General features: G+C 59.2%; 51 protein-coding genes (1 of these 51 running past the window's edge). 39 read left to right on the forward strand and 12 right to left on the reverse strand.

The features are described 5' to 3' along the window. Positions 1-202: 202 nt before the first annotated feature. The 9 genes from SD425_RS13555 to SD425_RS13595 all read left to right on the forward strand — a co-directional run bounded on the left by SD425_RS13555 (position 203) and on the right by SD425_RS13595 (position 9,152). On the forward strand, positions 203-1,156 hold the full coding sequence (locus SD425_RS13555; RefSeq protein WP_324679470.1) for an AraC family transcriptional regulator: 954 nt from the start codon (positions 203-205) through the stop codon (positions 1,154-1,156). A 301-nt stretch (positions 1,157-1,457) separates the two neighbouring features. Further along, on the forward strand, positions 1,458-1,814 hold the full coding sequence (locus SD425_RS13560; protein ID WP_324679472.1) for a hypothetical protein: 357 nt from the start codon (positions 1,458-1,460) through the stop codon (positions 1,812-1,814). Positions 1,815-1,843: 29 nt separating this feature from the next. Beyond that, positions 1,844-2,347 carry a (2Fe-2S)-binding protein gene (locus SD425_RS13565; protein ID WP_324679474.1) on the forward strand — a complete coding sequence of 168 codons (504 nt, stop codon included), beginning with the start codon at positions 1,844-1,846 and terminating at the stop codon, positions 2,345-2,347. Beyond that, positions 2,344-3,360: a xanthine dehydrogenase family protein subunit M gene (locus SD425_RS13570; RefSeq protein WP_324679476.1), complete on the forward strand. Its 1,017-nt coding sequence runs from the start codon at positions 2,344-2,346 to the stop codon at positions 3,358-3,360. The genes SD425_RS13565 and SD425_RS13570 overlap by 4 nt, the downstream gene beginning before the upstream one ends. Before the next feature lie 11 nt (positions 3,361-3,371). Next, positions 3,372-5,693, forward strand: coding sequence for a xanthine dehydrogenase family protein molybdopterin-binding subunit (locus SD425_RS13575; protein WP_324679478.1), 2,322 nt, complete (start codon positions 3,372-3,374; stop codon positions 5,691-5,693). 5 nt (positions 5,694-5,698) lie between these two features. After that, positions 5,699-6,391 (forward strand): hypothetical protein, encoded by a 693-nt coding sequence (locus SD425_RS13580; RefSeq protein ID WP_324670476.1) that lies wholly within the window; start codon positions 5,699-5,701, stop codon positions 6,389-6,391. Between the two features lie 52 nt (positions 6,392-6,443). Continuing rightward, complete coding sequence (locus SD425_RS13585; protein WP_324670477.1) at positions 6,444-7,037, forward strand: antibiotic biosynthesis monooxygenase; 594 nt, start codon at positions 6,444-6,446, stop codon at positions 7,035-7,037. Between the two features lie 263 nt (positions 7,038-7,300). Next, positions 7,301-8,209 (forward strand): helix-turn-helix transcriptional regulator, encoded by a 909-nt coding sequence (locus SD425_RS13590; RefSeq protein ID WP_324670478.1) that lies wholly within the window; start codon positions 7,301-7,303, stop codon positions 8,207-8,209. A 115-nt stretch (positions 8,210-8,324) separates the two neighbouring features. Then, entirely contained in the window at positions 8,325-9,152 is an 828-nt protein-coding gene (locus SD425_RS13595) for an SDR family oxidoreductase (protein WP_324670479.1), read from the forward strand. Positions 9,153-9,239: 87 nt separating this feature from the next. On the opposite strand, the gene SD425_RS13600 is transcribed toward SD425_RS13595, so the two are convergent. Then, positions 9,240-10,247 carry a hypothetical protein gene (locus tag SD425_RS13600; protein ID WP_324670480.1) on the reverse strand — a complete coding sequence of 336 codons (1,008 nt, stop codon included), beginning with the start codon at positions 10,245-10,247 and terminating at the stop codon, positions 9,240-9,242. Between the two features lie 324 nt (positions 10,248-10,571). Between SD425_RS13600 and SD425_RS13605 the strand changes: the two genes are divergently transcribed. The 3 genes from SD425_RS13605 (at position 10,572) to lgt (ending at position 12,420) form a co-directional block, all read left to right on the forward strand. Next, entirely contained in the window at positions 10,572-11,078 is a 507-nt protein-coding gene (locus SD425_RS13605; protein WP_324670481.1) for a sigma-70 family RNA polymerase sigma factor, read from the forward strand. Beyond that, positions 11,075-11,278 (forward strand): hypothetical protein, encoded by a 204-nt coding sequence (locus tag SD425_RS13610; RefSeq protein WP_324670482.1) that lies wholly within the window; start codon positions 11,075-11,077, stop codon positions 11,276-11,278. Before SD425_RS13605 ends, SD425_RS13610 begins: the two co-directional genes overlap by 4 nt. Before the next feature lie 152 nt (positions 11,279-11,430). Continuing rightward, on the forward strand, positions 11,431-12,420 hold the full coding sequence (gene lgt / locus SD425_RS13615) for a prolipoprotein diacylglyceryl transferase (protein WP_324670483.1): 990 nt from the start codon (positions 11,431-11,433) through the stop codon (positions 12,418-12,420). Between the two features lie 83 nt (positions 12,421-12,503). Here lgt and SD425_RS30020 read toward each other — a convergent pair whose 3' ends face one another. Both SD425_RS30020 and SD425_RS13620 read right to left on the reverse strand, forming a co-directional pair. Continuing rightward, positions 12,504-12,650, reverse strand: a complete 147-nt coding sequence (locus SD425_RS30020) for a hypothetical protein (RefSeq protein WP_416381001.1) — start codon at positions 12,648-12,650, stop codon at positions 12,504-12,506. Positions 12,651-12,885: 235 nt separating this feature from the next. Next, entirely contained in the window at positions 12,886-13,833 is a 948-nt protein-coding gene (locus SD425_RS13620; RefSeq protein WP_324670484.1) for an SMP-30/gluconolactonase/LRE family protein, read from the reverse strand. Positions 13,834-14,262: 429 nt separating this feature from the next. On the opposite strand from SD425_RS13620, the gene SD425_RS13625 reads away from it, so the two are divergent. Then, positions 14,263-14,988, forward strand: coding sequence for an NADPH-dependent F420 reductase (locus tag SD425_RS13625; RefSeq protein WP_324670485.1), 726 nt, complete (start codon positions 14,263-14,265; stop codon positions 14,986-14,988). A gap of 140 nt (positions 14,989-15,128) precedes the next feature. On the opposite strand, the gene rbsK is transcribed toward SD425_RS13625, so the two are convergent. Beyond that, a complete protein-coding gene (rbsK, locus tag SD425_RS13630) occupies positions 15,129-16,058 on the reverse strand; it encodes a ribokinase (RefSeq protein ID WP_324670486.1) in 930 nt (309 codons plus the stop codon). A 319-nt stretch (positions 16,059-16,377) separates the two neighbouring features. Here rbsK and SD425_RS13635 point away from each other — a divergent pair, with 319 nt between their 5' ends. The 4 genes from SD425_RS13635 (at position 16,378) to SD425_RS13650 (ending at position 21,185) form a co-directional block, all read left to right on the forward strand. Then, positions 16,378-17,409, forward strand: a complete 1,032-nt coding sequence (locus tag SD425_RS13635; RefSeq protein ID WP_324670487.1) for an LLM class flavin-dependent oxidoreductase — start codon at positions 16,378-16,380, stop codon at positions 17,407-17,409. Between the two features lie 162 nt (positions 17,410-17,571). Then, entirely contained in the window at positions 17,572-17,970 is a 399-nt protein-coding gene (locus tag SD425_RS13640; RefSeq protein WP_324670488.1) for an SRPBCC family protein, read from the forward strand. Positions 17,971-18,133: 163 nt separating this feature from the next. Beyond that, positions 18,134-18,718: a Crp/Fnr family transcriptional regulator gene (locus SD425_RS13645; protein ID WP_324670489.1), complete on the forward strand. Its 585-nt coding sequence runs from the start codon at positions 18,134-18,136 to the stop codon at positions 18,716-18,718. 157 nt (positions 18,719-18,875) lie between these two features. Further along, positions 18,876-21,185, forward strand: a complete 2,310-nt coding sequence (locus tag SD425_RS13650) for a histidine kinase dimerization/phosphoacceptor domain -containing protein (protein ID WP_324670490.1) — start codon at positions 18,876-18,878, stop codon at positions 21,183-21,185. A gap of 7 nt (positions 21,186-21,192) precedes the next feature. On the opposite strand, the gene SD425_RS13655 is transcribed toward SD425_RS13650, so the two are convergent. Further along, a complete protein-coding gene (locus SD425_RS13655) occupies positions 21,193-23,700 on the reverse strand; it encodes a sigma 54-interacting transcriptional regulator (protein ID WP_324670491.1) in 2,508 nt (835 codons plus the stop codon). Between the two features lie 333 nt (positions 23,701-24,033). Here SD425_RS13655 and SD425_RS13660 point away from each other — a divergent pair, with 333 nt between their 5' ends. The 12 genes from SD425_RS13660 (at position 24,034) to SD425_RS13715 (ending at position 35,038) form a co-directional block, all read left to right on the forward strand. Next, entirely contained in the window at positions 24,034-24,633 is a 600-nt protein-coding gene (locus tag SD425_RS13660) for a Crp/Fnr family transcriptional regulator (RefSeq protein ID WP_324670492.1), read from the forward strand. Between the two features lie 56 nt (positions 24,634-24,689). Then, positions 24,690-25,298, forward strand: coding sequence for a Crp/Fnr family transcriptional regulator (locus tag SD425_RS13665; protein WP_324670493.1), 609 nt, complete (start codon positions 24,690-24,692; stop codon positions 25,296-25,298). 86 nt (positions 25,299-25,384) lie between these two features. Next, positions 25,385-26,302: a pirin family protein gene (locus SD425_RS13670; protein WP_324670494.1), complete on the forward strand. Its 918-nt coding sequence runs from the start codon at positions 25,385-25,387 to the stop codon at positions 26,300-26,302. After that, on the forward strand, positions 26,299-26,616 hold the full coding sequence (locus SD425_RS13675) for a GNAT family N-acetyltransferase (RefSeq protein ID WP_324670495.1): 318 nt from the start codon (positions 26,299-26,301) through the stop codon (positions 26,614-26,616). Before SD425_RS13670 ends, SD425_RS13675 begins: the two co-directional genes overlap by 4 nt. Before the next feature lie 51 nt (positions 26,617-26,667). Continuing rightward, positions 26,668-27,267 carry an NADPH-dependent F420 reductase gene (locus SD425_RS13680; RefSeq protein ID WP_324670496.1) on the forward strand — a complete coding sequence of 200 codons (600 nt, stop codon included), beginning with the start codon at positions 26,668-26,670 and terminating at the stop codon, positions 27,265-27,267. Positions 27,268-27,337: 70 nt separating this feature from the next. Then, a complete protein-coding gene (locus tag SD425_RS13685; RefSeq protein WP_324670497.1) occupies positions 27,338-28,309 on the forward strand; it encodes an alpha/beta hydrolase in 972 nt (323 codons plus the stop codon). A 256-nt stretch (positions 28,310-28,565) separates the two neighbouring features. Beyond that, positions 28,566-29,312, forward strand: coding sequence for an SDR family NAD(P)-dependent oxidoreductase (locus tag SD425_RS13690; RefSeq protein ID WP_324670498.1), 747 nt, complete (start codon positions 28,566-28,568; stop codon positions 29,310-29,312). 44 nt (positions 29,313-29,356) lie between these two features. Further along, positions 29,357-30,241: a quinone oxidoreductase gene (locus tag SD425_RS13695; RefSeq protein WP_324670499.1), complete on the forward strand. Its 885-nt coding sequence runs from the start codon at positions 29,357-29,359 to the stop codon at positions 30,239-30,241. Positions 30,242-30,487: 246 nt separating this feature from the next. After that, positions 30,488-31,057 (forward strand): Crp/Fnr family transcriptional regulator, encoded by a 570-nt coding sequence (locus tag SD425_RS13700; RefSeq protein WP_324670500.1) that lies wholly within the window; start codon positions 30,488-30,490, stop codon positions 31,055-31,057. Between the two features lie 642 nt (positions 31,058-31,699). Further along, positions 31,700-31,972, forward strand: a complete 273-nt coding sequence (locus SD425_RS13705) for a UBP-type zinc finger domain-containing protein (protein ID WP_086595769.1) — start codon at positions 31,700-31,702, stop codon at positions 31,970-31,972. A gap of 84 nt (positions 31,973-32,056) precedes the next feature. Then, positions 32,057-33,364, forward strand: coding sequence for a sensor histidine kinase (locus SD425_RS13710; protein WP_324670501.1), 1,308 nt, complete (start codon positions 32,057-32,059; stop codon positions 33,362-33,364). Between the two features lie 18 nt (positions 33,365-33,382). Then, on the forward strand, positions 33,383-35,038 hold the full coding sequence (locus tag SD425_RS13715) for an FAD-dependent oxidoreductase (RefSeq protein ID WP_324670502.1): 1,656 nt from the start codon (positions 33,383-33,385) through the stop codon (positions 35,036-35,038). Between the two features lie 446 nt (positions 35,039-35,484). Here SD425_RS13715 and SD425_RS13720 read toward each other — a convergent pair whose 3' ends face one another. Further along, positions 35,485-36,048 (reverse strand): Crp/Fnr family transcriptional regulator, encoded by a 564-nt coding sequence (locus tag SD425_RS13720; protein WP_324670503.1) that lies wholly within the window; start codon positions 36,046-36,048, stop codon positions 35,485-35,487. Between the two features lie 104 nt (positions 36,049-36,152). On the opposite strand from SD425_RS13720, the gene SD425_RS13725 reads away from it, so the two are divergent. Beyond that, on the forward strand, positions 36,153-36,713 hold the full coding sequence (locus SD425_RS13725; protein ID WP_324670504.1) for a GNAT family N-acetyltransferase: 561 nt from the start codon (positions 36,153-36,155) through the stop codon (positions 36,711-36,713). Between the two features lie 300 nt (positions 36,714-37,013). Here the strand turns inward: SD425_RS13725 and SD425_RS13730 are convergent, their stop codons facing one another. Together SD425_RS13730 and SD425_RS13735 are read right to left on the reverse strand one after the other, a co-directional pair. After that, on the reverse strand, positions 37,014-37,748 hold the full coding sequence (locus SD425_RS13730; RefSeq protein WP_324670505.1) for an SDR family NAD(P)-dependent oxidoreductase: 735 nt from the start codon (positions 37,746-37,748) through the stop codon (positions 37,014-37,016). Positions 37,749-37,924: 176 nt separating this feature from the next. After that, on the reverse strand, positions 37,925-38,527 hold the full coding sequence (locus SD425_RS13735; protein ID WP_324670506.1) for a Crp/Fnr family transcriptional regulator: 603 nt from the start codon (positions 38,525-38,527) through the stop codon (positions 37,925-37,927). Between the two features lie 428 nt (positions 38,528-38,955). Here SD425_RS13735 and SD425_RS13740 point away from each other — a divergent pair, with 428 nt between their 5' ends. The 5 genes from SD425_RS13740 to SD425_RS13760 all read left to right on the forward strand — a co-directional run bounded on the left by SD425_RS13740 (position 38,956) and on the right by SD425_RS13760 (position 48,801). After that, entirely contained in the window at positions 38,956-41,523 is a 2,568-nt protein-coding gene (locus tag SD425_RS13740; RefSeq protein WP_324670507.1) for a sensor histidine kinase, read from the forward strand. A gap of 632 nt (positions 41,524-42,155) precedes the next feature. After that, complete coding sequence (locus SD425_RS13745) at positions 42,156-43,931, forward strand: class I mannose-6-phosphate isomerase (RefSeq protein ID WP_324670508.1); 1,776 nt, start codon at positions 42,156-42,158, stop codon at positions 43,929-43,931. A gap of 57 nt (positions 43,932-43,988) precedes the next feature. Further along, positions 43,989-44,789: a DeoR/GlpR family DNA-binding transcription regulator gene (locus SD425_RS13750; protein WP_324670509.1), complete on the forward strand. Its 801-nt coding sequence runs from the start codon at positions 43,989-43,991 to the stop codon at positions 44,787-44,789. Positions 44,790-44,920: 131 nt separating this feature from the next. Next, the gene (locus SD425_RS13755; protein WP_324670510.1) at positions 44,921-46,318 is read left to right on the forward strand and encodes a sugar porter family MFS transporter; all 1,398 of its coding nucleotides are present in this window, start codon (positions 44,921-44,923) and stop codon (positions 46,316-46,318) included. Positions 46,319-46,428: 110 nt separating this feature from the next. After that, positions 46,429-48,801, forward strand: a complete 2,373-nt coding sequence (locus SD425_RS13760) for a GH92 family glycosyl hydrolase (RefSeq protein ID WP_324670511.1) — start codon at positions 46,429-46,431, stop codon at positions 48,799-48,801. Positions 48,802-48,884: 83 nt separating this feature from the next. Here the strand turns inward: SD425_RS13760 and SD425_RS13765 are convergent, their stop codons facing one another. Then, entirely contained in the window at positions 48,885-50,003 is a 1,119-nt protein-coding gene (locus SD425_RS13765; RefSeq protein ID WP_324670512.1) for an NADP-dependent oxidoreductase, read from the reverse strand. A gap of 219 nt (positions 50,004-50,222) precedes the next feature. Between SD425_RS13765 and SD425_RS13770 the strand changes: the two genes are divergently transcribed. Next, complete coding sequence (locus SD425_RS13770) at positions 50,223-50,567, forward strand: helix-turn-helix domain-containing protein (protein ID WP_324670513.1); 345 nt, start codon at positions 50,223-50,225, stop codon at positions 50,565-50,567. Positions 50,568-50,596: 29 nt separating this feature from the next. Here SD425_RS13770 and SD425_RS13775 read toward each other — a convergent pair whose 3' ends face one another. Continuing rightward, positions 50,597-51,172 carry a TetR/AcrR family transcriptional regulator gene (locus SD425_RS13775; RefSeq protein WP_324670514.1) on the reverse strand — a complete coding sequence of 192 codons (576 nt, stop codon included), beginning with the start codon at positions 51,170-51,172 and terminating at the stop codon, positions 50,597-50,599. A gap of 134 nt (positions 51,173-51,306) precedes the next feature. Between SD425_RS13775 and SD425_RS13780 the strand changes: the two genes are divergently transcribed. Next, positions 51,307-51,777 carry a nuclear transport factor 2 family protein gene (locus SD425_RS13780; protein WP_324670515.1) on the forward strand — a complete coding sequence of 157 codons (471 nt, stop codon included), beginning with the start codon at positions 51,307-51,309 and terminating at the stop codon, positions 51,775-51,777. An 89-nt stretch (positions 51,778-51,866) separates the two neighbouring features. Here the strand turns inward: SD425_RS13780 and SD425_RS13785 are convergent, their stop codons facing one another. Then, complete coding sequence (locus tag SD425_RS13785) at positions 51,867-54,950, reverse strand: glycoside hydrolase family 2 protein (RefSeq protein ID WP_324670516.1); 3,084 nt, start codon at positions 54,948-54,950, stop codon at positions 51,867-51,869. Between the two features lie 271 nt (positions 54,951-55,221). Then, complete coding sequence (locus tag SD425_RS13790) at positions 55,222-55,797, reverse strand: RNA polymerase sigma factor (RefSeq protein ID WP_324670517.1); 576 nt, start codon at positions 55,795-55,797, stop codon at positions 55,222-55,224. A gap of 94 nt (positions 55,798-55,891) precedes the next feature. On the opposite strand from SD425_RS13790, the gene SD425_RS13795 reads away from it, so the two are divergent. After that, positions 55,892-56,932, forward strand: a complete 1,041-nt coding sequence (locus SD425_RS13795; RefSeq protein WP_324670518.1) for a FecR family protein — start codon at positions 55,892-55,894, stop codon at positions 56,930-56,932. Positions 56,933-56,979: 47 nt separating this feature from the next. Continuing rightward, positions 56,980-57,671, forward strand: the start of a protein-coding gene (locus tag SD425_RS13800) for a TonB-dependent receptor (RefSeq protein ID WP_324670519.1). It continues 2,992 nt past the right edge of the window; 692 of the gene's 3,684 nt are visible here — the first part of the coding sequence; its start codon is at positions 56,980-56,982; its stop codon lies beyond the right edge, outside the window.

A 57,671-nucleotide genomic window follows, 5' to 3' on the forward strand; every position in this document is an offset into this window, starting at 1 on the left:
GACTCTCTGTGAAAGTCGGGGCTGCTTACCGAAACAAACTGGTACTTTGATGGCTGCTAGATACACAAGTAGTCTGCTACATGGCGTAGCTTACACCGACTGAGAGCGACTAACTTGCTCATTGTCGACAACCCTACCTCGACAAAGTCGAACTACCTAGCCAGTATTCACTTTATTGAAAACTCTCGCACCTTAGCGTTCTATGACTTTCTCTGGTAATGTCAACACGCTTCGGTACGATGACCGAGCGCCCAAAACGCCTCAATCGTTTCATCCTGCCTTTACTGAAGCTAGCCCTAGGCAAACCAGCTTGCTAGGCGAGCAGCGCTGGCCCCAGCTGGCCGTGCAGCTGTTTGCCGAGCCGGCGTGTATCGAACTAACGAACCTGCTGCCACCTAGTCAATTGCGCCTGATGTTGCTGCTGTCGGGCACTACCAATATGCAGGTGCGCAGCAACGGCCACACGCTAAGCTACATTTCGCGGCCCGGCACGGTAAAGCTTACGACGCCGCACCACCAGCCCTACGAGATGCAGTGGGCGGCCCTCACCCCCGCCCCTATCCGCACGGCTCACCTGTACTTGCCACCAACACTACTAGCTCGCACGGCCGAAACGGCTGGCCTCAATCCGGCCCGGGTGGAAGTAGCCGAGGGCTGCAATATTCCCGACCCGCTGCTCTATCAGCTGAGTTATACGCTGGCGCAAGAAGTGGCCGCTACCCCCGGACCGGAAAGCTTGTTTGCCGAAAGTGCCACGCAACTACTGGCGGCGCAGCTGCTGCGCCGCCACTGTGCCTTCTCGCACGTGTTGCCCGACCGCCGCGGCAAACTGACGCCTGCCCAACTGCAACGGGTGCGCGACTACGTACAGGCCCACCTAGGTGTCGTTATCCGCCTGGAGAACTTGGCGGAACTAGTGTTTCTGAGTTCATACCATTTCTGCCGCGTTTTTAAGCGCACTACCGGGCTCACGCCCAACCAATTTCTAATCAATGAACGCATGGTGCGCGCCACTGAGCTGCTGCGCAACTCTGACCTGAGCGTGAAGCAGGTGGCCGCCACCGTCGGGTATAGTAGCCATGCGCATTTCACGCAGCTTTATGCCCGCCACACGGGCCAGCTACCAGTGAGCATCACCCGCCAGCGCCCAGCGTAAGGCCTGGCTGCCGAGCAGCTTTCAAAAAACGCAAGAACGCAACAGCAAGGCGCAATATTCCACAAATATCCCTGTAGGATAAGTAGTTAAGCAATCAGTAGTTTTGCTTGCTCTCCCTGCTTAGCTGATAAGTTAAGCGGCCGACCTGCCTTCGCGGCTGGTCAAAGCGGAGCTGTTTCCAAAAGACAAGTTGCAAAGGAAGTTGCTAGTTAATGAGGCCAAGGCACTGGTGGCATTCTCGGAGTCAGCCTGCCCAACGGTTGTCAGCTTCTCCTAGTGCGTTTCTACTTTCTTATCCTAAATGGCCCTTTTTCTGAAACTAGTGGCTGCCGGACTACTGGTGGCCAGTGCCGCATTGAGCGCTCGGCAGGGCTGGGCCATGCTGCAGGGGCGCCCAGCCGTGGTGGCGCTGCTCGAGCCGCTGGGCATGAGTCGGTCAGGGCAAGTGGCGCTGGGCGCGGTCGTGTTGCTTGGAGCGGTGGGTACGCTGCTGCCGGCCACATTTTGGGCGGGCGGCTACACATCGGCGGCTTGCATCCTACTCATTCTCACGTTGCAGCTCACGCATCACAACCTGCCGGGCGCGGCGGCCGAGGTGCCGTTTTTGCTGCTGGCGCTACTGGTGCTATACCTAGGCCATCCGCTGGCGCGGTACTAGTTGGTTTCTCACACTTTTTCTAGCTGTCTATGCCTGAAGTCTTTCCTTTTAGTCAGGCGCCAGTACCCGTGGCGTTGACTATCAATGGCCACTTGCACGAGCTGGCTGTGGAGCCGCGCACCACCCTACTCGACTTGTTGCGCGAGCACCTGGGGCTGATGGGCACCAAGAAAGGCTGCGACCATGGGCAGTGCGGCGCCTGCACCGTGCTGCTCAACGGTGAGCGGCGGGTAAGCTGCCTGACGTTAGCCGTGAGCCACGACGAAGCCACCGTCACCACAGTGGAGGGCCTAGCCGAGGGCGATGTGCTGAGTCCGTTGCAGCAGGCCTTCTTGGATTACGACGCCTACCAGTGCGGCTACTGCACGCCCGGCCAGCTGTGCTCGGCCCAGGGCCTGCTCCACGAAGGTCATGCCCGCACCCGCGACGAGGTGCGCGAGCTGATGAGCGGCAACCTCTGCCGCTGCGGTGCTTACCCCCACATCACCGATGCCATCCTCTCCGTTCTCCTCACCCAGCAGCCCGCCCCATGAGAAACTTTGGCTACTTCCGCACCACCTCGGCTGCCGAGGCTGTGCAAGCCGGCACGACCCCGCAGGTGCACATCCTCGCCGGCGGCACCAACTTGGTGGACTTGCTCAAATACCGCATCGAGCAGCCCGCGGCGCTGGTGGACATCAACCGCCTGCCCTGGCACGACATCGAGGAACTGCCCGACGGCGGGCTACGGCTAGGGGCCCTCACCACCAATGCCGCCACGGCGTACGATGTGCGAGTGCGGGCCCGTTACCCGCTGCTCAGCAGCGCTATCCTGGCCGGAGCCAGCGCGCAGTTGCGCAATGCGGCCACCAACGGCGGCAACCTCAACCAGCGTACCCGTTGCCCCTATTTCTACGATGTGGCGGCCGCCTGCAACAAGCGGACGCCCGGCAGCGGCTGCGCGGCCATCGGGGGCCACAACCGGGACCTAGCCATCTTGGGTGCCAGCGAAAGTTGTATCGCCACCTTCCCTTCCGATATGGCTGTGGCGCTGCGAGTACTCGAGGCACAAGTGCGCCTACTGGGGCCGGACGGGGAGCGGGTTGTACCCATTGCCGACTACCACCGCTTGCCCGGCGCCGAGCCGTGGCGCGACAACAACCTACTGCCCGGCGAGTTGGTAACGGCCATCGACCTGCCGCCCAGCGACTTCGGGCAGCACTACACCTACCTCAAAATTCGCGACCGGCTCTCGTACGCCTTTGCGCTGGTGTCGGTGGCCGTGGCCATGCGCCTCGACGAAGCTGGCCGTATCCAGGAGGCCCGAATAGCTCTAGGGGGCGTGGCGCCCAAGCCCTGGCGCGTGGCCAGCGCCGAGGCTGTGCTGGAGGGTCAACTTCCCAGTGCCGAGGCATTTGGGGTGGCGGCCGATGAGTTGCTAGCCGGGGCCCTAGGGCAGGGCGAAAACGATTTCAAGCTGACGTTGGCGCGGCGCACCATTGTGCGCGCCTGCCAGCAGGCCGCCGCCGGCACCCCGCAGTCGCAGTCCGACAAACACATCCGCTAAGCCTTTTCCTTATGGTATCTAACTCCCCCAAGCCCACCGGCGCCGAGCTACCCCCACTGCCGGCGCCTGGCAGCCCGCGCCGGCTGGAAGGCCGCGACAAACTCACCGGGCGCGCCCGCTACGCCGGCGACTTCACTCCTGACCTGACAGGCGGGGTACTCGACGCGGCCGTGGTCGTAACTAGCACCCAAGCCACGGGCCGCATCCTGCACATTGACGCCAGCGCAGCCCGCCAGCTGCCGGGCGTGCGCCTCATCCTCACCCACGAAAATGCGCCCCGCCTCCACACTGTGCTGGCTACCAACGGGGCCGAAATCGGGAATTTGCTACCCTTGCAGGACGACCAGCTGCACTACTACGGGCAGGCCGTGGCCGTAGTAGTGGCCGACACGCTCGCCACCGCCCGCGACGCGGCGGCGCTGGTGCACATCACATACTCGCCGCCCGACCTAGGGGCCGCCTTTACGCTGGCGCAGGGCCGCGGTCGGGCCGCAGACGTGAAAAAAGTAGGAGCAGGCGACCCCGGCCAGGTGCAGGTCGGCCACCCCGAAAAGGCGTTTGCCGCTGCCTCGCACCAGGTAGATATGACCTTCAACACGGCGGCCCACCACCACAATGCCATGGAGCCGGGCGCCATCGTAGCGGCTTGGGAGGCCGACGGAGGACTCACGGTGCACCTGCCCACCCAGTTCAGCTACGGCGACGCTGTGATTCTGGGCGAGGCGTTTGGGTTCGGGCTGAAAGAGCGGCTGCCCAACATTGTGGCGCAGGTGCTGGGCGGCATTGAGTTTCACCACAAAGTGCGGGTAATTTCTACGATGACGGGCGGGGCCTTCGGCAGCAAAAACGCTAATGTGCACCTGCTGCTAGCTCCCATGGCCGCCAAACTAACTGGCCGGCCTGTGAAGCTGGTGCTCGACCGCGCCCAAACCTTCACCCTGATGCCCTTTCGGGGCGAGATGCACCAGCGCATCCGGCTGGGGGCCGATGCTGAGGGCCGCTTGCAAGCCGTGCTACACGACGCGCTGCTGGCCAAGGGCACGGCCGGGCAGTTTGTGGCGCCCATCGGTGAAGGAACCACGAAAGTGTACGCCACGCCCAACCTAGGTTTGCACGTGCAGGCCGCCGCCCTCGACACCAACGCCCCCGGCTGGATGCGCGGCCCCGGCGCGCCCAACGGCCAGTTTGCCCTCGAAAGCGCGCTCGATACCCTGGCCCACCAGCTCGGCCTCGACCCGCTCGAAATCCGCCTGCGCAACTACGCCGAGACGGAGCCGGATACCGGCAAAGAATGGTCGAGCAAGGCGCTGCGGGAGTGCTACACCCAAGGGGCAGCGCGCGTGGGCTGGCATCAGCGCAACCCGCAAGTAGGCAGCATGCGCGCAGCAAACGGCCGGCTGCTCGGCTACGGCATGGCCACGGCCATCTATCCCACCCTTCAGCTGCCGGCCCGCGCCCGCGTGGTGCTAGGTACCGATGGCCGCGCCGTAGTGCAAACGGCCAACCACGAAATCGGCCAGGGCATGATCACGGCTTTCACCCAATTGGCTGCCGAAACCCTCGGGCTGCCCCTAGAACACGTGCGCCTAGAGTGGGGCGACACCCGCCTACCCTACGGCGGCATGACCGTGGGCTCAATGACTACGCTCAGCGGCGGGGCGGCCATCCAAGAAGCGGCCCAGCAGGTGCAAAAAACGTTGCTTCAGCGCGTAGTAGCCGATAAAGCCTCGCCGCTGCTCGGCCTTGCCGCCGACCAATTGCGGGTAGAAAACGGGCGCATCGTAGCACCCAACGGGGCTAGCGAAACCGTGGCCGCGGCCATGGCTCGCCACCCCGAGGCACCCATTCAGGAAGAAGCTACTACCGGGCGCACCATGGGCCATAGCAGCTATGGCCGCGAGGCGTTCGGGGCCGAGTTCGCCGTGGTGAGCGTGGACCCCGATACTATGCACGTGCAGGTAGAGCGACTGGTAGGCGCCTTTGCCGGAGGGCGCATCCTCAATCCTTTGCTGGTGCGCAGCCAACTGATGGGCAGCATGGTATGGGGCCTAGGCCAGGCTCTGCTAGAGCAAACAGAGATGGACGAGCGCACCGGTCACTGGACCAACGACAGCCTGGGCGAAGCCCTGATTCCCACCAATGCCGACGTGGCCGACATCGACATCATCTTGGTGGAGGAAGACGACAGCCGGGGCCACCCCCTAGGGGTAAAAGGCCTAGGCGAGCTAGGTATTACGGGCGTAGCGGCGGCCATTGCCAACGCCATTTTCCACGCCACCGGCCAGCGCATCACTTCCCTGCCCATTACCCTCGACAAGCTACTGGGCACCTAGTTGCCATGCGCCACTTCTTACTAACTAGTGCTTTGCTTGGTCTGGCGCCACAACCAGGAGCTAGCCACGCGCAGCAGCAAGCCGACTTAGTGAGTTGGAATTGGGTGAGTGCCAAATGGCACCCCGACAGCAGCCGTTGGGCGCTGGAAGTTTCACCTAATTACGTGGCCTATGAGAACCTGACGCGCACGTTTTTGCGGGTGGGCTTGGGCCGGGTCAGCTACACCGTACCTTGGCAGCAGCTCACCTGCTCACTGGTATACGTGACGGGGCTGGCCGACCAACAGGGCACTGCCCAGCTAGCTCAGTTGCAAGTGGGCCAAGAATTGACCACCCGGACTCTGCACCCACGCTGGCAGCTCACGCTCGACCGTCTCTGGTTTACGCCACTGCGCTACGAGGGGCGGCAGCGGCAGCCCACCTACCGGCTTCGCACCCTGGTGGATATGGTGCCCAGGCTCAGCCCGCACCTAAGCTTGGTGCTCAACACCGAGCCGTTTGTGTATCGCACCGACACCGGGCTGCAAGAGGTGCGCTCCCAAATCGGTGTGCAGTTTCAACCCACGACTGGCATCACGGTGCAAGCGCTCTATTGGAATTGGTGGGCGAGCTACGAGCCGCGGCGCGTGCACTGGCAGCATACAGTGTTGCTCACGGCCACCTTTCTGCTTCCTAAAATGCACCAGCCAAGCCAATAGACAGGACCTAGCAATTCATACCAGTTTCACTGTCATCCCAGCAAGAAAGCTTATGCATTCTTCCAGCCCTACCCTCTCGTCCTCGCAAACAGCCGCTGATATAAAGTGGTACGTTAAAGCTGGTTCGGAGACGGCGCTGGAAGAAGTGGCGCAGGCAACGCTGCGAGCCGCCAGCACTTCCCCGGGTTTTATGGGTGGCCACCTGCTCCAGCCTACACCCGACGCGGTCAGTGGCGAATGGCAGCTCATCTTGCAGTTTACCACGCCCGAAGAGCTACGCGCCTGGCAAACCTCGACCCTCTGCCGCGCCTGCAAAGCCCAAAGCGACGTCTTGACGGTGGGCGCAGCGCGGGTGCAGCGCATCAACGGGTTAGAAGGGTGGTTTACGGGTGCGAACCGCGGCGTAGCAGGCACCCCGCCCAAGTGGAAAATGGCGCTGGTCACGATGCTAGGCATTTACCCGACGATTAGGCTGGTACCCATGCTACTCGAGCCAGTCGTAGTTTCCTGGCCGCCGTGGCTCGGCAGTTTGGCTGTCACGAGCGTCGTAATGGTGCTGATGACGTGGCTAATTATGCCGTTCTTAACGCACCTGTTCAAAGGTTGGCTTTATGCAACGCCCTCAACAGATACGTTGGATGCGTAGTTGGCTAGAGACATTATCTCAGCGCTGTGCTCACGGCGTTTATTTCACATTCGCCTAAACCTCAACCGTTGCTTTCAGCTTGATACGCAAGCAGGAACCTCGTTTTACTGATGAATTTGTCAGGCCGTCATACTGAGCTTGTCGAAGCATCTCGCGTGCACTGGTAAACCCTAGTGATTGGAGTTACTACTGCACGCGAGATGCTTCGGCAGGCTCAGCATGACGGCGAGGTTTGAATTCATAGACTTACCTAAACAGCTTCGATGATACACCAGCAGAAGTTGGCCGACTATTACGCCCATCAGCCCGCACAATTGTTCAGGGCTACTTGGCCGAGCGGGGGGCACTTTCGAGCGTGGCGGCTAGAGGACTTTCTCGCTGACTTTGAGCTGATGGGCGTTTATAGCCGCAAGGACTTTTTCAAAGTCACCCTCAGCACCGGGCCCTCGACCTACCACTACGCCCACCAGCGCCTAGAGCTAGCCCTCGAAGAGCCCGCGCTGGTGTTTACCAACACGCAGATACCCTACGCCTGGGAGCTGCCCGCCGATGCCACCTGCCGGGGCTATTGCTGCGTTTTCACAGAGGAATTTGTGCCAACGCGCACGCTCATGCGGCCGGCCGATTGGGCCGTTTTTGCGGCCGACCGACCTAGCTTTTTCCGCCTCACGCCCGACCAGCACGCCGGCTTTGTGCGCTTGTTCGAGCAAATGCTGGCTGAGCAGGATTCCGACTACCCCGCCAAGGACGAGCTGCTGTACCACTACCTGATGACGTGCATCCACGGGGCACTGAAACTGGCTCCCGTGGAAGAAGCGCGCACCACCAGCGGCCCCGAGCGCCTGGTTGCGGCCTTCCACGCGCTGCTAGCCCGCCAGTACCCCATCGTGACCCCGGCCCGACGCCTGGAGCTGCGCACGCCTGCCGATTTTGCCGACCGCCTGGCCGTGCACGTCAACTACCTTAACCGTGTGCTGAAGGCCGCCACCGGCAAGTCCACGTCCCACCTGTTGGCTGAGCGCCTGGTGCAGGAGGCTCGCACCTTGCTGCTGCATACCGACTGGCCCATTAGCCGCATCGGCTACTGCCTTGGCTTCGAGGAGCCCACGCATTTCGCCCAACTGTTTCGCAAAGTGGCCGGCTGCGCGCCCTCCGCCTTGCGGCAGGTTTGATTGGCGTCGGCATTGGTTTGATTGGCGTTAGCAGGCCCGTAGGGAGCTAGGATACTTTTGTGGAGCAAACGGGACCTCTGCCCCTGAGTCAATCAACGCACTGATTAACAGCCCTATGAAAACCTGGTTTATCACCGGCACTTCCGCCGGCTTCGGCCGCCTCCTGACCGAAAAACTCCTGGCCCGCGGCGAGCGAGTGGCCGCCACGCTCCGCAAGCCCGACGCCCTTCACGACCTGAAAGCCCAGTACGGCGAGCAGCTCTGGGTGGCCGCGCTGGACGTAACCGACACGGCGGCCGTGCGCCGCGTCATCGGCCAGGCTTTCGCCGACCTAGGCCGCATCGACGTGGTGGTCAACAACGCCGCCTATGCCCTGTTCGGCGCGGGCGAAGAAGCCGACGACGAGCAAATTCAGCAGCAGCTAGCTACCAACCTGACTGGCTCCATGCAGGTTATCCGCGCCGCGCTGCCCCACTTGCGGGCCCAAGGCGGCGGGCGCATCCTCCAGCTTTCGTCTGAGGGCGGGCAGATTGCCTACCCTAATTTTGGCTACTATCACGCCACCAAGTGGGGCATCGAGGGCTTCGTGGAAGCCGTGGCCCAGGAAGTCGCGCCGTTCGGCATCGAGTTTACACTGGTCGAGCCCGGCCCAGCCCGCACGAACTTTGGCAGCGGGCTAGTCCATGCTACACCCCTGCCCGAATACGAGACTACGCCCGCCGGCGACGTCCGGCGCGGCGTGAGCAACGGCAGCTTTGCCATAACCGGCGACCCGGTCAAAATGGTAGACGCCATGCTCGCTTCCGTAGATCAAAGCCCCGCTCCGCGGCGGCTAACGCTCGGGCGTGAGGCTTATACTAAAATCCGGGCAGCCTTGGTTCAGCGCCTAGCGGAGCTAGATGCGCAGCAAGCCGTGGCCTTCTCCACCGAGATAGACGAGTAAATAGAGGACTTGAATACCAATCAGGCCCCGTCATGCAGCATAGAACACTGCATAACGGGGCCTGATTCATATAAACCTAGACTGTCATCAGAGCACATCCAGCGTCAAAACCTGGCCTCCAATCTGTTGTAAGCGGGCGAAATAGGCGGCGGGCTCCAACAATTGGTAAGGGAAGTACAGCCCGGCCGGCACAGCCGGCTTGCCGTCGAGTCCTAGCAACCGCTCCAGGAGCATGGCTACGCCTAGCCCCGTCAGCGGCATTTGCCCCTGCGGGTGCACCACCGCGTGCCGGGTGCGCAGCGGTTGGCCTGCGTGGTCTTCTCCCGCCAGCTCAATGAGAATTTCGGTTGACATCGGCTCGCCCCGGCGGCGGGAAGAGCTCACGCCTAGGGCAAGCTTGAAGTGCACATTTGGCGCGCCGGTGGCCGTGGCCAGGCCTAGCACGTCGTAGACCGAGAAAGTCGACGCTTCCATGTCGGTGCCATCCACGGCGCGGAACGAGGTGCGGGCCTCATCGCCCACGCGCCACGTAAAGGCCCCGTCCTGGCGCGTGAGGGCCGCGGGCATAGTCTTGGTTTGACGCTCTAAGTCGGCATTAGCGGCCGGGCCGGCGGCATCCTGCTCGTCAAGCAAAGCGCCGATGGTGATGTTGTGCACCCGCCCAAACGCCTTAGCGAACTCTAGCGTGGGAATGGTGGTGGCTCCTACTAGCCATTCCGTACCCAAGACGACCGGCGCAGCCTGCGGCTGGTGGATGTAAGCCGCCACCTCGGGGCCCATCTCGATGATGCCAGGCGAAATACTCAGGTACGGCACGCCACGGGCCTGAGCAAAACGGAGTGCCGCAATTTTGTCGTCCGTAAACAACACGACTACCGCACTGACCGGCCGCTCACCGAGCCCTAGGTCAGCAGTGTCGAGGTTTAACGCCACGCCCTCCGCCCCGGCATTTTCGGCCGCAGCTTCCCGGGCCCTAGCTAGGTCACGCCCCCCGAGCAGGAGGGGCACCTTAGGGTGCGCGGCGTGCAGCAAACGGGCCGCCCACCGCCCGACAATACCAGAACCACCGACTAAGAGAATGGGAGCTAATGCCATAGTACTCGTTGTTCGTTAATATAACTAGAACCCAATCTAGCGTTTACGGTGTGGCTGGACTAGTAAGCTGAGAAAATTCATCGTAAACGGCGCTGTCCATGATGGCAATGAGCAGCTCCAGAAACGATAAGCCAAACAGGCTATCTATAGCGCCCATGGCAGCCAGATACAGCTAGGTGACAACCCGTTGCTAAGTCGAGATAGTGCGGGCCGGCTTTGTGGTAACGTGATGTATTTTCCTCCCAAAAAATATTTTTTGGTCGCGTGTGACTTTTTACTGGCTTCTAGCGACTAATATTTCTGTCCGCCTTCCTCTCTTTTCTCGTGTCGTCCGCCGCGCTCCAGCAGGAATTTCTCCGCCTTTTATCGACGCAACAACGGCGCCTACATAGCCTGTGTCGTTTCTACTACCCGCGGGTGGAGGATCGGCAGGATGCTTTTCAGGAAATCGTGCTGCAACTCTGGAAGTCGTACCCTTCTTTCAAAGCCGCCGCTCAAGTATCCACCTGGATGTACCGGGTGGCGCTCAACACCATTTTTTCGCGTCTCCGCCACGAGAAAGCCCAGCCGGAATATGTACGCTGGAGCGAGCAGCTGCAGCACCTTCCCAACCCCGAAGACACGACTGCTCCTGCGGACGCGGTTTACTTCTTAGAAGAAGCGATTCACCAACTCTCGGCGGTAGACAAAGCCCTGATATTACTACACTTGGAAGGCCACTCTTACCAAGAGATAGCAACTCTTTTAGACCTGAGCACCACGAATGTCAGCACCCGGCTTTATCGCCTCAAAGGGAAGCTGGAAAAGTACCTGAAGCTGCAATTGCTATGAACCGAGAAGAACTTACCTCCTTATGGGAAGCCCACAAGCAGCACGTGGAGCAACAAGACCTCTGGAGCGAGGCCCAACTCGCCGCCCTGCTGCCGTCCTCTAGCCCTAGCACTCCTAGCACGCGCTGGGCACTACGTCCAAAGCGGGTGCTGCTGCAGTTGTGTCTCGTGCTCCTGTCCTTCGGTTTCAGCGGCTGCTAATGGAGCGGGGACTGCCCTTTGCGATGTCCGGCAACCAATCGCAAATTCTCCATTTCTCTGGCCAACAATGAGTAGAGTACTCGTTAATAAAATAGGCATAAAGCACTAGGTGCAAGCCACCTATAGGGTGTAATACTAATCTTCTTCCTGCGATGAATTTCTTTGCTACAGTTATGTGGACGGCTACCCCCGTGCTCTATGATTTTGGATTTTTCCAGCTCACCTGGTACGGGCTGTTCTTCATGTCAGGCTTTGTGTTTGGCTCCTTTATCATAGCGCACATCTACCGAACGGAAAAGGTAGCCGCTAAGTGGGTAGATGCGCTTATCCCCTACATGCTGTTCGGGACCGTGTTGGGTGCTCGCCTGGGGCATTGCCTCTTTTATGATTGGGATTACTACTCGCAGCATCCGATGGAAATCTTCTTTGTCTTTCCGTGGGCCGGGCTGGCTAGCCACGGGGCCATTATTGGGATTTTGCTGGCCATCTGGCTATTCAGTCGCCGCCACCGCTTTGACTATCTCTGGCTACTGGACCGCATGGCCATCGTGGCCGCAGTGGGCTGCGCCTGCATCCGATTGGGCAACCTGATGAACTCGGAGATTATTGGCCAGCCTACGCACGTGCCGTGGGCGTTTGTGTTCCCCCGGGCCACAGGACACCTACAGACACCGACGTTCCCGGCCCCTCCCGGAGCTGTACTGGTGCAACGACACCTGGAACTTGGCGGGCAAAAGTTGGAACTACTTTCACCGGGTCAGTGGCATACCGCCTCCTGGCAGATGGCGGTACCTCGCCACCCCACACAAATTTATGAGTCGCTGTTCTGTGTGTTTCTGTTCCTGCTGCTATTCGGGTTGTGGAAGAAATACCAGGAGAAAACGCCACGTGGCCTGCTGTTTGGTTTGTTTGTAACCCTAGAATTCTCGTTTCGTGTTGGCGTGGAGTTTCTCAAAGAAGACCAAGTAGCGTTTGAGAAGAGCCTGCTGCTCAACATGGGCCAATTGCTGAGCCTGCCCCTAATTGCCCTTGGCTTGTGGGTAGTGCTGCGCGCAGGCAAATGGCGGGGAAACCCCTACGGATATGCCCCACGCGAGGTAGACTCCACCTTCATGCTTTCCTCGGAATCGCAACCTACCTAGGTGGCACTATGAGCAGAACCGCAGCAAGGCTTCCAGCCAAACTGGTTGCTACACTTTGCCAAGCAAGTCGTTTAGCGCCTCGGTCATTGAAGGATGAATGTAAAAGTGTCGCGCAGAACCTCGTAGCGCACGCCCGCCTTCATAGTCACCTGCACAGTAGTAGTAACCTCTCCTGCTTCAGCACAGAACAGCGGGCAGCCTAGTATCTGGCCGGTGCCTTCTTCAACCACAGCCTTCAGCAATCAAGTGGACTCCTGCAGCATCTGCGCTGGCATGGTCGCTACCCGTACTTGGTAGCCCTGGGCACGAGCCTCCCGCTCGCGCAGCCCCCGTGGGCAAACGGCGGTGTTAGAAACTCTTTCCGGCTCAGTAGAGCAAGCTTTCTACGACGAAGGCCTGCTCTACTGACCAATTTGAAGCGCAACAAGCAACCCGCTAAAAGCAGCCTGCTCCCTCCTTACCCTGCTAGGGAATCGTTACGCGCGAAACGGTGAACGGCAAGGTGGGCAGTGCTGGCGGAGGCGTGGTACCCGTAGGCCGCAGGTTCAGTTGCGAATTAACCACGAGGAAGTAGTCGCCGGCCCGCGCAATTGTGGTGTTGAACTTCAGCTGGTTGCCGAAGCCAGCCCCGACGGTGCCTTGGGTATACGTGTTGTTTAGCTGCACCGGAAAAAGCTGCCCCGTCACGTTACGCGAAACGTAGAGGGTGGTGCCACTCAGCCACAAACCATCACCAGCCGTGACGGGTTGATCGAGCTGAATTTCCGTGATGGCCTTGCTGCTACGGTCGATGCGAAACAGCTTACCCGTATTGGAAATAACTAGGATCAAGTAACGGCCATCGGCCGTCAAGGCGATGCCGTTGGCGTTGAAGCCCGCGCCGTAGGGAATCTGCTGGTCGGTGAAGGCGAGCCACTCCTCGACGTCGCCGGGTGTGGCCGTTCCTACGGCCGCTCGGTAGATCTTCTGCACGCGCGAGTCAGTGAAATAGATGTAGTTAGCATCGACTGCACAGTCGTTGATAAAACCAGAGCCAAATAGTGCTTTGGTATCCCACGTTTTGATCAAACTCCCCTGCGGGCTCAGCACGTGAATCTTGTTTTCTTGCCCGCCAGCAATCCACAAGCGGTTCTGGGCATCGGTTTTCATGCCTCGGCAATCCAGACGGCCCTGCGCTGCACCCGCGGCAAAGAGGCTCGCGGTCCCACTCGCGACGCCCACTTGGATGACGTCGCCATTGAGGGTGCTACCCACATAGAAAACGCCTTTTCGGGAGTTGTAGGCAATGCCTTCGGGAAACAGCTGGTCACCTGGCAACTTGTAGGTTTCTTGTTGGACCAGAATCGAATTCAGCGGGTTTTCCCCGTCGAACTCTGGCGTGCAAGCCGCGCCGTTGAGCAGGAGCGCAGCCATAAATAGTAACAGTTTATTTCGCATGGTGGAGTGGGTTTGTGAAGTACATAGTTCACCTTGAACGCACTATGCGCAAAAGTGGATGCGTCTCCAAGCTGAACTAGTAAGCCAGTGCTATTCGGCATTTCGTGGGACGCCGTTTTAAGGGGGGCTAGCTCGTAGTCCGGAGCTTCGTATAATACGGAAGGTCCTGAAACCAAGAGTAGCGAATCACGTCCGGATGAGGCAATCAACGGTAGAAAACAGGAGCTTGACGGAGACTTACACTGGCGCGTCGCCAAGTTCCCCTTGCAAGGAAGCCGCTTTCGAGTAAGCAAGCACTCCAGCACCGCGCGACGACGCGCGAAAACAATCGGATGGCTAGATGGTCTTAGATAACGCCGCGGCGCGAAGCCGTTGCTCAACCCGTACCTATCACCCTCCTCCCCTATGAAAATTGGAATTATCGGCGCCGGCCACATTGGCAGCGCTTTAGCCGTGCGGCTCGTTAGCCTAGGCCATTCCGTGCAAATTGCCAACTCGCGCGGCCCCGAAACGCTGGGCGACGTGGCCCAGAAAACCGGTGCTACCCCGGTCACCGCTAAGGAGGCGGCTCACTACGGCGACATCATCGTGGTCACCATTCCACTGATAAACATCCCCGATCTGCCCCAAGACTTATTCGACGGCGTGTCAGCCGAGGTGCCGGTGATTGACACCAGCAATTACTACCCGCACTTGCGCGATGGCCACCTGCCCGAGCTGGAAAGTGGTACTCTCACCGAGAGCGAGTGGGTGCAGCAGCACCTAGGCCGGCCGGTAGTGAAAGTGTTCAATAATATTCTGGCCGACCACCTCGAAAAAGCAGGACAGCCCGCCGGCACGCCCAGTCGCATCGCCCTGCCCGTGGCCGGCGACGATGCCGATGCCAAGCAGAAAGTGATGGCTCTGGTCGAGGAGCTAGGCTTCGATGCCCTAGATGGCGGCAGCCTACACGAATCTTGGCGGCAGCAGCCCGGCACGCCAGCGTACTGCACCGATATGCACGCCACTGAGCTGCGGCAGAACCTGGATAGCCTCGGTACCGAACGCACTGAAGCGCAGCACGCGCAATTCTTGGCCAACCACGCGGAGCAAGAGAAGCAGATGGAAGCGCAAGGCATTCGGCTGAAATAGCCGCAGTCGAAAGTAGCGGCGAAGCCGCTTGTTGGCCTAGCTCTACCCCAGGTGCCGCAGTATTGTTGCTGCGCACTTGGGGTAGAGCTAGGCCTTCTTTTTCTTCCGTTTTTACCTTGGCTTACGTACTACAGGCTTAGCTATTTACCTGTCGGTACAGGCATGACCTCGTGCCTATAAGGGGCAGAAACCTGTGCACCCAGTCGGGTCACGGCAACCGCGGCCGCCTGGCAGGCAAACTCTGCTGCCTGCTCCCAGTCCCAACCGTGCGTCAGGGCGACGGCCAACGCGCCGGTAAATACGTCGCCGGCGGCGGTGGTATCTACCGCCTGCACGCGCGGCGCCGGTACCAGCCCCGTGTAGGTAGCTGTATGGACAAACGCCCCTTGCGCGCCTAGCGTCACCACGACGTTCTGCACGCCCCGCTCACGCAAGACCTGCGCCGCTACCTGTGCCGAGTCGGCGTCCCGCACGGGGATACCCGTGAGCAGTTCTGCTTCGGTTTCATTGGGCGTCAGCAGAAACAAGTCGCGGTACATGGCTTCGGGCAGCGGTTGAGCCGGCGCCGGGTTCAGCACCACCCTTTTATTCCGCTGGCGGGCCCATTCTACTAAGTAGACCACGGTGAGCAGCGGGATTTCCAGTTGTACCACAAGCAACGTCGCTTCCTCGAGCAGGGCCATGGCCTCGTCGATGTCGGCAGGCAGCAACTCATGGTTGGCACCCGGCGCCACCACAATCGTGTTCTGGCCCTCAGCGTTAATTGTGATCAAGGCCACGCCCGAAGCCGCCTCAGCATGCTGAGACACGTGGGTGGTAGCTAGGCCTTCCTGCTGCAAATTCGCCAGTGCCTGTTGGCCAAACTCGTCGCGCCCTACTTTGCCTACGAGCGCGACGCGGGCGCCTAACCGAGCCGCAGCGACGGCTTGATTAGCCCCTTTGCCGCCGGGGAACACCTGAAAGCCGCCGCCCAGGCAGGTTTCGCCTGGCACGGGGAAGTGGGGCGTGTGCACGACCAGATCGGTGTTGACGCTACCGACAATCACTAGCAAAGGACTCGTTGCTTCCATAGTATTCATGGGTAGAGTAACAGCTGCATACGTCATTAGATCAGTTGCCTTAACAAAGCCGTGTTCGTGCAAGTCTTTCGAAGATACAACTCAGGTTAGTACGAGTACGAGGTAGACATATTCCTAGAAGTACACACCCTGCTTAGGTGGACAGTTGGAGCGCAGATAAGTCATCGCCGCATTTATTGATTAATGTCAAGAAAACGGCTTGTGGCCTAGGTGCACCTTTGCGTGGTTGCCTCGACACAGGGGCACAACTCGGGCTACTCTCAATGCAGACGTAGCCACGGGATAAAACTTCACGCTAACGCAAGGTTTTATGCAAATAGGAATTGACAGCTTCGCAGCGGCGCTCTTGGATAATGGTACTGGCCGCACGCCTAGCAGGGCCGAGGCTATGAGTCAGCTACTCGACCGCATCGCCCTAGCCGACCAAGTGGGGCTGGATGTCTTTGGCATTGGCGAGCACCACAAAGCCGAATTTCTAGATTCGGCCCCCGCTGTGATTTTGGCGGCCGCGGCAGCTCGTACCCAACGCATACGACTGACCAGCGCCGTTACGGTGCTCAGCGCAGCCGACCCTGTGCGCGTGTTTCAGGAATTTGCCACCTTAGACTTGATTTCGCAGGGCCGGGCCGAAATGGTGGTGGGACGCGGCTCGTCGATTGAGGCGTTTCCATTGTTTGGGTTCGACCTAGATGACTACGATGCACTATTCAAGGAAAAGCTGGACCTGCTGCTAGCTATCCGGAGCGAGGAGCACCTGCGCTGGAAGGGCAAATTCCGACCGGCCCTGACCGGGCAGGGAATTTACCCCCGGCCTATGCAGCCGGTGCTGCCCATTTGGCTAGGGGTAGGCGGCACGCCGCAGTCCTTTGTTCGGGCTGGTACGCTAGGCCTGCCTCTCATGGTGGCCATTATTGGCGGCGATACCCACCGCTTCCGGCCGCTGGTAGACCTTTACCGGGAGGCCGGCCAGCGGGCCGGGTACACGCCTGAGCGGCTACAAGTAGGCTTACACTCGCTGGGCTACGTGGCCGATACCACGACCGAAGCCGTGGAGGACTTTTACCCGGGCTACGCCCGCACCTTCACCAACCGGGCCAAGGAACGCGGCGGCTCGCCCGTGACCCGTGCCCAGTTCAATGCCCAGGTCGGCCCCCTAGGGGCGCTGCTGGTGGGCAATCCGGAGGAAGTGGCGGCCAAGATTCTGCGCCACGGCGAGGCCCTAGGCGGCATTTCGCGGGTGACCTTCCAGCTGGATGTGGCTACCCTACCCCACGTCAAACTCCTGCGGGCCATAGAGTTGCTGGGCACGCGGGTGGCTCCGCTGCTTCGACAGGAGGCTTAAGAGCTATTCAGTTCTGGATATAGTAGCACTGCTAAGCTGGCTGGAAACGCCACCGACTGTCGCCACTTATGACCTAGTAGATATTTGATTTACAGTGAAATATCAGCTTTTCTTCTTCACATTGCCCGCTTCTGAACACAGGGCAGCATTCACTCCGCATCTATGGCTAGCACTGTCACCAAAACTATTAACATCAAAGCCAGCCCCGAGCGGGTGTGGGACTTCCTTAACGACTTGGCTAATTGGCCGCAATGGGCTATTCACAATGTATTCAGCGCCACGCCAGGCGAAAACGGGTACTGGCTCATGGAAGGGCCTAGGGGTACCCAGCACGTAAAAATGTTGTCGAACAAGGCTTTGGGCATCCTAGACCAAGAGTTTAATGACCCTGTGGAGGGCAACTGGCTAGTGCCGTGCCGAGTAGTAGCTGGCAGCGAAGGAGCGCACTTTATGATGACCTTCACCAAGCCGGAGGTGATGCCCGACGAGCCATTCTATAAGGCCGTCGAGCTGATTGAGCAGGAAATGGGCAAGCTGAAAGAGGTACTGGAGAATAGCTAGGCTAAAGCTTATGCTGGCTGGCGCTATTTAAAGCTGTTCGGCAAGCTCAGCATGACGGATTAGCGCCAAAACGGCATCGGTCGAAACCGCTGGGGTCGCCGCGGCTAGTTGCTAGGTCGGCGCTATTAGGCTGCGTATTTTGCGGGTTGTATGAGGTTTCTACATGGTTGACGTATTTGAACAGTACCTGCGCCCCCACGTGCAGCTGACCGCCGATGAGTGGACGCGTTTGCGCAGGTGCTTGGCGCTGAGCAGCGCCAAGCACCTGCGCAAACGGCAGTTTTTGTTGCACGAAGGGCAGGTGTGGCAATCTTACGCCTTTGTGTGCCGAGGCTGCCTGCGGCAGTATACCATCGATGGTAAAGGGGTAGAGCACATGCTCAAATTCTCCATCGAAAACTGGTGGGCCGGCGACCGGGAAAGCCTCGTAACCGGCCAACCCTCACGCCAATATATTGACGCCTTGGAAGCTTCGGACGTGATGCTGTTTCCCAAGGCTGACTTCGACCAATTTGCCCGCGAGGTACCCGCCTTCCACGCGTTCATCGACGGGCTATTGGGCCGCACCTACCTAGCCAGCCAACGCCGGGTGCAGACGGCCATCAGCGCCGATGCGGAAACCAAGTACCGGGAGTTTGTGCAAACCTATCCCCAACTCGCCCTGCGCGTGCCGCTGCGTATGATTGCCTCCTACCTAGGGCTCTCGGCCGAAACCCTCAGCCGCATTAGAGGGCTGAATATTAAATAGGTAGCGCGGGCCGCCAGCGGCGCTCCGCCAAAAGGCTTGACTTATGTCAAGGCGTTTTTCCACAAATGTCAAGAATGTGCCCCTAGGGGCTCTTCTACCTTTGTATCATCAGCAAGGCACTAATTTTTCGCTATCAGTTCGCCCTACTTATTACTCCGTGAAATACCTATTGGCGCTCTTGTCGTTGCTTGCCCTCACTAGCCAGGCGGAGCCCTATTACCCCATCTTGAGCAAGACCGAGGCTGACAATCTGCGCAGCCGGCTACGGCGCAATGCGCCTGATACTAACCAGGTGAAGCTGCTGGTGCAATGGAGTAACGACCTGTCGTCTCGCTACTACTACATGCAGAAGCCGGACACCATAGCGGTGTGCATTCGCCAGGCGCAGGCCCTAAGTAAGTCCTTGCATTATGTTGCTGGCCAAATAGATGCCGACTACGCGTTAGGATACTTATTGCGCAAAGACCCGGGCGGCCGGGAGGCTGTGTTGCAGGCCCTGGCGCGCAGCCAGCAGCGGCACGACCGACGCCGGGAAGCCATCGGCTGGTATCTGCTGAGCGAAACCTACGAAAAATCGATGGCGCTCCACCCGCAGCGGATTCGGTATTTCGAGCAGTCCATTCGGCTGTTTGGAGAAGTGCACGACCCGGTGCAGCAAGCTAGGGTACTCCGCGAACTAGCGGATGCATACTTAATGCAGGGCAAGCCAGCGCGGGCGAAGGAAGAACTGCTGCGCAGCCTTGCCTTGTATAAAGCGGCCGGCTACCGCAAGCAGCATTCTACCCTCGACCTGCTCGCCGCCACCAACGATGCGCTAGGCAATTACAAGGACGCCCTCCAGTACGCGCTGGCGGCCGTGGCGAGTGCCAAGCGCAGCCAGGATACCCTGATGCTGTGCACCTACTACATGCGGGTAGGCGCCGTGTACCAGCAGTTCGACCAGCGAGAAAAGATAATTCAGTACTACCGGCTAGCCATGCGCAGTGCCAAAGCCAACCATTATACCCAAACGGCACTGGGGTTGACCACTACCATTGCCCGCGTCTTACTCGCAGAAAACCGGCCGCAGGAGGCGCTAGCGCTCATTTTAGAAAATAGCAAGGCCTACCCACCTCAGGATGATTACTCCCGCTTAGCGGTAGCCCAAGGACTTGTTAGCTGCTACCTGCGCACTAAGCAATATGACCTAGCTACTGCCTATTGCCAGCAAGTAGAATCCTTCCTAAGGAGCAAGAATATCGTTGATAATACCCGCCTGCTGCATGGCGCTTATCTGACTATTGGTGCTTGCTGCCTGGCAACTAAGCAATACGCTAAAGCACGGACCTACCTCCTTAAATCATTGGCCGCGGGCCAGGTGGTGCTTACCCGCGGCAGTCTGGCCCACACCTGCCTGCTCCTGTACAAAGTTGATTCGGCCCAGGGTAAGCTACCCTCCGCCATTGCCTACTACAAGCGCTACAAAGCCGTCAACGACAGCATCTTCAGCGAGAAAAACAGCAAGCAGCTGGCCGCCTTGCAGATTCAGTACGACACCGAAAAGCGCGAACAAAGCATTGCCTTACTGACCAAACGGAACTTGGTGCAACAAATGACCATTCGACAGCGCGAGTTTCAGCGAAACGCCGTGCTAGGGGGCGCGGTCCTGTTGGTTTTGGTGCTGGGCCTGGGCTACAACCGCTACCGCCTCAAGCAGCGCAACTCTCGTTTGCTAGAACAGAAGCAACATGCGCTGGAAGCCCAGCAGGCAGAAATCAACCGGAAAAACCACGCTCTAGAGCAGGTTGTCAGCGAGAAGGACCAGCTACTAGAGGAGCGACAAGAGCTGTTAGTGGAAAAGGATTGGATGCTCAAGGAGATTCACCACCGAGTGAAGAACAACCTGCAGGTGGTCAGCAGCCTGCTCTCAACCCAGTCGCGCCACCTACAGGACCCGCAGGCCGTGGCCGCCATCCGCGAAAGCCAGAACCGGGTGCAGGTCATGGCCCTGCTGCACCAGAAGCTATACCAAGCCGACAACCTAGGTCGCGTGAATCTGGCTGATTACGCCCGCGAAATCGTCACGTACCTGGTCGAGTCCTTCGACCGCCAGCACTCGGTGCACATGAAGTTGGACCTAGCTCCCATTGAGCTGGAAACGACGTTGGCCACGCCCCTCGGGCTTATCATCAACGAAGCGGTGACCAATGCCCTCAAGCACGCCTTTCCTCCGCCCCGACGCGGCACCCTCACAATTAGCTTGGTCAGCCTAGCGCCACAGCAGTATGAACTCACCATCAGCGACGACGGAGTAGGCCTGCCGCTAGGCTTCGACTTGACGCGTAGCCGCAGCCTAGGCATGGTCATCATCAAGGGCTTGAGCCGCCAGTTGGATGGGCAGCTGGCCGTGAGCACGGCCGACGGCGTGCGTATCAGCTTGCAGTTTGACACAAGCAAAAAGTCCGTTTATGCCGAGGAAGTAGCCTAGGTCCCGGCTACTCCGCGCGGCTTTCTTTGCGCGAGGCAATACCTAACTTTTTCATGCGGGCTTCCAGCGTAGTGGCTTTTACGCCCAGCAGCACGGCGGCTCCGCGCGGCCCCCGAATGCGGTAGTTAGTTTGGGTGAGGGCGGCCAGAATAGTCTCGCGCATGGTATCCTGCATGGGCTTCACCTCGTTGCGAGGGGGTGCGCTGGGCAATAGCGGCGCGGCGAGCTGCAAGGTTGGCGGGGTAGACAGGATGGCGGCGCGCTCCAACACGTTTTCCAGCTCCCGAATATTGCCTGGCCAAGCGTAGTGCTGAATTTGCTGCAAGGAAGCATTGGCAATGCTGGTGAAGGGCTTGCCAAGCTTCTGGCTAAGCTTACGCAGGAAGTACGTGGCGAGCGGCAGCAGGTCCTCGGGGCGGGTGCGGAGCGGCGGTAGCTCCAGCGGAAACACGTTGAGCCGGTAGTAGAGGTCGGCGCGGAAGCGGCCGGCGGCTACTTCTTCGGCTAGCTCGCGGTTAGTCGCGGCAATGATGCGCACATCCACTCGAAGCGGATCCTTGCCGCCAATGCGTTCAATCTCTTTTTCCTGGAGCACGCGTAGCAGCTTGGCTTGCAACTCTAAAGGCAGCTCGCCGATTTCATCCAGAAAAAGGGTGCTGCCGTGAGCTAGCTCGAACTTGCCCACCCGCCGCTCGGTAGCGCCCGTGTAGCTGCCTTTCTCGTGCCCAAACAGCTCGGATTCGATAAGTTGTGCAGGTAGGGCAGCGCAGTTTACCTTCACCATGGTGCGGGTGCTGCGCGGCGAGCGGTTGTGCACGGCGCGGGCAATCAACTCCTTGCCGGTGCCGGTTTCGCCTAGCAGCAGCACGGTGGCATCGGTGGGCGCTACCTGGCCTACCCCCCGCAGCACTTCTAGTAGCGCCGGGCTCGTGCCAATGATTTCCTCGAAGTTGTGGCTGGTTTTCAGCTCTTCGCTGAGGTAGGTTTTCTCCTGCTCTAGCTGCTCACTTAGCTGGCGGATGCGCTCGTAGGCTAGTAGGTTATCCAGGGCCACGGCGAGCCGTTCGGTCAGTTCTTGTAGTAGTTGTAAGTCCTTCGCCGTGTACGCGTACGCTGCCTTGCTAGCTACGATGAGCACCACCACGGGCTGGCCCTTCAGCATAATGGGCACGGACATAGAGGACTTAAGCTGGAGCAAGTTGCTGTAATAGCGGGTCACTGGGTTGAGCTCCCTCGCTTGCGCGGCCTTCTCCCCTACGTGGAGCAAGGGCTGTCGCAGCCAAGCGTCCATCCCTTCTAGGATGTGCCCGGCCTCCTCAACGCTGTCGGGCATGGGCATGGCTTCCAGGGGCAATAGCTGGAAGTGGCCGCCCTGGTTGCCGACGGTGGCGTCCATGGCGCTGGGTTGGCGCAAGACGCGCCCTACCCTATAGAAACTGAGCAGGTCGAGAGGCAGCAGCTCGCTAATGGCGGCCGCAACCTGCGGCGCTATTTCGGCGCTATTTCGGCCGTTGCGGAACGCACTGGCAATGGCTAGCTCGGTGGCCTTGATCTGCCGCCGGCTTTCCAGCTCCTCGTAAGCTAGTAGGTTGTCTAGGGCGAGGGCAATCTGCGGGATGATGAGGCTAACTGCGGCGTAGTCATCGGGCGTAAACCCCGCGGCCGCTGTGGTACCTAGCTGCAGACTGGTGAACGTACGCTGCTGCAACACCACCGGAAAAAACGCCATGGATTGAATCCCGAAGGCCTCACTAATCGCCTGGGCCATACTAAATTCCTGGCTTAGGGTCTCGAATGCCACCCCACTGAAAATACCCTGCCGGTTGCCTGGATCGGCGGCCATAGGGTGCGCTTGCAGACTTAGCCGTTCTGAGGGCGTGCCGGGACCAAATAGCTCCGGCAGGCGCACCCGCTCAAACGTGCCCTGAGGCGTGCGGCGCAGCAGCAACCAATAGAAAATCTGCTCCTCGGGCTGACTAAGGCACAGATTGAGCACGTCAATGCGCACAAACTGGTTGACCTGCGTGGCAATGGCCTGGCACAGCTGCTCCCGGTCGTGCAGCGTGACAATGGCCTTGTTGACGGCTATTTGGGTTTGTTGCTGCTGGCGCAGCCTAGCTTCCTGGCTATGGGCGTGGCGGTAGCGGGCTATTTCGAGGGCGGCCAGCACGTCCCGCTCGCGGAAGGGCTTATTGAGAAAGCCAAACGGTTCCGTCACCTTCGCCGCGGCCAACACGTCGTCGGTGAGGTTGGCCGACAAGAACACGAAGGGAATGTGCTGCTGATTGAGCCAGTGCGCCAGCTCGATACCCGTTTCCGCGCCTTTCAAAAAGATGTCCAGCAGCACCACTGAGGGACGGCTTTCCGCCACCAGGGCCCGCGCCTCCGCGCCCGACTCGGCTAGCCCTAGCACCTGGTAGCCCGCGCCTTCCAGAATGTCACCTAGGTCGTTGGCAATCAAGAACTCGTCTTCTACGATGAGAACGAGAGCGGCGGGTTCGGCGAGGGCGAGCATAGGCTTTGGATGAGGTGTGGCAATTGGCTAGCTAGGCGCCTATTGGATCTGAAAACACGTTGGATCTACGCTTCTAAGTGTAAGAAGCCCCAACGGTGAAAGGGGCGCCGCAAAGCTGCCGCTTGTGGGAAGTTTATCCAAAAAAATCTCCAATATATTGGATAATCCAAGACATTGGAGATTTTCTTAACTCATAAAACTCTATACTTTTCTACACTTAACAATCTATCTTCAAGATACTTAACACACATATCCTTGGCTACGTTAGGGCGTTGGCACCTATTTGGCAACTAGCTGAGCAGTTCTGACCTTTTCCGCTCCTTCGCCCCTACTATGCAGGCTCTTCGCAACTACATCGACCAGCAAACCCGCTCGACTATTTCCGACGCTGATTTTGCACTGATTATAGCGGAATTGCTGCCTTATCGGCTTCAGAAGAAACAATACCTGTTGCAGGCGGGAGAAGTATGCCGGTATCAGGCCTTTGTGGTGCAGGGCGCGCTGCGCCTCTACACCGTGGATGCCCGAGGCAACAAGCAAATCCACGTGTTGGGGGTAGAAGACATGTGGATAGGCGACCGGGAAAGCTGGTCGCAGCTCACGCCTTCTCGCTACTATATTGATGCCGTGGAAGATTCACAGCTACTACTTATCAACTGCCCCCAAGCGCAGGAATTAGTGCGCCGGGTGCCACTGGTGGCCGAGTTGGTACGCATCCAGGACGAGCGCAACGCCATTGCCACCCAACGGCGCCTGCACGATGCCATTTCCTGCTCGGCCGAGGAGCGCTACGCCGCCTTCATTGCCCAGCATCCCACTTATGTGCAGCGGTTTTCGCAGCTCATGATTGCGTCCTATCTGGGTATTTCGCCCGAAACCCTAAGCCGCATCCGCACCAAGCTGCCGCACGTCGCGGCTACGGCCGACTCCTAAATGTGGTTTTGGATTACCGAACACCCTAGGTTCCTCTCGCTTACTACTCGCTCCCTATGCAGGCTTTTCGCACGTACATCGATGCTGGTATTTCAACGCCCGTTTCCAACGCGGACTTTGCTCGTATCTGCGCCGCGTTTACGCCGAAGAAGCTGAAAAAGAAGGCATTTCTGCTGCGGGCCGGCGAGGTGTGCAAGCACTTTGCCTTTGTGCTGGCGGGCGCACTGCGAATGTACAGCATGGACGAAAAAGGCGGGGAACACGTGCTCAGCCTAGGGGTCGAAAACTGGTGGATCGGCGACCGGGAAAGCTGCGTGTTGCTCACGCCCTCGCGCTATTACGTGGAGGCGCTGGAAGATGCTAGCCTGCTGCTGATAACGCACGCGCAAATGCAGGAGCTACGCCGCACCGTGCCGGCCATGGCCGAGCTGATGCGGGGGCTAGACCGGCGCCACGACATTGCCACCCAGAAACGCTTGGAAGCCGCCATATCTAGCACGGCCGAGGAACGCTACGTGGCCTTTTTGGCCCAGCACCCCAGCTACGAACACCGCTTTCCGCAGCATTTGATTGCCTCCTACCTGGGCATTTTGCCCGAAACGCTGAGCCGCATTCGCACCAAGCTGCTGGCAGCCAAAACTCAACCCGCCGCAGTGCTTTCTTGATAAAAGTCAAGGAAACCCCTTGGTCAAGCTGGTCACCTTTGCAGCAGCAGCATCTAACGAAGGCGCTGCTAACAAGCACGCACGCCATGACCAAATCCATCATTGCGCAGGTTGGGGGCACCAATGCCCGAGTGGGCAAACTACTCGTCAACCGGCTGCTGCCCAGCCGCATGGTTGCTGCCGTGGGCCCGTTCGTTTTCCTCGACCATGTGTATCCCACCCGGTTTGAGCCCCAGGTGCCGAAGGCGCCCACCGGCGAAACGGCCCACCCCCACCGCGGCATCGCCACCTTCACCTACGTGCTGAGCGGCGCCCTGGAGCACTACGACAGCGCCGGCCACCACGGCGTGGTATCCGCCGGCGGCGCGCAGTGGATGAAGGCCGGCCGGGGTGTGCTGCACGACGAAAACTTGAGCCTGGATTTTCAGGCCAAAGGCGGCGTGCTGCACGCGCTTCAGTTTTGGATAAACTTGCCCGCCCGCCACAAAGCGGAAGCCCCCGACTACCTAGCCCTGCACTCGACGGCGGTGCCCGAAGTACTGCTGCCCGAGGCGGCTGGCAGCCTGCGGGTGTTGCTCGGGGCGCTGGGCGATGCTGCCTCGCCGGTGCCCACCAGCAGTCCGCAGTTCTTGTACCACTTGCAGCTCAACCCCAAGGCCACCTTCACCCTCGCCACCAAGCTCGGCCTGGACTATGCCGCCTTCGTGCCAGCCGAGCCAGCGCGGCTCAACGGCCAGCCCTACGGCCAGAGCGAGTTGGTGCTGTTTGGCGCCGAAACGAAGCCCATCACCTTCACCAACCCTAGCATTGAGCCTTTGAGCGTGCTGGTGTTTGGCGGCGAGCCAATTACCGAGCCGCTCGTGGCCCAGGGGCCCTTCGTGATGAACAGCCACGCCGAAATAGCCACGGCTTACGAAGACTTTTTCGCTGGCGACTACGGGCAGATTCACTACGAGCCGGTCACGTCGCCGCAAGATTTATCGACCCGCATTACTCTGCTATGAACCCGACCTACCAAGCCCTGCCCCTCACTGATAATACCTACGACCAGCAGTTTGAGCTGGCCGTTGCGGATGCTACTGCGCTGGTGCAGTACCAGCTTCATCACCAGTACCTCAGCCTGATACACACCGAAGTGCCCGCCGACCTGCAAGGCCAAGGCGTAGGCAGCGCCCTCGTAGAAAAAGTGCTGCACCAGGCCGACGAGCGCCACCTGACCATCATTCCGCTGTGCCCGTTTGTGGCGCGCTACATCCACCAGCACCCCGACTGGTACCGCTTGGTAGCTCCGGGCTACCGGCCCGCCAGCGCGCACTAGCAGGCCACTCGCTCCCAACTTTTTATTCACATTTCACCACAACCTAAACACATGAAAATAGGAACCATCGGCGCGGGCAATATTGCCCAAGCGTTCGTTCGCCACGCGGCCAAAGCCGGTTTCGAGATTACCATTAGTAGCAAATCGGGGCCGGCTGCCCTAGCCGAGCTAGCGGCTACCATAGGACCGGGCGTGCGGGCGGGTACCGTCGAGGAAGCCGTGCAGGCCGACCTCGTGCTGCTGTCGGTGCCGTGGGATGCCGTGGCCGAGGTGCTGGCTAACGTGCCCGCCTGGCGGGGCCAGGTGGTCGTGGATACGACTAATGCCATCCACTTCCCCGATTTCAAACCACTGGACCTAGGCCCAAAAACCTCTACCGAACTCGTGGCCGAGCAAGCGCCCGGCGCCCGCGTGGTCAAGGGCTTTAATGCAACAGGCGCGGCCATTTTGGCCCTCGACCCGAACGAGGGCGGCGGCAAGCGAGTCATCTTCATTTCCGGCGACGATGCTTCGGCCAAGGCGGAAGTGCTCCAGATGCTCGATGCCATGGGCTTTGCTGGCATCGACCTAGGCAGCTTGGCCATCGGTGGCCGTTTCCAGCAGTTTCCCGGTCCACTGTCTGGCACTAACCTAGCCCAGTTCCCGGCGTAGCGGCGAGCCGCCCAGCTACTTCTCTTTCACTCAGCACCACCATGTGCGTAACTCCCCACTTATCAAGCCTATGCAAGCTCCTCCTTTTGCCACCGACCAACATCTCGACCCGCAGGTAATCGAGTTTCTCAAAGCCCTGAATACCGGCGGCCCCGGCCTTGAAACCTTGCCCGTGCCCGACGCCCGCCAGGTGTTGGTCGGCGCGCAGGCTTCGGTCAACGTGGACCTCTCGGGCGTGGAAACCACGCAGCGCATCATTGAGCAAGACGGCTACACGATACCCCTGCACATCGTGCGCCCCACCGGCACCGCTAATACGGTGCTGCCCGTGTTCATCTTCATCCACGGCGGCGGCTGGGTGCTGGGCGACTTCCCTACCCACCAGCGCATGGTGCGCGACCTGGTAATAGAATCGGGCTTCGTGGCTGTGTTCGTCGACTACACGCCTAGCCCGGATGCGCAGTATCCGCAAGCCATCAACGAAATCTACGCCGCCACCAAGTGGGTCGCCGCGAACGGTGCGGAAATCAACGTGGATGGCCAGCGCTTGGCCGTAGTCGGCAACAGCGTAGGCGGCAATATGTCGGCTGTTACCTGCCTCATGGCCAAGGAGAAAGGCGGTCCGCACATCAAGCTACAAGTCCTGATGTGGCCCGTAACCTCCGCCGCCTTCGACACCGAGTCGTTCGAGCTGTACGCCCAAGACCGGTTTCTGACTGCCCCGCTAATGAAGTGGATGTGGAGCACCTATACCACCGACCCCGCCGAGCGAGCCCAGATACACGCGTCGCCCCTCAACGCCACCTCCGAGCAGCTAGCCGGCCTACCCCCCGCCCTCATTCAAGTGGCCGAAAATGACATCCTGCGCGACGAGGGCGAAGCCTACGGCCACAAGCTCAGCGAGGCCGGCGTGCCCACCACCACCATCCGCTACAACGGCATGATTCACGATTTCGGCCTCCTCAATGCGCTGGCCGAGGTGCCGGCGGTTAAGTCGCTATTTGTGCACGCAGCGGCGGAGCTGAAGAAGTACCTCGGCTAAGCTACCGTTCGGCGTTCAATTCTCTCAGCCTCTGCTTTTACCCCAGTTAAGGTAGAAGGCAGGGGCTATTAATTGACCTAGGGCCAGATTTCGCTCTTGACAATTGCCAACGTGTTTTCTTGATAATTGTCAAGGAAGGAGGCGCAAGGATTAGGGAACCTTTGTCATGTCGAGAGAGCCCGGATAAGCTGGGCCGACACTACTTGCAACCCGCAGCAAGTCAGCCGAAACACTCATTGAATAACCTCTCCTTTTTATGAATCGCTTGACCGATAAAATCGCATTTGTAACGGGTGGCAGCCGCGGCATTGGGGCCGGTATTGTGCGCCGCTTGGCCGCAGAAGGCGCCGATGTGGCCTTCACCTACACCCACTCTGCCTCCCAAGCCGAAGCCATCGTGGCCGAGCTAGCCAGCACGGGCCGCCGGGCGCTAGCTATTCGGGCCGACAGTGGCGATACAGCCGCCATTCGGGCCGCTATTGACGAAACGGTCGTACTGTTCGGACGCATTGATGTGCTGGTGAATAATGCGGGCTTGTTCATCACGGGTACCGTTGATGATGCCGCCGCCGACTTAGCCGCCTTCGACCGGCAACTGGCCGTGAACGTGACGGGGGTAGCAGCCACCGTGCGGGCCGCCGTACCCTTCATTGGGGAGGGTGGGCGCATTATCTCTATCGGGTCTACCGGCGGTAGTCGGGCTCCCTATCCCGGCATTGCCGACTACGTGGCTACCAAAGCAGCCGTGGCAGCCTACACCCGTGGCTGGGCCCGCGACCTAGGTCCCAAAGGCATCACCGTGAACGTGATACAGCCTGGCAACATCGATACGGAAATGAACCCCGCCACGAGCGACTTCGCCCCTGCGCAAGCCGCCGGCACGGCGCTCGGGCGCTACGGGCGGGTCGAGGAAATTGCCGCCACGGTGGCCTTCCTGGCTAGCGCCGAAGCTTCCTACATCACCGGCGCCACCATCAATGTGGATGGCGGGCAAAGCGCCTAGCTGGCGCACCCGTCACGTATTCACCTTCTTTCGCTAGTATCTCTATGGAGCCACTTTCAGCAGCGGCGCCCACCGGCGTCGTGTCTATGCAAGCGCCCGGACCACCTTCCGTCTTGGTGTATGGCCAGGAAAACATCGGGGCACCCGGGCTGGGGCAAGTGCGCGTGCGCCAAGCAGCCATTGGCGTCAACTTCGTTGATACCTACTTCCGCAACGGCAGCTTCGCGGTTACTTCGTTTCCGTTCGTGCCCGGCGTCGAGGCAGCCGGTACCATCGAGGCCGTCGGCCCGGGCGTAACTGGTTTTAGGGTCGGCGACCGGGTAGCGTATCACTTTGTGGTGGGAGCGTACGCGGAAGTTCGCCTAATGCCCACCAACGGCCTAGTGCACCTACCCGATGGCATCACCTTAGCCCAGGCGGCGGCCGTAACCACCAAGGGGCTGATGGCGTGGGCCTTGCTCCGGCGCATTTATCCGGTCCAGGCGGGCAGCGTAGTACTGGTGCACGCCGCTGCCGGCGGCGTGGGCTCGCTCACGGCACGCTGGGCCCGGGCGCTAGGGGCCACCGTTATCGGCACGGTCGGCACGGCCGCGAAGCTGGCCGTCGTACAGCCCTATCTCGACTACGCCATTGCTACCGACCAAGAAGACTTTGCGGCGCATGTGCTGGAAATTACCGCTGGGCAAGGCGTTGATGTTGTGTACGATGGCGTAGGGCAAGCGACGTTTGCCGCCTCCGTACCCGTGGTAAAACCCGGCGGTACGCTCGTGCTCTACGGCTCGTCGGGGCGGCCCCAACCGGTGGCGCCAACCGTGCTCGCCCAGCGGCAGCTGACTGTAGTATCGCCGGTTCTGGGCACTTACCTGCCCACCCAAGCTACGCTAGCACAAGCCGCCACCGAGGTGTATGTCGCCCTCCAACAAGGCTAGTTTGGGGAGCTAACGACCCAGACCTACCCTCTAGCCGAATCCGCCCAGGCCCACGCAGATTTGGAAGCCCGGCGCACTACCGGCTCGGTGCTCTTGCTACCTTAAGTACCCACAGCATTCCTAATTAGGAATAGGTCTGAGAGCTATCTAGGTAGACCACAGTTCGACAACTAGGCGCGTGGGCTAGGATGGTACCAAGCGAGAAAGTCATTTCTTTTGCGCTTGGTACCATCCTAGCCCACGTCCATGTTTGCGGTGTTTGAGCAGTATTTACAGGGTAAAACGTTCTTTACCCCAGCCGAAATCGAGCAGATAAAAGCGGCGAGTGTCGTGCGCCCGCTGCGCAAGCGGCAGTATCTGCTCCAGGCCGGCGACGTGTGGCAGTCCAATGCTTTCGTGGCTAGCGGCTGCTTGCGCACCTACTCCGTCGATGCCAAAGGCTTGGAACACATCATTGGGTTTGCCGTGGAAAATTGGTGGGCCACCGACCAGGAAAGCCTGCTTTCCGGCCGGCCCTCGCGCTACAACATCGAGGCCATCGAGGATTCCACGGTAATAGTGCTTAAAAACGACGACTTTGAGAGACTACGCCGCGAAGTGCCAGCCTTCGATAAGGTGATTAACGCCTTGGTGCAGCGCAGCTTTATGGCCGCGCAAAGTCGGGTGCACTCGGCTATCAGCTATTCGGCCGAGGAGAAGTACCGCGAGTTTCTGCAAAAGTACCCGGGCCTGGCCCAGCGCATTCCGCAGCATATGGTTGCCTCCTACTTGGGGCTCACGGCCGAGACGCTCAGCCGTATTCGCCGCCAGCTGTAGGCAATACCATTTATCTCAACAAGGGCAATGGTCCAGCAAGGCGCAATTAATTGCGCCTTGCTGGACCATTGGTAGTTACTAGCTTATCCTCAGCGCAGTAGTCATGATACTGGACTGCTAATGAGCTCGGTGGTACACAGATTTTCCTGTACAACAGCACGGCCACGGCTATCCGAAACGTGCCTGTGAGAGGCTACTCAGCGCTTCGCTGTAGCGCTTAATCCTGGCGTCCACTTCCTCGCGCTTTGGGGTACCAGCTTTTACAAACGACTCGCGTGTGGTCCCTGCCTACCTCTACCCCGATGCGCAACCTGACTCGCTAGCTAAACTAGGCGCGCGGGTTCTGCTAACCACTTTCTTGATAAATGTCAACAAAACCAGCCTTGGCCGGCGAGCACCTTTGCGGCTAGTTGACATTGAACCAAGTTGTTGCCTGATTTTGCTACTCTCTCACTAAGGTCTTTCTGAGCATGCATTATCGACTTGCCGCTCACGGCCAAGCAGGGCCAGTTGCTATCGGTGGCCTAGTGGTACAACAATGAGTGGGGGTCCTCGAACCGCCTAGCCGAAGTAGCTGCTTATTTGGTCGAGCGCACTTAAGCAGCTTACCACCTTTCACTTACCTGTTTTTTTGCTTTCCTTATGGCTTCTCTCTGCTCCCACCTCTCGGCGCTCGACCCGGCGCATCTGAAAACGGCCCCGCAGCACGTCTGCCCCGAGTGCGTGGCCCTAGGCGACACCTGGGTGCACCTGCGCACGTGTCAGGAGTGCGGCCACGTCGGCTGCTGCGACCAGTCTAAGAACACACACGCGACCAAACACTTCCACGCCACGCAGCACCCGGTGGTATCGTCGGCCGAGCGCGGCGAGCGTTGGGTGTATTGCTACCCCGACCAAGAATTTGCGGAGTACTAATCGCCGGGCGCCGGCCTAGGGTGCTAGGGGTGCCACAAGTACTTGGCTACGTCCTGCTACTCAACTGCTTTCATCTCTATCCTCATGGCCGAATCCCTGCCCATCGACCCGACGGCTTTACATGGTGTTACGGCCTTTCAGGGCTTGCCGCCCAGCGTACTAGCCTGGCTGCTGAAAGCCGGGGAGCTGCGCCACTATGCCGACGGAGAGCCCATAGTACTAGCGGGCGCCCCGGCCGACCGGCTGCTGGCTGTGGTGCGCGGCGGCACGCACACGCTGCTGCCCGGCGTGCCGGGTGGGCGCAGCTTCCGCCTCGAAACTGGCGATGTAGGCGGTTTGCTCCCCTATTCGCGGCTCCAGGTGTATCCGGCGCAGGGCGTAGCCGTGGGCGATACGGTGCTGTATGAGCTGGCCAGCGCGCAGTTTCCGACCCTAGAGCAGGTGAGTCCCGAGTTGGTGCAGCGTCTGGTGGGCATCATGAACGACCGCGCCCGCGACGAAGTCCGCACCCAAGAGCGCGACGATAAGCTGCGGGCCTTAGGTAAGCTATCGGCCGGCCTCTCGCACGAACTCAACAACCCGGCCGCGGCCATCAGCCGGGCGTCGGCCTCCCTTACTAAGGCACTGGATGTTATTCCGACGCTGCTGCTCAAGCTGCTGGCCACGTGCCCGCCCACCGAGCTGGTAGCCCGCGTGATGGCCCTGGCCGTGCTGCCCACCGAGTTGCCACCGCCCCTCACCGCCCTGCAAGCCGCCGACCGCGAAGAGGAGCTAGCCGACTGGCTCGAAACTCAGGGCTGCCCCGATGGCTACGCCCTGGCGGCGGGCCTGCTCGATGCCGGCCTCGATGCCGCTGCCCTTACCCCGGTCGCAGCCCAGCTACCCGACTTGGCGCGGCTACCGGCCTTTGCCTGGCTCAGCGGCCACCTAGCGGCAGCGCGCTTGGCCCGCGACATCGGCGAGGCCAGCCGGCGCATCAGCACGCTGCACTTGTTTGCCTACGCCCTGCGCGAGAAAAACGTGCACCTCGTTCGCGACTATGCCCCCGACTTGCCCCTGATTACCGGCCAAGTAAGCAGCCTTAACCAAGTGTGGACCAATCTGATTGACAACGCCTTAGACGCCCTGCCCCCCAACGGCGGCGAACTGACCGTGCGCGTGCGCCCGCAAGCCAACCGACTAGGCGTGAGTGTGGTAGACAATGGCAGCGGCATCACGCCCGAGGTGCTGGCGCACATGTTCGAGCCCTTTTACACCACCAAGCCCCTGGGCGAGGGCACTGGCCTAGGGCTCGACATTGCCCGGCGCATTGTGCAAGAGCACGGGGGTAGGCTGGAAGTTACTTCGGTACCTGGGCGCACTGAGTTTACGGCTTGGCTGCCCATCACGTAATCTGCTCCTTTCTGAATTATGAAAAAGCCCGCCATCCTCGTAGTTGACGACGACCCCCAGGTGCTCGCGGCCATCACCCGCGACCTGCGCCAAGAGTTTCGGGGCGACTACCGCATTCTGCCCGTGGCGTCGGGTCCTGAGGCCCTGACGACCCTCGATGAACTGCGCACTCGCTCTGAGCCGCTCGCCCTGGTGCTGGCCGACCAGCGCATGCCCGAGGTGGAAGGCGTAGAAGTCCTCGCGCATGCCCTGGCGCTTTTCCCCGATACCAAGCGCGTGCTACTGACCGCCTACGCCGATACGGCAGCGGCCATCCGGGCCATCAATTCGGCCCAGCTCGACTACTACCTACTCAAGCCCTGGGACCCGCCCGAGCAGCTGCTCTACCCCGTGCTGCACGACTTGCTGGCGAGCTGGCAAGCCAACTACCGGCCGCGGTTTGCGGGCCTACGGCTCATCGGGTTTCAGTGGTCGCCCCTGTCGCACGAGCTCAAGGATTTTCTGAGCGGCTACTTGGTGGGCTACCAGTGGCTGGATATTGAAAAGGATGCGGAAGCCGCTACCCTGCTGGCCACTACCGAGTTCACGGCCGACGATTTGCCCGTCGTTATCTGCCCCGATGGGCGGGTAGTAGCGCGGCCCGACAAGCTTGACCTAGCCCGGCACCTAGGGCTGCTGGTCGCGGCCCAACAGGAGCTGTACGATGTAGTCGTCATCGGGGCGGGCCCAGCGGGGCTAGCGGCCGCCGTGTACGGGGCTTCGGAGGGGCTGAAAACGCTCATCATTGAACGGCAAACACCCGGCGGGCAAGCGGGCGCATCGTCGCGCATCGAAAACTACTTAGGTTTCCCCACCGGCCTCAGCGGCGCCGAACTGGCGCACCGCGCCTGGTCGCAAGCCATTCGCCTAGGGGCCGAATTCATGGCCCCGCAGGAAGTACTAGACCTGTGCGTGCAAGATGGCTATAAGGTCTTAACCCTGAGCGACGACACCAAAATCCGCGCCCGCGCCGTGGTGCTAACCACTGGCGTCAGCTACCGCAAGCTCGACGCGCCCGGCCTCGACCGCCTAAGCGGGGCCGGAGTGTACTACGGGGCCGCCCGCACCGAGGCTCGCAGCTGCGCGGGCCAGCCAGTGTACATCGTGGGCGGCGGCAATTCGGCCGGCCAAGCTGCTATGTACCTAGCTACCTATGCCTCCCGGGTGTTCCTCGTAATTCGGGGCGCGACGCTCGAAGCCAGCATGTCGGCCTACTTGATTACGCAAATCAGCCAGACGCCCAACATCGAGATTGTACCCCACACGCAGCTCCGTGAGGCCTGCGGAGGCCAGTCGCTGGAGGCCGTAGTTGTGCAGCGGGATGGGCAGCCCCCCGAGAAGCACCCGGCTCGAGCGTTGTTTATTTTCATCGGAGCCAAGCCCAGCACCGAATGGGTTTGCCACCTTGCCATCTGCGATGCCAAAGGCTATCTGCTCACCGGTCGCGACCTAGTAGCCGACCCGCGCTACAAAGAGTCCTGGAAAAAAGAGCGCGAGCCCTACCTACTCGAAACCTGCGTACCCGGCCTCTTCGCCGCCGGTGACGGCCGGGCGGGCGCCATGGCCCGCGTGGCCTCGGCCGTGGGCGAAGGCAGCATGGCCATCAAGTTCGTGCACCAATACCTCGATGAGTAGGTGGCCGGATACCAGCCCGAACAGGTCCAAGATGAGAAGATTCGCTTCTGTACGTAGAGTAACAGCAATGCTCTCTTCCGTGCACAATAGTGGCCTTGGTTGAAAGGATGCCCCCAACATTACCTGCCGCTGCACACTCAAGAGCCAATTTTACTGTGCTGAGCTATCGGTCAGTACTTCTCGTAGCATTTTTAACATTGGTAAAAAGAATCGCGGAGCCTGTTGTGGACCTTTGCCCTACACGTTATTATCCGTCATGTAATGGTTGTTTCTCATCCCAGCTGGGCTGTCCGAAGTTGCCTTTTTTCTGGGCAAGGCAAAGGCTGCCGGCGAATCGGTAATGCTAGCTTGGAGCCTAGCTTTTACTTGTTCAATCTAAGCTTAACGCAGGTGCTATTGGGACGGTCTACGCGTTTTGAACGCGCATTGGGCCGCGGGTGTGGGGTTCATTTGAGCTTGGCTCGGACACGGCTTAATGTGACTTGCGTAATGCCTAGGTACGATGCAATGTGGCCCAACGCTACGCGCTGGAGCAAGTGCGGACTGTGCGCCAACAGGTCCGCATAGCGCTCCTCGGCCGTGCGAAACTGCCGGGCAATAAACTGCTGTTCCGCCTGCCGCCAGACGCGTTCTACCAGTACCCGCCCCCAATTGGCTAGGTGTAAGTCGGTGCGATACAGGTCTTGCAACGCCTGCATGGGGAGCCGAAACAGGCCGCTATCTTCTAACAGTTCAATGGTCTCGTAGCTTACGGCTTGCTCCGTGTAGCCCCGAATCGACACCAGGACGGCCCCTGCTTCCGAAAACCAGAAGGTTACCTCCCGGTCTGCGCGCCGGGCATAGACCCGTGCTAGGCCGTGCTGCAAGACGTAGACGAATTGAGCTAGGGTATCATCCCGAAACAAGCAAGTGCCCTTCGGCAACGCCACATATTCGGCTAACGCCAGCAGCTTGTCGAGCGAGGCCGGAGGCAATGGATACGTAGCGTGCAAAATTTCCGGTAAGCTCATGCGTAGTCGAGTAGTGGAATGGAGCTAGCATGCAACGGCTATGCCCCTGCGCCTGCCCAAAGAAACTAGAATAACAACACAGTAAGTGAACCCGCAAAAGCAACATGGAACCCATCACTATTAACCAAGCCGGTTTGTCCGACCTTGACCGCTTACAGCAGATCGGCCGCCAGACGTTTTTTGAGACGTTCGCCGCCAGTAATTCTGAGCAGAATATGCAGACCTATCTAGCTGAAGGTTTTTCCAGTGAAAAGCTGACTGCTGAGCTGCGAGAACCACACTCGGCCTTTTACTTCGCCGAGCAGGCAGGCCGCGTTATCGGGTATCTGAAGGTAAACACTGGACCAGCTCAAACGGAGCAGCAAGCCGCCCACGCTCTCGAAATCGAGCGCATCTACGTCCTGCACGAATTTCACGGACAGCGCGTTGGCCAACAGCTCTACGAGCAGGCCCTGACTCTTGCGCAGCAGGCGCAAGCGGAATACGTGTGGCTCGGGGTGTGGGAAGAAAACCCGCGGGCCATTCGCTTCTACCAGAAAAACGGCTTTGTCGAGTTCGACAAGCATGTATTTAAGCTAGGCGACGACGTGCAGACTGACATCTTAATGAAGTTAGACTTGCCAAGCAACCGCCACCCCGTAATGCCAAAAAGCAGCTCTTTCTAGCCCTGCTGGTGCTGAGTACGGGCTTTTGGGCATTTCCTAGGCCGAGGTAATGGATATCGTCCTCTTCAGCTTTTTGGTTTACAAATTCGTCATAGCGGCTGGGACTCGGCAAATTTCTGTCACTTAGAGGCACATTTCTAAGCGCTAATCTGAGTCTGGGGGTTGACGCAAAAGCCGGTGATACGGACGTGCGCTTTCTAATGGACCCACCTGATGAGCGCCTTCATCCCACCCCTGCGCTCGCAGGGCAACTTCAGCTGAGTTGCCCTGCGAATACTTTTGGCGGCAAGGGTGCCTGGGCTACCAGGGACTTTCGGTTTCGCCGGCCGGTGCATCCCGGCTAAAGTACTTGCCGGTGGGCCCGTCAGCGCCGAGGGTGGCGTACTGCGCCACAAACTGAGCCGCATCCGTTACCGCCCCGCCTTGGTAACCGGTAAAATCGGTGGCCGTTTGCCCCGGATCTACGGCGTTGACTTTGAAGCCCTGCTCGCGCAGCTCGTCCGCCAGAAAGACGGTATAGGCATTCAGTGCCGTCTTAGAGGAGCCGTAGGCCGCTAGTTTATAAGGTGCATGGATCCACGTCGGGTCGCTTTGCAACGTCAGGGAGGCCAAGCCCGAGGTGATGTTGACAACAACAGGCACCGGCGCGCTCTTAAGCAAACCGAGGAAGGCTTGCGTTACCTCAATGGCGCCGAAGAAGTTGGTCTCGAAGACTTCCCGTAGCTGATCGAGGCTGGTCTCGGAGGCGTGTTGCGGCAGCTGACCCAGTACGCCGGCATTGTTAATCAATCCATCCAGGACGGTAGTCTTCTCCCGGATCGTCTTTTCGGCGGCCTGAATGGAGGCTTTATCGCAGACATCAAGTTGAACGGCTTCGACGTGGGCGAGACCAGTCTCGGCTAGGTGGGCCACGGCCTGCTGCCCTTTAGCTAGGTCCCGGCAGCCGAGGAACACAAAATAGCCTTGTTGTGCTAACTGCCGAGCGGTTTCCAAGCCAATACTTTTATTGGCCCCGGTAATGAGGACATGTTTCATGCGTTGTGCGAAAGGTTAAGTACAGCGCAAAGGTCCCGTAGCCGCTGGACAGCCTACTTACCTTTTGGTAATTTACGGCGGCGTGTACCTATTTAACTCGCGCCGTTGCCTTACGCCAACCCGTAGCGTACCCGTGCAAAAGGACAGCAAACGCTGAGGGCATCGCACCAAACAGATCAGTCGGCTGCTGGCTCAGAGGGCAACGTACCTAGGTGGCGGCGAATACGACTCAGCGACTGCGGCGTCACTCCAATATAGGAAGCTAGGTGCGCGAGCGGAATACGATTGGCTAGGCCCGGGAACGTGGTCAGAAACTGCTCGTAGCGGGTGGTTCCGTTGGGACTCACCAGCGCGCTGCGGCGGTTCATCTTTTCCAGCAGGGCCCGCGTGAAAAGCTTCTGCTCCACTTGGGGCCACGCGACAATGGTCAGGCTCAGCTCCTGCCAAGCGGAAGCCGGGAACACGAGCACGTGTGTTTCCGTCACGGCTTGCACGTACTCGGTGGCAGGCTGCTGGAACTGATAGCTTTGCAGGTCCACCACGAAGCGGTTCTCTTCCACAAAGTACTTGGTATGTTCGGCGCCCTCCCGGTCGAAGTAGCAGACGCGAAAAATGCCGGTCACGATAAACCCGATTTCTCGCGCCACTCGCCCAGCCTCGGAGAAATACGCACCCGGCGGGTAGGTGCGTTCCACTGCTTGGCTGCGAATGAGTTGCAACTGCTGCGAGGTGAACGGATAGAATTGCAGCAAGAAGTGGTCGAGTGGTGAGGTGGTCATCAGAACAAGCAGTCAGTGGGAAGGGCCTCGCAGGCAGTCGGATTGGACCAAAGATCACGCCTAGGGCACTAGGAGGAATTACCATTTGGTAAAAACCACCGGCGCTCCGTTCCTAGGAGAGCAGGGCGTATGTTCCGCCGAGAAAGACGCTGCCCCTAGTTGAGGCAGGCCTTAGGGAAGGGCAAGAGCCGAATTATTCGGTGGGTAGGTAAGTGGGTTCTACTCGTGCCGACGAAGGCAGTTGGTCGGCTAAGTAGCTAGCTACCAACCATACATTTCGCACGTTACGCCCAAAAAAGCAGCAGCGCAATCGTACAACGTAGTATCTTGCCCCACTGTGCTGACAACGCCAGTGGTAGCTAAGTGTTTCTACTTCTCGTATAGCACGCCTACAATAGGCACCTATCTTCTTCGCCTAGTCCTTGCCTGTGCTTACGTCCTCCCCTGAAGATTTTCTACACGATGCTGCTTTAGCCGCCCGCCTATTCCCCGGCGGTGGTGAGATGGGACAGCGCATCCGCGAGCTAGATTGGTCGACCACATTGCTAGGTCCAGTGGCCGGCTGGCCCCAAAGCTTGCGTACCGCCGTGCGCATTATGCTCGCCTCTCATTTTCCCATGATGGTGCATTGGGGCCCAGAGTTGGTGCATTTCTACAACGATGGGTACGCAGCTATCCTGCAAGACAAGCACCCCGGCGCTTTGGGGCAACCCGCGCAGCCCTGGTGGGGGGAGATTTGGTCGTTTCTGACACCGATCTTCGAGCGGGTACGAGCCGGCGAAACCACCTATTTCGAAAACCAGCTCGTGGAGCCTAATCGCCAGGGGTTTATCGAAGAAGTCTATTTCACCTTCTCGCACAGCCCCTTGTATGACGAGGCTGATCAGATAGCAGGCATTCTGGCTACGGCTATTGAAACAACGTCAACCGTCATCAACGAGCGGCGCCTGGCGATGCTAAGCCACCTGACGGCGCTCACGGCCTTGTCGACGCAGCCCGAGGAGGCAGTTCAACATCTGATTGCGGCCTTGTCTACCAACCCAGCGGATGTGCCGTTTGCGTTGCTCTACACGCACGAGGCAGCTGCGCCGCACGCTCATTTACAGGCCTGGTATGGCCTGCCCGCTGGGGAGCCCACCGCGCCCGCCACGGTGGCCGTGGCGCCGCCCAGCGACCTAGGTTGGCCCATTGCTGATGTGCTCCGGCAAGAAAGTCCGGTGCTGGTACCCTCCCTCGCAGCGCGTTTCAACCCGTGGCCAGCAGACGATTGGCCCGAAGCGCCCATTCAGGCCTTGCTGCTCCCGTTGCCAGTTGATAATGGTAGCGAACAAACGACAACCGTGCTCATCGTCGGGCTGAGCGCCCGGCGCCCGTGGGACGAAGCCTACCGCTCTTTTTTTGGCTTAGTAGCCGAGTATGCTGGCCGTGGCTTAACGCACGCTGCTGCCACGTATACGGCGCAACGCCGCGCCCAAGAGCGTCAGGACTTGTACCATATCTTTGAGCAAGCACCGGTGGCCATTGCGCTGCTACGTGCACCAGACCACCGCATCGACTACTTCAACCCGGCCTTCCAGCAGCTTTTTCCAGCCGACCGCTTGCCAGGACGAACCCTAAAGGAAACCTACCCCGATTTCGTAGCACGCGGAACCATCGCCCATCTCGACCAAGTGTATACGACCGGTAAAACCTACACCGACACCGAGTTGCCGCTCGTAGTGCCCGCGGGACTTGATGACTCCTTGGAAACACGCTACTTCAATTTAATCTACCAAGCCTACCGTGAGCAGGGCCTTATTGCAGGAGTAGCCGCCTTTTTCTTGGACGTAACGGCGCAAGTGTTGCTACAGCAACAGCGGGAGGCGCAACAAGCTGAGCTAGAGCGCTTGTTTGAGCAAGCTCCCTTCGCCATTGCGATCCTGCGCGGGCCTACATTCGTCGTGGAACTGGCAAACGCCGCTATGGGTCAGATTTGGGGCCCTTCGTCGGCCCACGTACTAAGCCGCCCCTATTTTGAGGCCATACCCGAAGCAGCAGCCCCGGGCTTAGAGCAAATTCTAACGAACGTACTAACGACGGGCACCGCCTTCTTTGTGACCGAAGCACCCATCAGCTTGGTGCACTCCACTACTGGGCTCCCGGAGCAGGGCTACGTAAACTTTGGATTCCACCCCCTCTATGGCGAAAATGGCCACGTATCGGGTGTCATTGCCATTGGCATTGAAGCAACAGAGCAGGTCCAAGCTCGCCAGCGAGTACAGGCACTCAACGAGGAACTGCATACCATCAACGAGCACCTCCAGCGGACCAATGCAGACCTAGACACCTTCGTGTACACGGCCTCCCATGATCTAAAGGCGCCCATCACGAACATCGAAGGACTGCTGCATATGTTACAAGCGGAGCTACCTGTCGAACAACGCAATGACACGGTGGAATATGTCCTCACTCTCATCCAAGATGCTATTGAGCGCTTCCGCACTACCCTATCCCATCTCACCGAGGTTACTCGCTTGCAGGAAGGAGTCGAGCCAGCGGAAGCAGTGGACCTAGGCAGCCTTATTGAGGGGGTGCAACTAGACCTAGCTCCGCTTTTAGCCGTGACGCCCGCACAAATAGACGTAGTCGTCACGGACTGCGCATTGCTACAGGTACCCGCCAAAACGTTACGTTCAGTGATCTACAACTTGTTAAGCAATGCGCTCAAGTACCAACATCCCGAACGATTGCCGCACATTGTTATTCGGTGCCAACAAAACGAGCAAGAAGTAGAACTGAGCGTAGAAGACAACGGCCTCGGAATTGACTTGGAGCACCAAACCGAGCTATTTGGTATGTTCCGCCGCTACCACACGCACGTGGATGGAGCAGGCGTTGGGCTCTATATGGTTAAACGGATGGTGGAGCAAGCCGGTGGGCATGTTGCCGTACGGAGCCAACCAGGGGTGGGAAGCACCTTCAGCGTATTCTTTCCGCTGCCCGCAGAAAGCCGTTGAGTACAGAATCTTACTCTCCAACTACGGGCGAGCCCAGAAGCGCGTGCTCGGCGGCTTGAGTATAATTAGTCCTATCGGAATCATTTAGTGTTGCATCCTCAAGATACGGCCGTGGGCTGTCGGCTTGCAACGATGCGGTTAGTTGTCTCCACACCTGGACCAGACTTTCCAGAAACTCCCGCTGCACCTGAAAGGCAAACTTTATCATGGCGCGGCGTTACCGCTGTGAGACAACCAGCGGTAACGCCGCTGCTAGGCAGCGTGCGCTTCACCACCTAGTATCAAGAATACAGACAGGTAGTACCACCGGTAGACACCTTCGTCATGCCATCCTTCGTGCCTACGCTAGCGAATGCAGGGAAGGAACAGCTACCCCACCCAACGTCATTCCACCTTATCAGCAAGGCGCATTGAGCTGCTCGTTTGGCAACGGTTTATTTCCCGTTATAGAAGCACAAGAAAATTATTTTGATCGTTTTATACCAAAACGATCATTTTTATTAATAATATTCGTCATCACAAGCTTATCATCTACTTGTTAGTGCTTTTAACTAGCACGTGATGATCCTGTTCGCCTCAAGTTTAGCTGCACAAAACGGAGGCTTCCTTTCACATTTTCAACGATTCTGCACATGCGCTCCTCTAACTATGACAAGTTTCCCTTCGTGCCGGTAACGACGAAAGAAGAGGCTTGCCAAACGGGATGGCCGGCCATTGCCGAAGCGTTGAGAGCAGCACTGTTAGCTAGGCAGGCTGTCCCTGATCAACCGCTGGTGCTAGCGGTAGAATGCTACCCTGGCACCAATTTGAGGCAACTGCAACAAGAGTTAGAGCAGGCTTTGCAGCCGGCCCAGTGCTTGGTAGCCGACGATTTGTATCGGACTCCAGCTGAAATTGACGCAATGGTGGCCGGCCCGCTCACCGATGACCCCGTCTTCGGGCGGCTCAATGGAATAACCGTAGCCGACTTTTTCGACCAGCAGAAGCTGCAAACAGTACAAGCAGCACTAACTTCAGCGGCTGGTCAATTGGTGGTAATAATAGGTACTGGGGCTACGCTGGTGTACCCAACTCCCGCCGTTGTAGTCTACGCCGACCTAGCCCGCTGGGAAATCCAACTGCGGCAGCGGCGCGGCGAAATTGCCAACCTAGGTAGCGACAACTTCAACGAGAAAGCTAGCCTTAAGTACAAGCGGGCCTACTTTGTGGATTGGCGGGCAGCCGACCGCTTGAAGAAGCAAGTGCTGCCCCGCGCCGACTTCCTGCTCGATACCAACGACCCCGCTGCACCCAAACTCATCAGCGGAGCTGACCTGCGGGCTGGGCTGGCGGCAGCCGTGCAACGGCCCTTCCGGGTGGTGCCGTTCTTCGACCCAGGCCCCTGGGGTGGGCAGTGGCTGCGCGAAGTCTGTGACTTGCCCGACGGCCCGCCCAACTACGCCTGGGGCTTTGACTGCGTGCCCGAGGAAAACTCGCTGTTGCTAGGTTTTGGGGAGGCGCGCGTGGAAATCCCGAGCATCAACCTCGTTTTTGCCCATCCCCGCGAACTGCTGGGAGACGCTGTGCACGGGCGCTTCGGCACCGAGTTTCCTATTCGCTTCGACTTTCTCGATACCATGGGCGGCGGCAATCTATCGTTGCAAGTACATCCGCTCACGGAGTACGCCTACGATAAGTTTGGCCTAACTTACACCCAAGACGAAAGCTACTATATGCTTGACGCCGAGCCGGGTGCGGTCGTGTACCTAGGTCTGAAGGAAGACGCGAATTTCCCCGCGATGCTGGCCGACTTGCAGCGTGCTCAGGACGACAGCACGGCCCCTTTCCCCGCGGCCAAGTACATCAACGAGTTTCCGGCGCGCCCCCACGACCACTTTCTGATTCCGGCGGGCACTATTCACTGTTCGGGTGCTAATGGGATGGTGCTGGAAATTTCGGCTACTCCCTACATTTTCACCTTCAAGCTATGGGATTGGGAGCGGCTAGGTCTTGATGGTCGGCCCCGGCCCATCCACCTAGCTCACGGCGCGGCTAATATTCAGCCCGACCGCACCACGGCTTGGGTAGAGCAGCACCTCGTGAATGCTACCGAGCCTGTTGCTTCCGGCCCCGGCTGGCGGGAGGAGCGTACCGGCCTGCACGAGCGGGAATTCATCGAGACGCGCCGCCACTGGTTTACGGATGTGGTGCCGCACCACACCCACGGTGACGTACAGGTGCTCAACCTGGTGCAGGGTGCGGAAGCTATTGTCGAAAGCCCAAACGGTACTTTTGAGCCCTTCGTGGTACACTATGCCGAGACGTTTATTGTGCCCGCGGCGGTAGGCGCCTACACCATTCGGCCCCACGGCTCGGCTGTTGGTACCGAATGCGCAACCATGAAAGCGTACGTGCGCACGCAGGCCTAGGGCCACTATTCGTCGGCTAGCTTCCCCGTAGTACAATCTAAAACTCTGTTCCTAATCGTGCCCGACTTACTGACCTCCGACAATGCCGCGGCGCTGCGCGCCCAAACCATCATCGAAAAGCTGCTGCACACCGGCACCGTGGCCGTCGATGAGCTGGCGGCGCAGTTTAGCGTGTCGGTAGCCACCGTGCGGCGAGATTTGGTGGAACTGGAGCAGCGCGGCCGACTCCGGCGCACGCACGGCGGCGCGGTGCCGCGGGAGCCGCTGCTGTACGAACCCTTTCGCTACAACTCTAGCTTTCACGAGCAGATTGACCGCAACCTAGCGGAGAAGCGCCGTATCGGGCTTGCCGCCGCGGCCCTTATCCAGCCGGGCGAGACAATTTCCCTGACCGCCGGCACCACTACCACCCAAGTCACGCGCAGCCTGCGGCCGGAAGCCAACGTGACGGTCGTTACCAACACCGTGAACGTGGCCATGGAACTGAGCCACCGCACCGATGTGCGCGTGTTCGTGACGGGCGGCTTCCTGACGGGCGGTTGGTTCTCGCTGGTGGGTCCGGCTACGGCGCAGGCACTCAGCCAATTCTTTGTGGATAAAGTCTTTATCGGCGTCAATGGCATCGACGCCGAAAAGGGCCTGACCTCCTTGCACCCCGAGGAAGCCGCCATCATTCAAGTTATGGTACGGCAGGCCAAGCGCCGCATCGTGGTGGCCGACCACACCAAGCTAGGTACCGTTGCCACGGCGCTCATTTGCCCCATCACGGAAGTGCATCAGCTCATCACCGACACGGGCGCTACCGAGGACCAAATCGCTCCTTTTCGCCAGCAAGGAATAGAAGTGCTGCTGGTCTGATCTGGCCAACCAAACATCCCAGTCGCTTCGCCTACCCTAGGTTAGTGCGAAAAGCGGCACTTAAGTAGGAGCCCGTTTGCTAGCGCCTACTGCCTGATACTACCCATTAGCTCCCTCACTACCCACCCGCTATGCCTCCTCAAGCTTCTTCCGGTTACGTTCCCCGCGAATCTACGGCGGGCCTGCCTTCCCCCACCGCGGGCCCAGCGGGTAGTGCTAGCTACGTTTACCTGATTGCGGCCGTGGCAGCACTGGGCGGGCTACTTTTCGGTTTCGACACGGCCATTATCAACGGCGCCTTGGTCTTCTTGAAAAAGGATTTCGGCCTGACGGATTCACAAACGGAATTGGCGGCTAGTGCTATCCTATTTGGCGCGGTAGCCGGTGCGGCCATTGCTGGCTGGCTCACCGACCGTTACGGGCGCCGCCGGTTACTATTTGCGGCCGCGCTGCTGTTCACGCTTTCGGCGCTAGCAGCGGCAGTGCCCCGCACGCTCACCGAGTTTGTGCTGGCGCGGCTGGCGGGCGGCCTCGCTATCGGGGTAGCTTCGCTGCTGGTACCACTCTACATCGCCGAAATTGCTCCGGCGCGCATCCGCGGGCAACTCGTGACACTCAACCAGTTGGCCATCGTAACGGGTATTCTCCTAGCTTATGTAGCGAGCTACTACCTAGCCGGGCTAGGGTTGAATTCGTGGCGGTGGATGTTTGCCTCGGCGGCCTTGCCTTCGCTATTGTTCATGCTCACGTTACTGCTGGTGCCCGAAAGCCCGCGTTGGTTGTTGGGTCGGGGGCGCGAAGCCGAAGCCCTCGGTACGCTCACCCGCCTCAACGGTCCCGCGGCTGCCGCCACCGAAGCCGCCGAAATTCAGGCCGCCTTAGTGGCCGAACGCGGCGAAGAGGCCAACGTGTACCAACCGCACCTGCGCCGGCCGTTGCGTATCGCGGTGGTGCTGGCGGTGTTGCAGCAAATCACCGGCATCAACACGATTCTATACTACGGCTCCATCATTTTTACGGAGTACAATGGGCAAAGCGCATCGTCGGCCATTGGGGCCAACGCGCTTATTGGAGGCATCAACTTCGCGGGTACTGTTGTGGCACTGTTCATTATCGACCGGGTGGGGCGCAAGCCGCTGTTGCTCTTTGCGTCGGGGGGTATGGCGCTGGCCCTGGGTGCGCTGGTAGTAGCGTTGCAGCTGCACGCATCGGGACCGTTGCTGCTAGGGCTCATCATGCTCTACGTGGCCTGCTTTGCCGTGGGGCTAGGTCCGGGCGTGTGGGTTGTGATTACCGAGATTTTCCCGAATGCTGTGCGGGGTCGGGCGGCCTCACTGGCTACGGTCGCCCTGTGGATAGCCTGTACGCTTATTTCCTACACCTTCTTGTCGTTGGTGAAAGCCGCGGGCCTAGCCGGCGCCTTCGGGCTTTACGCGGCGCTTTCGGCCTTTACCTTCTTCTTTGTGTGGCGCGCCGTGCCTGAAACTAAAGGGCGGACGCTAGAAGAAATTGAGCGTGGCTGGAAGTAGCCATCAGCGTCATATCGAATGGGGTTATGCTGGGCTTGTCGAAGCCGGTTTAAAGAGCTGTTGACTTTATAACACCCTGCTATTTTACTAAATCACTTAAAACCAGTTGTATGAAGCGGTCTTTCACTGCCCGCGTTTTGCCCTTGGTGCTGCTGTTGGCGGCGGGCGAAGCCAATGCGCAGAGCGTGCTGAAGTATGTAAATCCCAATATCGGCACGGCGCACAGCCGCTGGTTTTTTTACACGCCAGCGGCTGTGCCTTATGGCATGGCCAAGCTAGCTCCTTCCACCAACGGCCATTATGGGAATGCTTCGGGTTGGGAAGCTGTGGGCTACGACACCCGCCAGAATTCTATCGAGGGCTTTGTGCACTTCCATGAGTGGCAGGTAGGCGGCGTAAGCTTCATGCCTACCACCGGCGAGCTGCGCGTAAAACCCGGCGACCTCGACAAGCCAGACTCTGGCTACCGCTCGCGCTTCGACCGCAAAAACCAAGTGGCCGAGCCCGGCTACTACAAAGTATTGCTCGATGACTACGGCATCACGGCCGAGCTGACGGCTACCAAGCGGGTTGGCTTTCACCGCTATACCTTCCCCAAAAACGATCAGGCTCACATTATTCTTGACATCGGCAACAAGCAAGGCGAGAGCGACGAAGTGACCGATGCCAGCATCCGCATGGTGGATGCCACGCACGTGGAAGGCTTCGTGAGCACCTACCCGAAGTACGTGAAGAACTACGACCCGCAGGGCAAGGTAAACATGTACTTCTTCGGGGAAATTAGCAAGAAGCCGGCGAGTGTAGGGGCCTTCACGGCGGGCACGCAGGCAAATACAAACTCGGCCAAGGGCAAAGGCGCGGGCTTAGTGCTTAACTATCAAACCACGGCGCAGGAGAAGATCGAGCTGAAAGTAGGTCTCTCGTACACCTCCATTGCCAATGCCAAAGCCAACCTGCTGGCCGAGGCCCGCACCCTGACCTTCGACCAGGCCCGCACTGCCGCGCAAGCTACCTGGCAGCGCGAGCTAGGCAAACTTGCCGTGGAAGGCCCCGATGAGCAGAACAAAACCAAGTTTTACACCGGCCTGTTTCACGCCTTACTAGGTCGCGGCATTGCTAGCGACGTGAATGGCGACTACCCCAAGCACGGCGGTCAAACCGGCAAACTGGTAACCAGCGGCCCTGGCCCCAAGCCCGAGTTCATCAACACCGACGCCATTTGGGGCGGCTATTGGAACCTCACGCAACTCTGGGCGCTGTCGTACCCCGAGTGGTACGGCAACTACGTGAACACCCAACTGCAAGTGTACCGCGACCGGGGCTGGTTCGGCGACGGCTTGGCGAATAGCGAATACGTGTCGGGGGTAGGTACCAACTTCGTGGGGCTAGCTATTGCAGGCGCCTACCAAGCCGGCATCCGCAACTACGACGTGAACCTAGCTTACCAAGCCGTGCGCGCCAATGAGTTGAATTGGCGCAACCGCCCGTTTGGCTCGGGCAAAATGGACGTGAAAGCCTTTACGCAGTACGGCTACGTGCCCTTCAAAGAAGAGTACAAGGAATACAAAGGCGTGTGGTACAAAACCGATTCCACGGGAGCGTACTTCTCTAACTCGCACACGCTAGAATACAGCTACAGCGCCTTTGCTGCCGCCCAAATGGCCAAAACCTTAGGCAAAAAAGACGATTACGCGCAGCTCATTAAGCTGTCTGACGGTTGGAAGGCCATTCTGAACCCGCAGACCAAGCTCATGCAGCCCAAGCTGGCCGATGGCTCCTTTGCGGGCAACTTCAAACCCTACGAGCCGTGGCGCGGCTTCCAGGAAGGCAATTCCATGCAATACTCCTTCTACGTGCCCCAAAACCCCGCCGGACTCATTGCCGCGATGGGCCGCGAGAAGTTCAACAACCGTCTGGACAGCATCTTCACAGCCTCGGCCAAAACGGGCTTCGGCGGTGGCAAAGAAATAGATGCCTTTGCCGGCGTCAACGCCATCTACAATCACGGCAACCAGCCTTGCTTGCACATCAGCTGGCTATTCAACTTCTCGGGCCAGCCCTGGCTCACGCAGAAATGGACCCGCCAGATTTGCGACGAGTTTTACGGCACAGAGCCCATACACGGCTACGGCTACGGGCAAGATGAAGACCAGGGCCAGCTAGGTTCGTGGTACGTTATTACCGCGCTAGGCTTGTTTGATGTGAAAGGTTTCACAGATGGCCGCCCCATCGTGGAGCTAGGTAGCCCCCTTTTCAGCAAGTCTACCATTCAGTTAGGCAACCAAAAGAAGTTAGTAATCGAAGCCAAAAACACCTCCAAGGAAAACGTGTACGTGCAGAGTGCGGAGCTAAATGGCAAGCCGCTCGTCAACTGCTGGCTGTACCGCGACGAACTGATGCAAGGCGGCAAGCTGGTGTTCACAATGGGCAACCAACCGAACAAAACCTGGGGCACAAAGACCCCACCGCCTTCGGCGCAGTAGCAAATAGAGGTAGTGCTTCGACCGCCTAGGGAGAAGGTCACGCCCACTAGGAGCGCGACTCTTGTTCGAGCCTTCACCCAGCGTCACGCCACTGTGAGTACAATTTTACCCTGAATGTGTCCGTGGGCAGCTCGTTCGTGCGCCTGGCGCGCATTGGCCAGCGGAAACGTGCTATCGATGGCAACGCGTACTGTCCCGGCTTCGAGCAGGTGCGCAAGCTCGGCGAGCTGCGGGCCGTTGGAGCGCACTTGGGTCATCGAGACCGTGATGCCCAGTTGCGCGGCCAGTGCGGCGTCGGAGAAGCCTAAGAACACCGGAAACAGCGCGCCGCCTCGCTTAAGCGTGCGCAAGAAACGGCCGGTGTTGGGTCCGCCCAAGGTATCGAGAACGAGGTCCGCGTCCTGCGCGACGTCCTCGGGCGCCTTTTGGGTGTAGTCAATAAACTCATCGGCACCTAGGTCGCGCAGGAACGTCTCGTGCGCGCCCGAAGCCACCGCAATAACGTGCGCTCCCTGCCATTTGGCTAGCTGCATGGCTAAATGTCCTACGCCGCCCGCGGCCCCATTGATGAGTACTTTTTGGTCGCGGAGCGGCACCGGACGATGCGGCTCCGGCTGAAACGGGTTCGGTTCCTGGTGCCCTAGGTCCAGCAGGAATTGCCACGCGGTAAGTCCGGCCATCGGCACCCCGGCGGCGTGCACGTGGTCGAGGCCCGCTGGCTTGTGGGCTAGGTCCGACGCCGGCGCGGCGACGTACTCGGCGTACGCCCGGCTTGCCCCGACACTAGGAAACCGGATCATGCCGAACACTTCCTCGCCGACGGTGAAGCCCTGCACGTCCTCGGCAACGGCCGCCACCACGCCCGATATATCCGTCCCCAGAATAATAGGAAAGGGCACCGATGGCCGCCACTCCGGAGGCAGCATCTTGTAGCCGTCGCGCAGGTACCAATCGGGGGGATTGAGGCCAATTGCATGCACGCGCACGAGCACCTCCCCTGGCTTCAGCTCGGGCCGCGGTACTTCCTCGTAGCGCAGTACTTCGGGGCCACCAAACTCGTGCAGTTGAATAGCCTGCATCGTGTTGTTCGGCCTAGCCGCTATCTTTTCAGGTGCAGGGGCTTCTTTTGCTGCGGCGTATTCTTGTTCGTGGGGTTGGTCGGAAGCTGAATCTCTCTCCACGTTCACTCCTTGCGTTGCCATACTGGTTCAGGTTGTATAAAGTGAGAGGTTGCGCCAACAGGTAACTTGTCGTCTAACTCAGCTACTAGCTTTGCGGCTTGCTATGTGCAGGGTTTTAGCAGGCAACTACCTTATCTGTCAGCCAATTGCTTACCTGCTGGCCTAACCTTTTAACTGAAGCCAAAAGTACCGGTATATGGTATACCTTTGTAACCAGTATCACCGAGTATACCAGTTAAGATGAAACGCTGCCCCCCTCTTGGCGACCCCCAGCAACTGCGTGCGCTACAGGACGCGCTTTACGTTCTCGGAGGAAAATGGAAGCTTCCTATTATCCAATCCATCTGCAACGGCAACCATCGATTCCGGGACATAGAGCGTAGTATTCCGGGCATTACCACTCGCATGCTGTCCAAAGAGCTCAAGGAGCTGGAAATGAACGGCATCATCTCCCGCACCGTCTACGCCGACATCCCAGTTAGCGTCTTGTATGAGCCGACAGAGTACAGCAAAGTGTACGGCCCAATCATCATGACCATGATCGAATTTGGGTTCGTGCACCAGCAAAAGATGAGACAGCCGTAACGGGCAATTCGCTGTCTGCTAGGCCAAAACTACCGAGCAAGTAGCAGTTCAGCCAAGCCTTGCGCGGTTAGAGCCGCCGCGGGACCGTCGCCGAGTTGGGCCCGCACAATAGCCCCGTCGATGAGCAGCAGTAGCTGAGTGGCCCCGCGTGAGGGGTTGGCGTACTTAGCCGCCCGCAACAGCTCCTCCAGATAAGCGTGCAACTCCTGTTTATGCTGGCGTGCAATTAGGTATTCCTCGGTGTGCGGGTCGGTCGTTTCAAGCACCGTGTTGATAAAGGCGCACCCCCGAAAATCAGCCTCGCCAAACCAGTCAGCTAGCACGCCAAAAATTGCTCGTACTTCATCGGCGGGCGTGTGGGCGCGCGCTTTTGCCTGTGCTTCCAATCCGCGCTGCCAGTGGCTGTGCCGCTCGTGCAGGAAGGCAACCACCAAGGCCTGCTTGGAAGGAAAATGCTTGTAGAACGACATCCGGGCAACGTCGGCGACGGCCAATAACTGATCAATGCCGGTCGCGCGAATCCCTTGAGCATAAAACAATTGGTGAGCAGCTTTTAGAATACGCTGCCGGGCAGCAGAAGGAGCATTAGAGCCAGGAGCAGGCATTACAAAGGCAAGGATAAGGACGCGAGAGAAGAGGCGAAGGTACACTATACTTGGAGTATACTGACCGTTCTATCTACTTTCGCAACGTACCCTATGCTAGCTTTTCGCTTTCCTGCTTATCACCTAAAGTTGCTATGTCCGACTTCCGTCCACCCCTCCCGCCTTATACCCTAGAAACTGCCCATCAGAAAGCTCGTTTGGCGGAAGATGCGTGGAATTTCCGCGACCCCGAGCGAGTGGCCCTCGCCTACACTCCCGACAGTTCCTGGCGCAACCGCAGCGAGTTCTTTGTGGGCCGTGCGGCCATCACAGCTTTTTTGAAGCGAAAGTGGGAACGTGAGCATGAATACCGGCTCATTAAGGAAGTATGTGGCCTGCACGAGAACCGGATTGCCGTGCGTTTTCAGTACGAGTACCACGACGCGCAAGGCCAGTGGTTTCGCGCCTACGGCAACGAGCAATGGGAATTTGACCCCGCCGGATTGATGCGCCGCCGCGAAGCGAGCATCAATGATGTAGCCATCACCGAAGCCAAGCGTGCATTTCATTGGCCGTTAGGGGCGCGGCCCGCCGACCATCCCGGCCTAACAGAATTAGGCATGTAGCGAGCCTTCGGAAGTTGTGTTCGGAAACGCATACAAACCCTCGCCAACAACTGCTAATGAGAGGTGGTGCTAACTTTTTATGACTACCCTCACCCCGCCACGGCGCCCGCCCAGCGGAGCATATTCAATAGCAGCTGTTGTCCCACAATGTTGGCCTTGTTGCTGCCGGTTGAGTTAAGCGACGTGAGTGCCGCATTCTCCCCGTCACCTTCGGCCTTGGCGCCCACTTTCACTCCGCGCAACGTGGAGAAGATATCGAGGGCGCAGAGCACGATATGGCCCCGGCCGTGCGGCACGATACTCAGCGCCGAGTACACTTCTTTTTTGTGGTCCGATACGCAGGCAACGATGGTCTCGCCGTTGAACAGCCGCAGCCCGACGCGGTTGCGGTCGTAGGTCGCAAAGCATTGGTACTCCCAGTTAAACACGCCAGCCGGCGGCAAACCCGCGAACAACGGATGGTTTTTCGCGAAGTAGTTGCCGCCGTACCACGAGGTACCTAGCTCTTTCAGGCCCCGGTAGTCCACGACCTCCTTCCGACCTAGGTGCGTGGCCCATTTATCGATGTTATTCACTACGATAAGCGTGTTGCCCTCATTCACCCACTCCAGAATGTCGGTCACGAGGGGGTTGCCCGTTTGCTGCGGGTTGAAGGCGCCCACGAGCAAGTACTTGCCCTGCGGCCTGCCCGATTTGAATGGTTGAAAGGAATTCACCCCCACCGATTTCAGGTAAGCCCCTAGCACGCCACTGGTATCGGCGACCATGCCCGCCGCCGGGATGCCAGCGGCGTTCAGCTTCACCGCGTACAGCTTATCGTCGCCCGAGGCCACGACGTTGCCGCCGCTCAGCAGTTCGGCTTTGATGGTGGTATAGCCCGCACTAGTCGGAATCAGCGGCAGGCTCGCCGACAACAGCTCCCCGTATTTAGTGCCGCCCGTCACACGCACCGGCAGCATTTTGCTGAGCACGGTGCGACCTTGCTCGTCGGTCGCTAGCACGCGCAGACGGTAGCTGCCTTTCAGGTTCACTTCATTGATGAGGTGGAAATCTACCCGGGACGTGTCACCCACCCCTAGCACTTTGCGGGTGGGCTTCACGGCCACGTACACCGGGCGGTTGTAGCGGGCAATCAGTTGCACATCGCCCTTAGGGTTGCGGTAGTTATCCACGATGCCCGAGTGGTTTTCCAGCATCATGCTTTCCCAGCCATTCACGGCGTAGCCGTCGACGGTGTTATTGAGGCGGATGTTTTCGATGGCCCGGCCTTGGTAGTAGTAAGCATTATTGCCCATAGCCGTGGTTAGAGCGTCCACGGTCGGGAAGACTTGCCGAAAGCCGGGGGTATTGGTCAAAAACTGGTCGTAGGTATCATACCAAGCTAGGTACGAGGCCGTTTCCCAGCCGATGTTCTTCCCGGTCTTCAGAATTTCGTCGCGAATCAACTGCAAGCGCGGGGGCGTACCAATGGCGCCTTCCTCGCCGTAGTAGACGATTTCGTCTTGGTGGTCGGTGTAACGCAGGTACTTCGTGGGGCTACTGTACAGATTGTCGTGGTACACCCCGGGGCCGCCAGCGTGGTGCTGGTCAAACCAGCCGTAGTCATAAAATTTGCTGTCGTAGGGCCGCAGGTGCAGCTTAAACCGAGGGTTCGGCTTGAGCGTCGGGTCGCCGTTCGAGGAATTGTAAGTCATCAGGCGCGTGGGGTCGAGCTGGTGGGCGGCGCGCATTTCCATGCTGTCCTTGCCTTGGGGAGGGGCGCCACGCTCGTTGTGGAAGTTGTAGATGACCAGGGCTGGGTGGTTCCGGTCGCGCCGGATCATGCGCATGACTTTCTCGGTGCGCTCGGGGAAGTAGAAGTCAGCCTGCTTCCTGCCGAGCGAATCGGTGGGGTTAAAGCCATTGGCCGGGTACTGATTGCCGCCTGGCTCCTCGAAGTACAGCAACCCTAGCTCGTCGGCGTAATCAAGCACGTTGGTCTGGCCGATGGTGCGGTGAAAGTTGAGCATGTTCAGCCCTAGCGCCTTCGCCGTTTCTACCTGCTTGCGGGCTAGCGCGTCGGAAGGCGCAATGCCATTGACTGGCCAAAAGCCCCAGGAAATAGACGTGCGCAGCACAATGCGCTTGCTATTCAGGAAGAACTGCCGGTCGCCGCCGGCCACGTCGCGCACCTCAAACCAGCGGAAGCCAAACCGCTGCTGGTAGCTATCCTGGGTGTGGTCGGCACCCCGCCAGGTAGCCGTCAGCACGTACAGGTTAGGCGCTTCTACACTCCATTGTTTGGCGTTTTTCACTCGCACGGTCATGCTTTTCGTGCTTTGGCCGGCGGGCACTTGGGTCTGCGGGTAGTCTTGCGCAAACACCGTTCGTTGCGCGCCACCGTGCTCTCTCACTTCCAGGTGCAGCGTGCCGCTGGTCGGTTTCGTCGTTTGGTTGTCGGTGGTTACCTGCACTTCTATCTCATCGAGCCTAGGTTTGTTCTTCACGAACACATCCTGCACGTACACCGGGTCGGTGGCCACGAGCTCGACCTTGCCTGTGATGCCACCAAAGCCGTGCGTGGGCTGGATGCGGTAGTTGCCCCACATAAACGTTTGTGAGTCGCGCCAATCGAAGTTCCCGTTCGGGTCAGTGATGCGCACTGCTACCTCGTTGTCTTGCCCGTAGCGAACAAACTTGGTGATGTCGATTTCAAACGGCGTGCTGTTGACCAGATCGTAGCCGGCCAGCTGCCGGTTCACGAATACCTCCGCCCGCAACCGCACGCTTTCAAAGCGCAGCACCACGCGCTTGCCCTGCATGGCAGCCGGCACAGCGAGCTTGGTGCTAAACCACGAAACCCCTAGGTAGTTGCCACTGAGCCCAAACGCGTTACCGTTTTGTCCCCAGAAGTACTGCTCCACCGTGGCGGGCAGATGTACGAGCTGGGTAGAGGCGTTTTGCAGGGCTTCCCAGCCACCGGTCGGTGGGTTGACGGGCAGCTGGGCTAGGTTCACGGGCGGCGCGTACAGGCGGTCCTGCACCCAAGGCGCGGCACGGTCGAGCCATAGCCGCCAGTCTTGGGCTGAGAGGTCTACTACTGTGCGGGCACTGTTGGTTTGTGCTTGGGCCCAAGAGGCGCAGATCAGCAAGCCTAGTACTATAAGTCGGCTCAATTTGAAAGGGAAAAGCATAGAATAAAGAGAAGGTGCACTCGGCTCAAAGAGCTCGTTGCTTGCGAATAGGCCAGGAAGCAGTTAGGTAACATCAGTTATGCCGGGGCCGGTGCTGGCAAACTCAGCATGGTAGATAGGGCTTTCGTTGCAGGTTTGTCCCAGTTATGCCAGCCCGCACGTGTGCTTCCGGACGCGTAGTATCATGTTGTTTATCTGATTCTTATTGGCTCTAGGCTAGCCTTGAAGACTGTTGCTGACAGCTTGGTCAGCCCTCCTACTATCGTTTCTATTACCAGCTGCCCAGCAGAATAAGCACCACCCATAGGTCCTTGAGCGAGAGCTTGAGGTGGTGCAAAGCGTGGGTAATTTGGTTCTCGACCGTGCGCTTGGAGATGCCTAACCGGGCGGCAATCTCATCACCCGACAACTGCTCCCGGCGGCTGAGCCAGAAGATTTCCTGGCAGCGCTTGGGCAATTGGGCTAGGTAGGCCGCCACTCGCTGTTCTAGTTCGTGGCTGTGCAATTGCTCTTCGCCGGCGTTACGGTTGGTGCCAGTACTAGCTAGGTCTTCAGAATAATGCAGCGGGATAAGACGCGCCGAGCGGCTGTGGCGGTATACGTGGTAGCGCGTGGCAGCCATCAAATAGCGCGGAAAGGAATCGATTTCGAACTGGTGCCGCTTCAGCCACAGGTTCAGGAAAATATCATGGATAAGGCTAGCGCACACTTCCGGGTCGCTATGCAGCGCGCAAGCCGCCTGATGCATCCGCGCCCAATACCGATTGAACAGGGCCGCAAACGCCTGCACGTCATCCTCACGGACGGCGTCCCACAACTGGGCATCGGATGAGGATTGGGAAAACATAGTTCCGGCGCTAGGGAAGGACGAAAGACAAGTGAGGAGGAACGGTAGTCACCAAACATATTGATAATAAAGCAGCAAAAAAACTACGAAAAGTATGTGCGTGCCTGCTCGCTTCGGACTCTATGCAGGTAGAAACGCGCAGATTATGACGGACGAAGAGTATTTCTTGCTGTATGAAAAGTACCTGCTAGGCCACAGCACCGCCGAGGAAAGGCATCGGCTGCGGCAAGCGCCCCAGGCCCAAAACCAGTTGCCCGAGCTGAGCGCCGCCGAGGAAGGCCACCTAGCTTCGGCACCCGCCCGAGAGGCCGTGCTAAGCCGGTTATTGGACAGCATCGAGCACGCCGAAGTGCACCGGCCGTCACGCGCTAAGCGGTGGCAGTGGGCCACAATGGCGGCCGTTGTGGCCCTCCTAGTAGTAGCCGGCAGTTATTGGTTGGTGCCCACCTTGTGGCAGTCTCGCCTGCACTATGCTACCGGCTACGGCCAGCAGCAGCGGATTGTGCTCCCCGATGGCTCCGAGGTGGTGCTGAATGCGAATTCTACGTTAGAGACGCCAGCCGTTTGGGATCCGCAGGCGCGCCGGGAGGTGTGGCTGCACGGGGAGGCCTATTTCATTGTGGCCCATAAAGCGGCGCCGTCGGTGCGCACCATTGCCCAGGCGGCTGAGCCCTTAAAGTTTGTAGTGCATTCTGGGCCAGTGGATGTAGCCGTGCTCGGCACCAAGTTTAACGTGAACAGCCGGGCAGACGACACGCGCGTGGTGTTGGCCGAAGGTAAGGTGCAGCTCACGGCCCCCGGCCAACCCGCCTTACTCATGAAGCCCGGCGAGCTGGTAGATTTTGCGCCAACTCACGCCGCGTATGCCACCCGCAAAGTGAATCCAGGGCTGTACACAGCCTGGAAGGAGCACCACTACATCTTCGACGATACTCCCCTGCCAGAAATTGCGCGCTTGCTGGAAGACACCTACGGCTACAAGGTATTTGTACAGGACAAGGCACTGCTGCATAAGAAGTTGACGGGAGAAATCAACACAAAGAACCCCGAGGTACTGCTTTACGCCTTGTCTAAGTCATTTGGCATTCGCATCGAAAAACAAGGCAAAACCCTGCGCTTTTACACGGCTAACTGATTCATCTGCTCACTCTTCCCACCTTTTCTATGCATAATAGACTGTTTATGCACTGTTTCTGTCCCGGACTGCTGATCGTCACGCAACTCACGCCGCTTTTTACTCAAGGCCAGGTGCTGACTGCCGCGCACGTTTCTGCTACGCTGCAGACGCCTTCTCAGCAACCGAACAGCTCTCCCAACAAGCTCGACTTGCTCGAAACCCTAGACGAGCTGCACGTACGGTTTAAGGTCAACTTTCTGTATGAGCGCCAAAATCTGACGGGCAAGACCATACCCGCTGCCGCTAGTCGGGAAGGGCAGATTGAGCAGGTCCTCAGCCGCTTACTGCCGCTAGTCAATTTGCGATATGAGAAGGTGGAGCCCAGTACCTATGCCATTGTGCCCTTGGGGAAGTCCGCAGCGCCCGCAGCCGACCTAGGTGATCTGCAGGCGGCTCCGGTCCAGCCGTTGTCGACGGGTACCCTAGGTTCGCTGCCGCCGGCGCAGCTACAACGCATGGCCACGGTGCCCGTCAGCGGTAAGGCGGTTGATGAGAAAGGACAGGGGTTGCCCGGTGTGACGATTGTTGTGCAGGGCACTACCACGGGCGCTACGACCAGCCCCGACGGCAGCTTCACGCTTCAGGTGCCGGCCAACAGCACGTTAGTATTCAGCTATATCGGCTTTATTCGCCAAGAAATAAAAGTAGCCGGTGCCACCAGCAACTTAGCTGTGACGCTGGCGCAGGACAACAAGAC

This window comes from Hymenobacter sp. GOD-10R (assembly GCF_035609205.1).
In the GTDB taxonomy this organism is placed as follows: Bacteria; Bacteroidota; Bacteroidia; order Cytophagales; family Hymenobacteraceae; genus Hymenobacter.

Excerpts from the sequence above, each read along its gene's own strand:
- SD425_RS13555 (WP_324679470.1), top strand. The coding sequence starts at position 203 with ATGACTTTCTCTGGTAATGTCAACACGCTTCGGTACGATGACCGAGCG.
- SD425_RS13560 (WP_324679472.1), top strand. The coding sequence starts at position 1,458 with ATGGCCCTTTTTCTGAAACTAGTGGCTGCCGGACTACTGGTGGCCAGT.
- SD425_RS13565 (WP_324679474.1), top strand. The coding sequence starts at position 1,844 with ATGCCTGAAGTCTTTCCTTTTAGTCAGGCGCCAGTACCCGTGGCGTTG.
- SD425_RS13570 (WP_324679476.1), top strand. The coding sequence starts at position 2,344 with ATGAGAAACTTTGGCTACTTCCGCACCACCTCGGCTGCCGAGGCTGTG.
- SD425_RS13575 (WP_324679478.1), top strand. The coding sequence starts at position 3,372 with ATGGTATCTAACTCCCCCAAGCCCACCGGCGCCGAGCTACCCCCACTG.
- SD425_RS13580 (WP_324670476.1), top strand. The coding sequence starts at position 5,699 with ATGCGCCACTTCTTACTAACTAGTGCTTTGCTTGGTCTGGCGCCACAA.
- SD425_RS13585 (WP_324670477.1), top strand. The coding sequence starts at position 6,444 with ATGCATTCTTCCAGCCCTACCCTCTCGTCCTCGCAAACAGCCGCTGAT.
- SD425_RS13590 (WP_324670478.1), top strand. The coding sequence starts at position 7,301 with ATGATACACCAGCAGAAGTTGGCCGACTATTACGCCCATCAGCCCGCA.
- SD425_RS13595 (WP_324670479.1), top strand. The coding sequence starts at position 8,325 with ATGAAAACCTGGTTTATCACCGGCACTTCCGCCGGCTTCGGCCGCCTC.
- SD425_RS13600 (WP_324670480.1), bottom strand. The coding sequence starts at position 10,247 with ATGGCATTAGCTCCCATTCTCTTAGTCGGTGGTTCTGGTATTGTCGGG.
- SD425_RS13610 (WP_324670482.1), top strand. The coding sequence starts at position 11,075 with ATGAACCGAGAAGAACTTACCTCCTTATGGGAAGCCCACAAGCAGCAC.
- lgt (WP_324670483.1), top strand. The coding sequence starts at position 11,431 with ATGAATTTCTTTGCTACAGTTATGTGGACGGCTACCCCCGTGCTCTAT.
- SD425_RS13620 (WP_324670484.1), bottom strand. The coding sequence starts at position 13,833 with ATGGCTGCGCTCCTGCTCAACGGCGCGGCTTGCACGCCAGAGTTCGAC.
- SD425_RS13625 (WP_324670485.1), top strand. The coding sequence starts at position 14,263 with ATGAAAATTGGAATTATCGGCGCCGGCCACATTGGCAGCGCTTTAGCC.
- rbsK (WP_324670486.1), bottom strand. The coding sequence starts at position 16,058 with ATGGAAGCAACGAGTCCTTTGCTAGTGATTGTCGGTAGCGTCAACACC.
- SD425_RS13635 (WP_324670487.1), top strand. The coding sequence starts at position 16,378 with ATGCAAATAGGAATTGACAGCTTCGCAGCGGCGCTCTTGGATAATGGT.
- SD425_RS13640 (WP_324670488.1), top strand. The coding sequence starts at position 17,572 with ATGGCTAGCACTGTCACCAAAACTATTAACATCAAAGCCAGCCCCGAG.
- SD425_RS13645 (WP_324670489.1), top strand. The coding sequence starts at position 18,134 with ATGGTTGACGTATTTGAACAGTACCTGCGCCCCCACGTGCAGCTGACC.
- SD425_RS13655 (WP_324670491.1), bottom strand. The coding sequence starts at position 23,700 with ATGCTCGCCCTCGCCGAACCCGCCGCTCTCGTTCTCATCGTAGAAGAC.
- SD425_RS13660 (WP_324670492.1), top strand. The coding sequence starts at position 24,034 with ATGCAGGCTCTTCGCAACTACATCGACCAGCAAACCCGCTCGACTATT.
- SD425_RS13665 (WP_324670493.1), top strand. The coding sequence starts at position 24,690 with ATGCAGGCTTTTCGCACGTACATCGATGCTGGTATTTCAACGCCCGTT.
- SD425_RS13670 (WP_324670494.1), top strand. The coding sequence starts at position 25,385 with ATGACCAAATCCATCATTGCGCAGGTTGGGGGCACCAATGCCCGAGTG.
- SD425_RS13675 (WP_324670495.1), top strand. The coding sequence starts at position 26,299 with ATGAACCCGACCTACCAAGCCCTGCCCCTCACTGATAATACCTACGAC.
- SD425_RS13680 (WP_324670496.1), top strand. The coding sequence starts at position 26,668 with ATGAAAATAGGAACCATCGGCGCGGGCAATATTGCCCAAGCGTTCGTT.
- SD425_RS13685 (WP_324670497.1), top strand. The coding sequence starts at position 27,338 with ATGCAAGCTCCTCCTTTTGCCACCGACCAACATCTCGACCCGCAGGTA.
- SD425_RS13690 (WP_324670498.1), top strand. The coding sequence starts at position 28,566 with ATGAATCGCTTGACCGATAAAATCGCATTTGTAACGGGTGGCAGCCGC.
- SD425_RS13695 (WP_324670499.1), top strand. The coding sequence starts at position 29,357 with ATGGAGCCACTTTCAGCAGCGGCGCCCACCGGCGTCGTGTCTATGCAA.
- SD425_RS13700 (WP_324670500.1), top strand. The coding sequence starts at position 30,488 with ATGTTTGCGGTGTTTGAGCAGTATTTACAGGGTAAAACGTTCTTTACC.
- SD425_RS13705 (WP_086595769.1), top strand. The coding sequence starts at position 31,700 with ATGGCTTCTCTCTGCTCCCACCTCTCGGCGCTCGACCCGGCGCATCTG.
- SD425_RS13710 (WP_324670501.1), top strand. The coding sequence starts at position 32,057 with ATGGCCGAATCCCTGCCCATCGACCCGACGGCTTTACATGGTGTTACG.
- SD425_RS13715 (WP_324670502.1), top strand. The coding sequence starts at position 33,383 with ATGAAAAAGCCCGCCATCCTCGTAGTTGACGACGACCCCCAGGTGCTC.
- SD425_RS13720 (WP_324670503.1), bottom strand. The coding sequence starts at position 36,048 with ATGAGCTTACCGGAAATTTTGCACGCTACGTATCCATTGCCTCCGGCC.
- SD425_RS13725 (WP_324670504.1), top strand. The coding sequence starts at position 36,153 with ATGGAACCCATCACTATTAACCAAGCCGGTTTGTCCGACCTTGACCGC.
- SD425_RS13730 (WP_324670505.1), bottom strand. The coding sequence starts at position 37,748 with ATGAAACATGTCCTCATTACCGGGGCCAATAAAAGTATTGGCTTGGAA.
- SD425_RS13735 (WP_324670506.1), bottom strand. The coding sequence starts at position 38,527 with ATGACCACCTCACCACTCGACCACTTCTTGCTGCAATTCTATCCGTTC.
- SD425_RS13745 (WP_324670508.1), top strand. The coding sequence starts at position 42,156 with ATGCGCTCCTCTAACTATGACAAGTTTCCCTTCGTGCCGGTAACGACG.
- SD425_RS13755 (WP_324670510.1), top strand. The coding sequence starts at position 44,921 with ATGCCTCCTCAAGCTTCTTCCGGTTACGTTCCCCGCGAATCTACGGCG.
- SD425_RS13760 (WP_324670511.1), top strand. The coding sequence starts at position 46,429 with ATGAAGCGGTCTTTCACTGCCCGCGTTTTGCCCTTGGTGCTGCTGTTG.
- SD425_RS13765 (WP_324670512.1), bottom strand. The coding sequence starts at position 50,003 with ATGGCAACGCAAGGAGTGAACGTGGAGAGAGATTCAGCTTCCGACCAA.
- SD425_RS13770 (WP_324670513.1), top strand. The coding sequence starts at position 50,223 with ATGAAACGCTGCCCCCCTCTTGGCGACCCCCAGCAACTGCGTGCGCTA.
- SD425_RS13775 (WP_324670514.1), bottom strand. The coding sequence starts at position 51,172 with ATGCCTGCTCCTGGCTCTAATGCTCCTTCTGCTGCCCGGCAGCGTATT.
- SD425_RS13780 (WP_324670515.1), top strand. The coding sequence starts at position 51,307 with ATGTCCGACTTCCGTCCACCCCTCCCGCCTTATACCCTAGAAACTGCC.
- SD425_RS13785 (WP_324670516.1), bottom strand. The coding sequence starts at position 54,950 with ATGCTTTTCCCTTTCAAATTGAGCCGACTTATAGTACTAGGCTTGCTG.
- SD425_RS13790 (WP_324670517.1), bottom strand. The coding sequence starts at position 55,797 with ATGTTTTCCCAATCCTCATCCGATGCCCAGTTGTGGGACGCCGTCCGT.
- SD425_RS13795 (WP_324670518.1), top strand. The coding sequence starts at position 55,892 with ATGTGCGTGCCTGCTCGCTTCGGACTCTATGCAGGTAGAAACGCGCAG.